Source organism: Phaeovulum sp. W22_SRMD_FR3, from assembly GCF_052113705.1.
Taxonomy (GTDB): Bacteria; Pseudomonadota; Alphaproteobacteria; order Rhodobacterales; family Rhodobacteraceae; genus JBGQOG01.
Map to the genome: position 1 here is coordinate 1 of NZ_JBGQOG010000006.1, position 55514 is coordinate 55514.

Genomic DNA, 55514 nt, shown 5'->3' on the forward strand with positions numbered 1-55514 from the left:
TGGCGCGGTTGACGGGGCTCGAACCCGCGACCCCCGGCGTGACAGGCCGGTACTCTAACCAACTGAGCTACAACCGCGCATGATTTCGGGAGGTTACTCCGAAACTGACACCAAAGCGATCCGGTGGAGAGAGTGGCGCGGTTGACGGGGCTCGAACCCGCGACCCCCGGCGTGACAGGCCGGTACTCTAACCAACTGAGCTACAACCGCAACTCTCTCCACCCCGGATCGTCTCGTGGTGTGGCGGGGTAATACGCAGCGACGGCGGCGGCGTCAAGCGGGGGAATGCCGAAAAAATCACTTCAGCGAAATTCTCGTGACACACCGCGCAAAACCGGGCCGGAAATTGATGCCAAAGACACCGCTCCCGCCCCGCAACATCTTGAAATCATGACGTCGGACGCTCCGCGGGAGGTATTTTTGCCAAGAAGAAAGCCAAGGACCGCGCGCCATTTCATTTTTCGCGCCCTCTGTTTCTTCTTGGCCCAAATACCTCCGCCGGAGGCATCCGCCTGAGCCGCTCCCGCGCGGCCAGGGCGTTACTGTGCCGGTGCCGGGGTAAATTCCTGATCGTCATCGGGCGGCAGGCGGAAACGGCCATGCGCCCAGTCGCCCGCGCGCCAGGCTTCGCGTGCGGCATCGATGCGGTCGCGGCTGGAGGCGACGAAATTCCACCAGATGTAGCGGGGCCCCTCCAATGTGGCGCCGCCGAGCAGCATCACCCGCGCGCCCTGCGCGCCTGCGGTGATGGCAATCCGGTCGCCCGGGCGGAAGATCAGCATCCGGCCCGCGTCAAAGGTCTGGCCGCCCTGACTGACCTCGCCCGAGATCACATAGACGCCGCGATCCTCTTGGTTGTCGGGCAAGGGCAGGCTCGCCCCCGCTGCCAGCACCGCATCGGCATAGAACATCTCCGACGGGGTGGGCATCGGGTTGCGCGCGCCCCAGGCATCGCCCAAGAGGAGCCGCACCTGTTTGCCCTCGCCCTCCAGCAGCGGCACCTCGGCCGCGGGGATATGGGTGAAGGCGGCGGGGTCATCCTCGGCGCCCTTCGGCAGCGCCACCCAGGTCTGAATGCCCAGCATGTTGAACGGTGCCTTGCGCATCTCGCCATCGGTCCGCTCGGAATGGGTGATGCCATGCCCGGCCACCATCCAGTTGATCGCTCCCGGTTCGATCCATTGATCGGTACCAATCGAGTCGCGGTGATGCAGCCGCCCCTTATACAGATAGGTGACGGTGGCCAGGCCGATATGCGGGTGCGGGCGCACGTCGATCCCCTGCCCGGTCACGAATTCTGCCGGGCCCATCTGGTCAAAGAAGATGAACGGCCCGACCATCTGCCGCGCCACTGAAGGCAGCGCCCGGCGGACTTCAAAACCGCCGAGGTCACGGGCGCGCGGCACAATGACCGTTTCAATCGCATCCACCGCATCGCCTTTCGGCAGGTCGGGGTCGAGGGCGGGGTTCCAGCTCATGGTCTCTCTCCTGTCATCGGTCGGCCCATCCTTGGGGTCTGCGTAAAGGTAGCACAGCAACCCGCCCGCGTTACCCCACGGCGCCGCGCAGGATTTGCGCAATTTCGCGCAGAACTTCTGTGCGCGGCGCAAAACGGCTTTCGCCCAAATGTGCGCCATTCCCGGGGCAATCGGTGAAAACTTACGCATATGCCGGTCACGCCGGGCGCGAGACTCGCAGGGAGATTGCCGAATGCCCGGCCCGCGCGCCATGACGGGGCCAACAAGCAGGGTGCCATGAGCCAGGGAATTTCCATCGTCGTCGTTGAGCGTGACCCCGAAAGGGCCGCGATGATCCATGAAGCCCTGCGCGAGGCGGGCGAGACCAATGTCACCATCATCGCCGAGCAATCGGGTCTGGCGCAGCGCATCAGCGAGCGGCGGCCGGATCTGGTGCTGATCGATGTGAACTCCCCCTCGCGCGATGTGCTGGAGGAACTCACCCTTGCCTCCGGCCCGATGGAGCGTCCGGTGGCGATTTTCGTCGACCGGTCGGACCCCGGCCAGACCAAGGCGGCGATCGAGGCGGGCGTCTCGGCCTATGTGGTCGACGGGATGCGCCCCGACCGGATCAAGCCGGTGATCGATGCCGCCATCGCGCGGTTTCACATGTTCCACAAGATGCGCGCCGAATTGCAGGCGACCCGCGCGGCACTCGAGGAGCGCAAGCTGACCGACCGCGCCAAGGGCATGCTGATGCGCGCGCGCGGCATCACCGAGGATGAGGCCTATGCGCTGATGCGCAAGACCGCGATGGACAAGGGGATGCGGATCGCCGATGTGGCGCAGGCCCTGGTGACGGCGGCGGAGTTGCTGAAATGACCCTGCACTCTGTCACCCTCGGCTTTATCCCGCTGGTGGATGCAGGCCCCCTGATCATCGCGCGCGAACTGGGCTTTGCCGAGGAAGAGCGCTTGCAGATTGATCTGATCGCCGCGCGGTCATGGTCGCGGCTGCGCGATATGCTGGTGTTCGAGCAGGTCGAGGCGGCGCATATGCTCTCGCCGGTGCCGGTCTCGACCGCTTTGGGGCTGGGGGGCGCCGCCGCGCGGCTGGAGGCGCTGATGGTCCTGTCGATGGGCGGGCAGATGATCGGCCTTTCCCGCCCGCTGGCGGCCGAGATCCGCGCCGCGGGGCCCTATCCCGCCTTTACCGATGCACCGGCGGCGGCAGCAGCGCTGAGTGCGGCGCGCCCGGGGGGGCTGCGCATCGGTGTGCCTTTCGTGTTCTCGATGCATGCCGAACTCCTGCATCTCTGGCTGGGTGCCCTGCCCGGCCTGCGGCTGCTGACCGTTCCCCCCTCGCAAATGGCCGAAGCGCTGGCGGCGGGCGAGATCGAGGCCTTTTGCGTCGGCGAGCCCTGGGGCTCGTTCTGCGTCGAACAGGGGGCCGGTGAATTGCTGCTGCCGGGCAGCGCCATCTGGGGCCGGGCGCCGGAAAAGGTGCTGGCGGCGCGGGCGGACTGGGCCGAGGCGCATCCCGAAACCGCCGGGCGGCTGATGCGCGCGCTCTGGCGGGCCTGCCGCTGGCTGGGCGATCCGGGCAACCGGATGACCGCCTCCGAGATCCTCGCGCGCGAGGCCTATCTCGATGTCTCCGCCGATCTGATCGAACGGGCGCTCTCGGGCAATATCGTCACCCGGCCCGAAGGTGACGCGGCGCGGGCGGATGATTTCGTGCTCTTTCACGAGCACGGGGTGAATTACCCTTGGCCGGAACAGGCCGACTGGATCGGCCGTGGTCTGGCCAAACGCATGGGACTGCCGCCCGAATCGGCGGCCCTGACCGCCCGCGCGGCCTTTCGCGGCGACCTTTACACCCGGCATCTGGCCGGAACCGGCGCCGAAATGCCCGGCGCCTCCAGCACCGAGTCGCCCCTCGCCTCGGCACCGGAGCGCGCCGGATCATTCGCACAGGGCCGCGTTTTTGATCCCTCCTTGCCGCAGTGACGCATTTTTCAGCAGAAATGCCGCAACGCGGCATTATTAAGGTTTGATGACCACAGGATGAATTGCGCGACGCGCTGCAGCACGGCATGAAGATAAGGCAAGGCGACGTTGTCTTGCACGAAATATCCCGAATGAACGGGAACTGAGCAAAGCCGCTCGACCGATACCGCACTCCTCCCGCGGTTGATGGTCGGCGGCTTTTTTGCATTTCGCGCCCATCGCAAGAGGCGCCAGACACCAGGGATCACCATGAACCGGATTACCGCACTCCTTCTGGCCACCACCCTGCTCAGCGCCCCGCTGGCGGGTGCCGCCCGGGCTGAAATGCTCGATGTTGAAAAAGACGAGCTGACGCTGGGCTTTATCAAACTCACCGACATGGCCCCCTTGGCCATCGCCAAGGAAAAGGGCTTTTTCGAGGATGAGGGCCTCTATGTCACGCTGGAACCGCAGGCCAACTGGAAGGTGCTGCTGGATCGCGTGATCTCGGGTGAACTCGATGGCGCGCATATGCTGGCCGGGCAACCGCTGGCGGCCACCCTGGGCTATGGCACCAAGGCGCATATCGTCACCCCCTTCTCGATGGATCTGAACGGTAACGGCATCACCGTCTCCAACGAGGTCTGGGAGCTGATGAAACCGCAGCTCGAACTGGACGCCGACGGCAAGGTAAAACACCCGATCAGCGCCGCCGCGCTGAAACCGGTGATCGAGAAATTCAAGGCCGAGGGCAAACCCTTTAACATGGGCATGGTCTTCCCGGTCTCGACCCATAACTACGAGCTGCGCTACTGGCTGGCCGCCGGGGGCATCAACCCCGGCCTCTACAGCCCGGAAGACACCTCGGGCCAGATCGGCGCCGATGCCTTCCTCTCGGTCACCCCGCCGCCGCAAATGCCCGCCACGCTCGAAGCCGGCACCATCTCCGGCTATTGCGTGGGCGAGCCCTGGAACCAGGCCGCCGTCTTCAAAGGCATCGGCGTGCCGGTGATCACCGATACCGAGATCTGGAAGAACAACCCGGAAAAGGTCTTTGGCCTGACCGAGGAATTCACCGAGCAGAACCCCAATACCACTCTGGCGCTGACCAAGGCGCTGATCCGCGCCGCCGAATGGCTGGACGCTGACAGCAATGCCAACCGCGCCGAAGCGGTGCAGATCCTGTCCAAGCCCGAATATGTCGGCGCCGATGCCGAGGTGATCGCCAATTCGATGACCGGCACCTTTGAATATGAAAAGGGTGACAAGCGCGAGGTGCCCGATTTCAACGTCTTCTACCGCTACTACGCCACCTACCCCTTCTATTCGGATGCGGTCTGGTACCTGACCCAGATGCGCCGCTGGGGCCAGCTGCCCGAAGCGCATGACGACGCCTGGTATGACGCCACCGCGCGCGATGTCTACAAGCCCGAGATCTACCTGAAAGCCGCGCAGATGCTGGTGGATGAAGGCCTGATCGACCCGGTCGATGTGCCCTTCGATACTGACGGCTACAAACCCGCCACCGCCGAATTCATCGACGGCATCACCTACGACGGCAAAGCCCCCAACGCCTATATCAACGCGATGACCATCGGCCTGAAAGACGGGCAAACCGTGGTCGGCGGCGCCGTCACCAACTGACCCCTGCGGGCTGCGCTGCCCCGTGGGTGCCGCAGCCCCCCCCCCTCCCGTTCCGCACCAAACCTCCCCCAGCCCGCCCCCAGCCCGCGAGGATATCATGACCGCCATAGACCCCACCGCCCTGACGGATCAGACCCGCACCGCCCGCCGCGAACGCCGCTTCAGCCGGATCAACAAGCTTGACGCCTGGTTCAAAGTGCTTGGCCTGCCGTGGATGACACCGATCCTGAAGGCGCTGGCGGGCGACAACCCGAAGGCGCAGCTGAAGGACATCTGGCGTCTGGCCGGGGTGCCGCTTCTGGCCATTGTCCTCTTCCTCGGGGCCTGGGGCGCGCTGGCGCCGAAAGTGCAGACCAGCCTTGGCGCGATCCCGGGTCCGGCGCAGGTCTGGGAACAGGTGATCGTGCTGCATGCCGATGCGGTGGCCGAAGGGGCCAAAGCCGATGAATTCTACGCCCGTCAGGATGCCCGCAACGCGCAGCTGGTGGCCGAGGGCAAGGCCGACCGGGTGAAAGTCCGCGATTACACCGGCAAACAGACCTATTACCAACAGATCTGGACCTCGATCAAAACCGTCTTTTTCGGCTTTTTGCTGGCAACCGTGGTAGCGGTACCGCTGGGCATCATCTCGGGCCTCTCGCCCACCGCCAATGCGGCGATCAACCCCTTGGTGCAGATCTTCAAACCGGTCTCGCCGCTGGCATGGCTGCCGATTGTGACCATGATCGTCTCGGCGGTCTATGCCACCAATGACGGGATGTTCTCCAAATCCTTCCTCGTCTCGGCAATCACCGTCACGCTTTGCTCGCTCTGGCCGACGCTGATCAACACCGCCCTTGGTGTGGCCTCGATTGACCGCGATCTGATCTCGGTCAGCCGCGTCCTGAAACTCGGCACCTGGACCAAGATCACCAAACTGGTGCTGCCCTCGGCGCTGCCTTTGATTTTCACCGGGCTGCGTCTCAGCCTTGGTGTGGGCTGGATGGTGCTGATTGCCGCCGAGATGCTGGCGCAGAACCCCGGGCTTGGGAAATTCGTCTGGGATGAATTCCAGAACGGCTCTTCCTCCTCGCTGGCCAAGATCATGGTGGCGGTCTTCACCATCGGCATCATCGGCTTCCTCCTCGACCGGGTGATGTTCGCGCTGCAATCGCTCTTCACCTTCTCCGCGAACCGGTGAGCGCCATGAGCATTCTTGATTTCACCAATGTCTCCAAAAGCTTCGGCTCGGGCCTTGAGCGCCGCGATGTGCTGCGCCATGTGAACCTCAGCGTGAAGGAAGGCGAATTTCTGGCGATCCTCGGCTTTTCGGGCACCGGCAAATCGACGCTGATCAACCTGATGGCAGGCCTTGAAAAGCCCGATACCGGCAGCGTCACCTATCGCGGCGCGCCGATCACCGGGCCGGGGCCGGAACGCGGGCTGGTGTTTCAAAGCTATTCGCTGATGCCCTGGCTGACGGTGGCGGGCAATATCGCGCTGGCAGTGAATTCGGTGTTTCCGAAACTGCCGAAAGCCGAGCGCGCCGAACTGGTGGCGAAATACATCAGGATGGTCGGCCTCAGCCATGCGGCCGAGCGGCGCCCGGCGGAGCTGTCGGGCGGCATGCGGCAGCGGGTCTCGGTGGCGCGCGCGCTGGCGATGAGCCCCGAGGTGCTGCTGCTCGATGAGCCGCTCTCGGCGCTCGACGCCCTCACCCGCGCCAATCTGGCCGATGAGATCGAAGCGATCTGGGAGGCGGACCGCAAGACGGTGGTGCTGATCACCAATGACGTGGATGAGGCGATCCAGCTGGCCGACCGCATCGTGACGCTTAACCTCGATGGCACGATGGGGCAGGAATTTGAGGTCACCATCCCCCGACCGCGCGACCGCAGCGCGATGAACCATGACGCCGAGTTCAAACGCCTGCGCGCCACAGTCACCAAATGCCTGATGGATATCGGCATCACCGACAAGGTGGACGGCGGCCGCATCCTGCCCAATGTCACCCCGCGCCATGCGATGCCCAAGGCCTATGCCACCGCCGCGCAGGGTTCGGGCGAGTTGCTGTCGGATGAGCGCTATCTGCAATATTCGCAACTGCACAAGATCTACCCCACCCCCAAAGGCCCGCTGACCGTGGTTGAGGATTTCAACCTGACGCTGAAAAAGGGCGAGTTTGTCAGCCTGATCGGCCATTCCGGCTGCGGCAAATCCACCGTGCTGACGATGACCGCCGGGCTGAACGCGATCTCCAAGGGCGCGATCAAACTCGACGGCTACCACGTTGAGGGCGCCGACCCCGAGCGGGCCGTGGTCTTTCAGTCGCCCAACCTTTTCCCCTGGCTGACGGCGAAAGAGAATGTGGCGATCGGGGTGGACAAGGTCTATCCGAAGGCGAGCCAGGCCGAGCGGCAGGAGGTGGTGGAATACTACCTTGAGCGCGTGGGCCTCGGTGACAGCATGGACCGTTCCGCTTCGGAAATGTCGAACGGCATGCGGCAACGGGTGGGCATCGCCCGTGCCTTCGCCCTTTCGCCGAAACTGCTGCTCCTCGATGAGCCCTTCGGCATGCTCGACAGCCTCACCCGCTGGGAGCTGCAAGAGGTGCTGATGGAGGTCTGGAGCCGCACCAAAGTGACCGCCGTCTGCGTGACGCATGATGTGGATGAGGCGATCCTGCTCGCCGACCGGGTGGTGATGATGACCAACGGGCCGCAGGCGACGATTGGCAAGATCGTCGACGTGAACCTGCCGCGCCCGCGCAGCCGCAAGGCGCTGCTGGAGCATCCGGATTACTATAATTACCGTCAGGAAGTCCTCGATTTCCTTGAAGAATATGAACATGGCGCCAAGCCTGCCCCGAAAGCCGCCCCCCCGGCAGGCTCCGGCGGCGCTGGCAGAGAGGAAGCTGCATGATGGCTCAGAAACTGGTTGTAATCGGCGCGGGCATGGCCTCGGGGCGGATGCTGGAGCATCTGGTCGAGGAAGCCCCCGGCACCTATGAGATCACCCTGTTCAACGCCGAACCGCGCGGCAACTATAACCGGCTGATGCTGTCGCCGGTGCTCTCGGGCGAGAAGAGCTATGCCGAAATCATCACCCATGATGAGGGCTGGTACGCGGCGCATGGGATCCATTGCCGCTTTGGCGACAAGGTGCAGGGCATCGACCGCGCCCGCAAAGTGGTGATTGCCGCCGATGGCAGCGAAGTGCCCTATGACCGGCTGGTCATCGCCACCGGCTCAAACCCTTTCATGATCCCGATGCCGGGGCATGATCTGAAGGGCGTCATCCCCTACCGCGACCTCGACGACACCAATTTCATGATTGAGGCAGCGGGCAAACCCGATGCGCGCGCCGTGGTGATCGGCGGCGGCCTTCTTGGGCTGGAAGCGGCGGCGGGTCTGAAAATGCGCGGCATGGATGTGACGGTGATCCATATCATGGGCCATCTGATGGAACGGCAGCTTGACCCTTCGGCGGGCTATCTCTTGCAAAAGGCGCTGACCGATCGCGGCATCAAGGTGTTCTGCGGCGCGCATTCCGAGCAGATCCTCGGCGTCGACGGCCATGTCTCGGCCCTGCGGCTGAAGGATGGCACCGAGATTCCGGCCGATATTCTGGTGATGGCCGTGGGCATCCGCCCCAACACCGGCCTTGCCGCCGCCGCCAATCTCGCCGTCGGGCGCGGGGTGATTGTGGATGACCAGATGGTCACCTCGGATCTCGACGTCTATGCGCTCGGCGAATGCGTTGAGCATAACGGCGCGCTCTTTGGCCTTGTGGCGCCGCTGTACGATCAGGCGCGGGTGCTGGCCGATACGCTTCTGGGCCGGGCGAATGCCTTCCAGCCGAAAGAGGTCTCGACCAAGCTGAAGGTCACCGGCTGTGATCTCTTCAGCGCGGGCGATTTCGCCGAAGCCGAGGGGCGCGAGGATATCGTTTTCCGCGACCCGACGCGCGGCGTCTACAAACGGCTGATCCTTGAGCGGAACCGGCTGATCGGCGCGGTGATGTATGGCGATACCGCCGATGGCGCCTGGTTCTACGGGCTGATCAAGGATGGCACCGACATCAGCGACATGCGCGACACGCTGATCTTTGGCCCGGCCTTTCAGGGGGGGACCAAACTGGACCCTATGGCGGCCGTTGCAGCATTGCCGCCTGAGGCGGAGATTTGCGGCTGCAACGGCGTGTGCAAAAGCAAGATCACAGAGGCCATCACCCTCAAGGGTCTGACAACGCTTGAGGAAGTCCGGGCGCATACCAAGGCTTCCTCCTCTTGCGGCACCTGCACCGGGCTTGTGGAACAGGTGATGGCGCTGACATTGGGGGATGCTTTCGCCGCCCCCACGGTCAAGCCGATGTGCCCCTGCACCGATCTCACCCATATGGATGTGCGCAACCTGATCAAATCGCAGGAGCTGAAAAGCATGGGCGCGGTGATGCAGCAGCTGGGGTGGAAAACCTCCTGCGGCTGTGCCTCCTGCCGTCCGGCGCTGAACTATTACCTGCTCTGCGATTGGCCGGGCGAATATCAGGATGACGATCAGTCGCGTTTCGTGAATGAGCGGATGCATTCCAACATCCAGAAAGACGGCACCTATTCGGTGGTGCCGCGGATGTGGGGCGGCATCACCACCCCGGCCGAGCTGCGCGCGATTGCGGACGCGGCCGAGAAATACAATGTGCAGACGGTGAAGGTCACCGGCGGCCAGCGGATCGACCTTCTCGGCGTGAAGAAAGAGGATCTGGCCGATATGTGGTCAGATCTGAACGCGGCGGGCATGGTCTCGGGTCAGGCCTACGCCAAGGGGTTGCGCACGGTGAAAACCTGTGTCGGATCAGACCATTGCCGCTTTGGCACCCAGGACAGCACCGGCCTTGGCATCAAGATGGAAAAGGCGCTCTGGGGCTCCTGGACGCCGGCCAAGGTGAAAATGGCCGTCTCGGGCTGCCCGCGCAACTGCGCCGAAAGCACCTGCAAGGATGTGGGGGTGATCTGCGTCGACAGTGGCTATGAAATCCATGTCGGCGGCGCGGCGGGGCTGCATATTCAGGGCACCGTGCTTTTGTGCAAGGTCGCGACCGAGGAGGAGGTGCTGGAATATTCCGCCGCCATCATCCAGCTCTACCGTGAAGAGGCGCAATATCTGCACCGCCTCTACAAATGGATGGACATCGTCGGGCTCGACCATCTGAAAGAGCGGATCGTGACGGATGCCGCAAGCCGCAAGGCCCTCGCCGACCGCTTCTATTACGCGCAGCGCTTCATGCAGGCCGACCCCTGGGCCGAGCGGACCAAACCCGAATTCCGCAAACTTTGGAGCCCCTTGGCAGATCTCACCACATTGGAGGCCGCAGAATGAGCATGTCCATGAACGACTGGATCGATATCGGCGCCCTCGACGATATCCCCGAGCGCGGCGCGCGGATCGTGAAAACCCTCGCCGGTTGCGTGGCGGTGTTCCGCACCCTCGGGAATGAGGTTTATGCGATCGACGATGCCTGCCCGCACAAACAGGGGCCACTGTCCGAGGGGATCGTGCATGGCCGCTCGGTCACCTGCCCCTTGCACAATTGGGTCATCAGCCTTGAGACGGGCGAGGCGCAGGGCGCGGACAGCGGCGCGGTCGCCACCTATGCGATTCAGGTCAGCGGCGGGCGGCTTCTGCTCGATGCCACGCGGCTCCGCGCCAAGCGGGCAGCGGCCTGATGGAGGGGGGGCAGATGGCGGCACCCATTCGTACCACCTGCCCCTATTGCGGCGTCGGCTGCGGCGTGCTCGCCCGCCCCACCGCACAAGGGGTCGAGATTGCGGGCGATCCCGCGCATCCGGCGAATTTCGGGCGTCTCTGCTCCAAAGGCTCGGCGCTGGGCGAGACCGTGGGGCTTGAGGGGCGCCTCCTCGCCCCCCGCATCCATGGCGCCGAGGCGACATGGGATGCCGCGCTTGATCTGGTGGCCGAGAAATTTCAGACCGCCATCCGCGAGCACGGCCCGGATGCGGTGGCCTTCTATGTCTCCGGGCAGCTGCTGACCGAGGATTATTACGTCGCCAACAAGCTGATGAAAGGCTTCATCGGTTCCGGCAATATCGACACCAATTCAAGGCTTTGCATGGCCTCCTCGGTGGCGGGACACCGCCGCGCCTTTGGCACCGACACCGTGCCCGGCACCTATGAGGATCTGGAACTGGCCGATCTGATCGTGCTCGTCGGCTCCAATCTCGGCTGGTGCCATCCGGTGCTCTATCAACGCATTCTCGCCGCCAAAGCCGCCCGGCCCGAGATGAAGATCGTGGTCATCGACCCGCGCCGCACCGCCACTTGCGATGGGGCCGAGCTGCATCTGGCGCTGGCGCCGGGCGCGGATGCGGTGCTCTTCAACGGCCTTCTGGCCGAGATCGCGCGGCGGGGCGCGGTGGATGCCGCCTATCTCGCGCATGTCGATGGCTTTGACGTGGCATTGGCCGAGGCACAGGCGACGGATATGGCCGCGGCGGGCCTCAGCGCGGCAGATCTCGCGGCATTTTACGACCTGTGGATCGGGTCCGAGAAGGTGGTCACCGTCTATTCGCAGGGGATCAACCAATCCGAAAGCGGAAGTGATAAGGTCAACGCGATCCTCAATTGCCATCTGGCGACCGGGCGGATCGGCCGCCCCGGCATGGGGCCGTTTTCGGTCACCGGCCAGCCGAATGCGATGGGCGGGCGCGAGGTGGGCGGCCTTGCCAATATGCTCGCCTGCCATCTCGATATCGAAAATGCCGACCACCGTCAGGCGGTTCAGGGCTTTTGGCAAAGCCCGGTGATGGCGGCGAAACCCGGGCTGAAAGCGGTGGATATGTTTCAGGCGGTGGCCGAGGGGCGGATCAAGGCGCTCTGGATCATCTGCACCAACCCCGCCGTTTCGATGCCCGATGCGGATCGCGTGGCGGCGGCGATCAAGGGCTGCGATTTCGTCGTGGTCTCTGACATGATCGCCGAGACCGACACCACCCGCCTCGCCCATGTGCTGCTGCCCGCCACCGGCTGGGGCGAAAAGGACGGCACGGTGACCAATTCCGAGCGGCGGATCAGCCGTCAGCGGCCCTTCCGCGCCCCGGCGGGTGCGGCGCGGCACGATTGGCAGATCATGGCGCAGGTGGCGCAAAGGATGGGCTGGGGCGAGGCTTTCGCCTGGGAAACCCCGGGTGAGATTTTCGCGGAATATGCCGCCCTTTCCGGCATTGCCGGGCAGATGGGGCGCGATTTCGACATCTCGAACCGCGCGAAGATCGACGCGCAAGGCTATGAGAATATGACCCCTTTCCAATGGCCGGATTCCGCCGCGCAACAGGGCGGGCGCTTCTTTGCACAGGGCGGGTTTTTCACCGAAAACCGCCGCGCGCGGATGCTGCCGATCACGCCCCGTGCCCCCCATGCCGCGACCAGCGCCGCCTATCCGTTCCGCCTGAACACCGGCCGCGTGCGCGACCATTGGCACACGCTGACCCGCACCGGCCTCTCGCCGCGCCTCAGCCAGCATCTGGCCGAGCCTTTCCTGGAAATCCATCCGCAGGATGCCGAGGCACTGTCGCTCCCCCCCGCCAGTCTGGCCGAAGTGACCAGCCCGCAGGGCCGCGCGGTGCTGCGGGTGCTGATCACCGACCGGGTGCAGCGCGGACAGGTTTTTGCGCCGATGCACTGGACCGGCGAGACCGCGCCGACAGGCCGGGTGGATGCGTTGGTGGCCCCGGTGGTCGATCCGGTCTCGGGCCAGCCCGAGAGCAAGGCCGCCGTGGTGCAGGTGGCACCGTTCAACGCCGCCTGGCATGGATTTGCCGCGGCCGCTCAGGGATTTACGCCGAAGTCAGACTATTGGGCCACCGCCCGCTCAGCCAAGGGGATGCGCGCAGAGCTGGCGGGCATGAGCACGCCTGAGGATTGGCAGAGCTATGCGCGCGACCTTTTTGGCCTCTCCGATACCCTCACCGTGCAAAGCGTGACCGACCCCGCGCGCGGCATCGTTCGGCTCGCGTTTTTCGACGGAGAGACGGTGGTCGCGGCGCTCTTCGTCTCTCCGGAACCGGTGGCTTTGTCGCGCGGCCATGTGGCGGCGCTGATGGGCGATGCGGCGGATGTCTCGGTGCTGTCGGGCAAACCCGGTGCCGACCGCCCCGACCCCGGCGCCATCGTCTGCGCCTGTTTCGATGTGGGGGTGAACCAGATCACCGCCGCGATTGCCACCCAGGGGCTGATCTCGGTCGAGGCGATCGGCACGGCGCTGCGCGCGGGCAGCAATTGCGGCTCCTGCCGCCCTGAAATTCGCAGCCTCATCGCCGCCCATGCGGCCCCCCTCGCGGCGGAGTGACCCCGAATGCAGCATGTTGTTCAACCGCTTACGCCTGAAACCGCCGCCCCCCGCAAAGGTTGGATCGCCCTTGTCGGTGCCGGTCCCGGCGCCCGCGATCTCTTGACCTTTCGCGCCGCCGCCCGGATCTATGCCGCCGATGTGATCTTTTACGACCGTCTGATCGAGCCGGAACTGCTGGACCTCGCCCGGCCCGGTGCCGAAAAAATCTTTGTGGGTAAGGAGGTTGGCGCGCACAGCTGGCCGCAGGACCGGATAAATGCGGTGATCACCGCCGCCGCATTGGCGGGGCGCGGGGTGGTGCGGCTGAAATCCGGCGACCCCTCGGTCTTTGGCCGCGCCTGCGAGGAGCTGGAGGCGGCGCGCGCGCTGGACCTGCCGGTGGAGATTGTGCCGGGCGTGACGGCCGCAGCGGCGGCAGCGGCGGTGCTGGGCCGCCCGCTGACCGAGCGCGGCGCGACCGACCGTCTGGTCATGGCCACCGCAACCTGCAAACCGGGCGATCCGGCGCCGGACCTTGCGGCGCTGCTGACCCCCGGCGCAACACTGGCGCTGTATATGGCGGTGCAGCGGTTGGAGGAGATCGCGGCACAGATGCGCGCGGCGGGCCTGCCCGGGAATCTGATCGTCGAAATCGTCGCCTCGGCGGGAAAACCCGGCGAGCAGATCTTGCGCACGCGGCTCGACCGGATGGCCTGGGACGCGCGGGCGGCGCGGATCAAGAACCCGGCGATCATCCTGATCCGGCATCCAAAACCGGCGGCAGAGGCTGCGGCGACCGCCGGAACCGCCACCGCCGCCGCGCTCTGAGCGCCCCCCTATTCGGCGGCGGCCGCCTCGGGCATCGCGATGCCCTGCATCACTTCCGAGGCGATGCCGAAGGACTTCAGCCGCGCCGCGTGGTCGTGGATCTGCCCGGTCAGGATCACTTCGTCCGGGCGGTAGCGGGCGATCAGCGCCTGCAACTGGCTGCGCACCGTCTCGGGCGACCCGACGGCGGTGACGGAAAGCGCCTGATTGACCATCCGCAGCATCGCCGGTTCCACCTGGCTCTCCAGATCCGCCATCGGGCGCGGCAGCTTGCCGGGCTTGCCGGTCCGCAGATTGATGAAGGCCTGCTGCATCGAGCTGCGCAACAGCTTAGCCTCTTGATCGGTATCCGCGGCGAAGACATTGATCGCCAACATGAAATGCGGCTTGTCGGCATAGGCAGAGGGCTGGAACCGGCTGCGGTAGATCTCCACCGCCTCGGCCAGATCGCCCGGCGCGAAATGCGAGGCGAAGGCATAGGGCAGCCCGAGATAGGCCGCCAGCTGCGCGCCATAAAGGCTGGAGCCGAGGATCCAGACCGGCACGTTTGTGCCCACGCCCGGCACCGCGCGCACCCGCTGCCCCTCGGCACGCGGGCCGAGAAAGCCCATCAGCTCGACCACATCCTGCGGGAAGGTATCGCCGCCGCCCAGATTGCGCCGCAGCGCCTGCGCGGTGGCACCATCGGTGCCCGGCGCGCGGCCAAGGCCCAGATCAATCCGGTCGGGGAACAGCGTCGCCAGCGTGCCGAATTGCTCGGCGATCATCAACGGCGCGTGGTTGGGCAGCATGATGCCGCCCGCCCCCACCCGGATTTTCCGCGTGCCCGCCGCCACATGACCGATCACCACCGAGGTCGCCGCCGAGGCGATCCCCTCCATATTGTGATGCTCGGCCAACCAATAGCGCGCATAGCCCCATTCCTCGGCATGCTGCGCAAGATCGAGCGTGTTGGCCAGCGCCTCGGCCGTCGTGGCACCCTCGGGCACCGGCGACAGATCGAGCACCGAATAGGGGATGCGGGTTTGGGAACGGGTCATCGGAGCCTCATCTTCTGCTGACTGCAGATATTGGGACGATGCGCCGCAAAGACCAGTGGGCGGGCCGATTTCATTGCCCGCATCAGCGGACAAGGGGCTGTGCAGCGAAGCACCATGGCCATGCCGCGCAACGGGCCAGCAGGGGACCAACCGCCCCATCCGCCCCACCCACCCTCAATCGGCGTCAGTGGCCGTGATGGCCAAAGCCCAGCTCACCATAGGATGCATCGAAGATCGAACGCTTTGCAGGCCGGCCATCCGCCATCAGGCGTTGCTCTTCGACCGCGGGGGCGGGCCGGACCTTCGCGCGGGCTTTTGCCACCACCATGGCGCGGGCGGCGGGCTGTGCCGCGGTCTCGGCTTTGGGCGTGCCAAAGATTTCCGCTTCAAACTGGGCAATATAGGGGGATTTCCGCATGTGGATCTGCCTTTTGGCTGGGGGTTTGCCGCCGCAGCGCAGCCGGAAAACTCCCTCTGTCCGCATCGGATCGTGTCTCTGCCGACCCCGGCGGCGCCCCGAAGGCACCAGCGCCCCTGAACTCCGTCGCACAGGCCGCTGCATGACGTTTGGCGTCAACTCTGGATATGGGGCGCCCTGAGCGTGATTGCTAGGGGCAAGCGCTGTGACAGTGGCGAATTTCAGCGCCGGGCGGCGTGCCACAGGGCTGCGCGTGCCGCCATTGGGCGGGGATTTGGCGCCCGGCTGGCGCAGTAAATTCCGCGCGTTGCGTTGCGATTATGAGAACGCAATCCAACCGCCCACCACGACAGCGCGGATCCGAAAAAACGGGCATGCTTTTAGGATATTTTCACTCATGAAATCAGCACATTGAAAAACATGCCTCTGAAGCAGGCATTTTGTAGCCCCGAATGCGCTGCAAAAACGGGCAGAAAACGAAGTGCAAAATTCCTGTTGCAGGAATCGCGGCACGCACCCCAGTCTGGTCCCACGAGTAGAAGCGGTCAGAGCCAAGCCTCTGGACATTGCTCGACATAATTCATGTCGAAGAGTGACCGCGATGCCCGAGAAAACCCATGTAAACACCATAGAATCTGGCTTCTTCCGAGAGCTGCCTCTGCATCCCTGTGCCGCATGTCTGCACAGTGCCGATCCGCGCAAACGCCGCTGTGCACGCCAAAAGCTGCGCCAAGGCACCACGGCGCCGCCTGCCGAAAACCCGCCCGCATATCCCGCCGCCGACCCCGCCGCATACCCTGCCCCAGTGTCGCCGATTAGAGAACACTAAGCCGAGAGGAATCCCCCGAATGGTCGCCCGCCCGCTTGCCACCACCGCGCTTTGCGCCACCCTTCTCGCCAGCCCCGCGCTGGCCGCCGATACCGTCACCTTCCAGCTCGACTGGCTGCCCGGCGGCGACAAGGCCCCGATCTATGTCTGCATCCAGCAAGGCTTTTGTCAGGATGCCGGGCTTGAGGTGCAGATCGTGCCGGGCCGTGGCTCCACCGATGCCATCTCGCGGCTGGCGGCGGGCACTTCGGATATCGGCGTCTCGGATCTCGGCGCGCTGCTGGCCGCCCGCGCCACCGAGGGCGTCAAGGTCTCGGGCGTGCTCTCGGTCTTCAACAAGGGGCCGCATGCCTTTTATGTGGTCAAGGACGGCCCGATTGCCGATATCGCCTCGGTGAAGGGCCATAGCATCGCCACCTCGCCCTTCACCTCGTCGAATGTTTTCCTGCCCTTGGTGCTGCAAGATGCCGGGATGGGCGCGGATGACATTTCCCTGATCAAGGCCGATCCCGGTGCTTTGGGGCCGATGCTGATGACCGGACAGGTCGATGGCATCATCGCCTGGATGACCGACCTCACCCGCTATACCAATCAGGGCCATGAGGCGGGCAAGGAGATTGTCGCCCTGCCCTGGTCGGCGGCGGGGCTTGACCTCTATTCCGCATCGCTGATCGCCAATGACGACTTCCTCGCCAATCGCCCCGATGTCGCCAAACGGTTCGTTGAGGCGTTCAAAGCCTCGGTCACCTTCTGCAAGGACCACCCGGCAGAGGCCGCCGCCGCCGTCACCGCCATGGTGCCGGAACTCGGGTCCGAGGATGTGCAGGGCTCGCTGAATGACACTTTGCCGTTGATTTTCAACGATGTGACCGTGGCGGATGGTCTGGGGGTGTTTGAGCCCGCGCGGCTCGCGGAAACCTGGGCCCGCGTCTCGGCGGCACAGGCGATTGACCCGGCCAAGCTCGATCCGGAAACCGCCGTCACCCGCAGCTTCATCCCGGGGGCCTGAGCCGATGCAACAGCCTCCCGCCATCCGCTTTGACCGTCTGGGGCAGGTGTTTCACAGCCGCTCCGGCACCACCGAAGCCCTGCGCGATGTCAGCTTTGAGGTGGCGCGGCACGAGTTTCTGGCCGTGCTCGGCCCCTCAGGCTGTGGCAAGTCCACCCTGTTGCGGATGGTGGCGGGGCTGTTGAAACCCAGCGCCGGTCAGGTTGAGGTCTTTGGCATGCCGGTCAGCGGCCCGCGCGAAGACATCGGCATCGTCTTTCAAAAGCCCACCCTCCTGCCCTGGGCGACGGTGGCGGAAAACGTCCTGTTTCCGCTGCGCCACAAGACGGGCCATGTCAGCCCGCGCGACCGTGAACGGGCCGGGGAGCTTTTGGCGATGGTGGGCCTCGCGGGGGTTGAAAACCGCCTGCCCGATGAGCTGTCGGGCGGCATGCAGCAGCGTGTCGGCATTGCCCGCGCGCTGCATATGGACCCCGATATCCTCCTGATGGATGAGCCTTTTTCCGCCCTCGACGCGCTGACGCGCGAGGTGATGGGGTTTGATCTTCTGCGCATTTTCAGTGCGCGGCCGAAGACCGTGGTGTTCATCACCCATTCGGTCGCCGAAGCCGCGCTGCTGGCCGACCGTGTGCTGGTGATGACCGGCCGCCCCGGCAGCGTGCTGACCGAGATCACCGTGCCCGCCCCGCGCCCGCGCGGCCCCGAAACCGTCAATATGCGAGAAACCCATGAGCTTGCAGCCCATCTCCGCAGCCTCCTCCTGCAGCGGGACGCGGCCTGAGATGGCGCGTGACCTGACGCAGACCCGGCCCCCCGAAGCGCCCCGCGCCGCCGCGCGCCTCTCCGCAGGGCCGCACCCTTCCGCCCCGGCGCGCGCGGCCCTGCCCGCCGAACCCGCCCGCGCGCGGTTTCTGAGCGGGCAGAGCCTTGGCGCCACGCTCAGCCGCTGGAGCGAACTGCCCGGCCTTGCCGCCACCCTCGCCCTGCTCGCGCTGATCCTGATCTGGGAGGGCGCGGTGCGGCTCTTTGCCCTGCCCTCCTATCTCCTCCCCGCGCCCTCGGCGATCCTGCAGGCGTTTTCCGCCATCGGCATTGACCGCTGGGCCGTGCATATCTGGGCCACCTTGCGGGTGGCGCTGCTGGGCTTTGCGCTCTCCATCTGCATCGCCATCCCGCTGGCAATTGTCCTGATCCGTTCGCCGTTTCTCTCGCGCACGCTCTACCCGCTGCTGGTGATCGTGCAGGCCACCCCGGTCGTGGCCATCGCGCCGATCATCATCGTGGTGCTGGGGGCAGGCGACGCGCCGCGCATCGTCATCACCTGCCTTCTCACCTTCTTCCCGCTGGTCGTCGCCACCGCCACCGGCCTCGCCGCCACGCCGCCCGAGCTGATCGAGCTCTCGAAAAGCCTGCGCGCCCCCGGCTTTCGCGAGATGACCCAGATCCGCCTGCCCTTTGCCGTGCCCTATATCTTCTCGGCGTTGAAAATCTCGATCACGCTGGCGGTGATCGGCGCCGTGGTGGCCGAATTCTGCGCCGCCGACAAAGGTGTTGGCTATTTCATCCAGTTCTCCACCTCGATGTTCAAACTGCCGCAGGCCTGGGCGGGGCTTTTCGTCCTCGCCGCCATGGCGCTCGGGCTGTTTCAGATCGTGGTGCAGGTGCAAAAGCGGCTGTTCCCCTGGAGCCTGCCGAAAACCCGCTGACCCGTTGCGGCGCATCCCGTGCCGCAACCCCTTCCGGGAGTAGAAGCGGTCAGAGGCCCCCGGGCGCTGACATTGCTCCGTTCAACCGGCCGCAGAGGCGCTCTGCCAGCGGCCCATCCCCCAGGAGAGATCCATGCCCACCGAATATGCCCTCGCCGAACTCAACAAGGAAAAGACCATCGGCGGTCTTGGTGCCACCATCGCGCGCGATGTGCCCGCCATCGACCTGTCGGATTTTGAGAACCGCAAAGCCGAGATCGCCGATGCGCTCTGGCATGCCGCCACGGAGATCGGCTTTTTCCAGGTCTATAACCACGGCCTGTCCGAAGATGACATTGACCTGGCCTTTGACACGGCCTGGGAGTTTTTCGAGCTTCCCACATCGGTCAAGGCGCAATATCCGATGCCCAAGGGCACCAATGCCGGCTGGGAATTCAAGGCACAGGTGCGCCCCTCAACCGGCACGCCGGACAATAAGGAAAGCTATCAGATCACCCGCCCCAATATGCCCGGCCTCTGGCCGAGTGAGGCGGAACTGCCCGGCTTTCAGGCGAAAATGCTGCGATTTGAGCGGGCGAACTGGGAATTGGGGATGCGGATCCTGTCGTGTTTCGCGCTGAAAATGGGCTTTGCCGAGGATTTTTTCACCACGGCGCATGACCCCGACAGCCCGGAATACCAATCCACCCTGCGGCTGATCCATTACATGTCGATGGAAGATGCCCAGCCCGAGGATTTCAAGGCGTGGCGCGCCGGGGCGCATTCGGATTTCGACTGCCTGACCATCCTGCACCAGAAGGAGGGTGAAGGCGGCTTGCAGGTCTGCCCGGGCAAGGATGCCGCCTCCGGCCAATGGACCGATGTGCCGCCGAAACGCGGCTATATCACCTGCAACATCGGTGACATGCTGATGCGCTGGTCGGATGATCAGCTGCAATCCACCCTGCACCGTGTGCGGATGCCGCGCGAAGGCGAATATATGGGCCGCCGCCTGTCGCTGCCCTTCTTCTGTCAGGCCAACCGCGATGCGGTGATGCAGGGGCCGCTTGGCCTCTATGCGCCGATCACCGCGGGGGATTACCTCACCCAGCGCATCAACGCCAATTTCGCCCGGAAATGACACCCGCGGGCAGGACACACCGAAAAATGGACCGTTGAAGATGCAGCGCGCGCCTGACATCCTGAAGGCAGGGGCCCCTACCGGCGGGACCCATAACACGGGGGGACAGGCCCCTGCCGCCCCACCCCGGCCCGCCAAGGCCACAACGGGCGCGGCAGCCCCCGCATTGGGACGCACCATGCTGCACGGACGCGCGCTGCGCTATATTGATGAGGTGGCCCGGCAAGGCTCGATCCGCGCGGCGGCGAAAGAGCTGAACGTCGCCGCCTCCGCCATCAGCCGCCATATCGCCGAGCTGGAGACCGAGCTGGACGCGCCGATCTTTGAGCGTCTGCCGCGCGGGTTGCGGCTCACCACCTCGGGCGAGATGCTGCTCGCGCATATCCGCGAAACCCTGCGCAACCATGACCGGATGCGGGCGCAGATCCAGTCCTTGCGCGGCCTCAGCCGGGGCGAGGTGACGGTGGCGACCATGGCCACCCTCGCCGCCGGGCGGCTGGCGGATGTGATCGCCGATTACCGCGAGGCGCATCCGCAGATCCGGCTGACCATCGCCGTGCGCGACCGCCCCGGGGTGATCGAGATGGTGGCCTCGGGCGGCGCCGATCTGGCTTTGGGCTATAACCTGCCCGCCGACAACCGGCTGCAACGCGCCGCCGAGTTTCAGCACCGTCTGGGCGCGGTGGTGGCGCGCGACCATCCGCTGACCGTGAAAAAGGGCGTCCGGCTGACCGATTGCCTGATCTATCCGCTGGTACTCGCCGACCGCAGCAACAGCCTGCGCGAGGCGGTGGAGGATATGGCCTCGGCCACCGCGCCGCTGACGCCGCAGGTCGAGACGAATTCGATGGAGCTGATGAAGCGTCTGGCGCGCCGCGCGCCGCATGTGACCTTTCTCAACCGCGTCGATGTCGATCAGGAATTGCGCGACGGCGATCTGGCGTTTTTGCCGCTGACCGGGGCGGCGGCGCGCCAGCGGCTCAGCCTTGTGCACCGGGCGCGCGGCTCGATCTCGCCCGCCACCAGCCGCTTCATTCAATTTGTGCAAGAGCGGTTCGCCGCCAGCGAAATCAGTGACTGACATCGCGGGAAGCACCCGCGCTTTCCCGCTCAAGGACAAGATTATGAAAGACATTTCCTCCCCGGCCGCTTTGGCCGATCTCAGCGGCCATGGCCGGGTGCTGTTGCAAAACGCCCGCGTGCCCGCCTGCCTTCTGGCCGCCGGTGCCCCGGCGGGCAGCCCCATAGATGCCGATGGTGCAGCGCTGGTGGACCTTCTGCTCGATGGCCCCGCCATCGCCGCGATCGGCGCGCCCGGTGCAATCTTGGCTGGGGATGCCCGGCCCCTCGCGCTTGCGGGGCGGCACCTCTGGCCGATGCTGGTCGACATGCATACCCATCTCGACAAGGGCCATGTGCTGGGCCGCGCGCCGGATTCGGGCGGCACCCATGGGGGCGCGCGGGCGGCAACCACCGCCGACCGTCTGGCGCATTGGCGGCATGATGATCTGCTGCTGCGGATGCGCTTTGGCCTTGCCTGTGCCGAGGCGCATGGGGTGGCGGCGCTGCGCACGCATCTCGACAGCCATCAGGGGCAGGCCGAAACCAGCTGGGGCGCGCTGGCCGCCGCCCGGGCGGAATTTGCCGGACGGGTCACGGTGCAGGCGGTGGCGCTGGTGCCGGTTGATGCCTATCTCGGCGACTATGGCCCGCGTTTGGCCGATCTGGTCGCGGCGGAGGGCGGGTTTCTGGGCGGCGTCACCCGCGCCGCGGGCGGCACGCATCAGGCGGGCGGGATGGAGGAGCTCGACGCGATCCTCGACCGGATCTTCACCCTCGCCCGCGAACGCGATCTGGATGTCGATCTGCATGTGGATGAGGCGGCGGTGGCGGGTGCCCTCGCCCCGGTGGCCCGCGCCACCTTGCGGCATGGATATGAGGGTCGGGTGACCTGCGGCCATTGCTGCTCGCTGGCCAATCTGCCCGCGGCGGAAGCGGCCGAGGTGATCGCGCTGGTGGCCAAGGCGGGGATTTCCATCGTCACCCTGCCCACGGTGAACCTCTATCTGCAGGACCGCGCGCCGGGCCGCAGCCCGCGCTGGCGCGGCGTCACCCCGGTGGCCGAACTGCGCGCCGCGGGCGTGCCGGTGGCGGTGGCGGGCGACAATTGCCGCGATCCATTCCATGCCTACGGCGATCACGACATGCTGGACACCTGGCGGCAAGCAGTGCGCATCCTGCATCTCGATCATCCGTTCGGCGATGCCCCGGCGCTGGCCGGGCCGGTGCCGGGGCGGCTGATGGGCCTTGGCCGCACCGGAAGTATCACGGTGGGCGGTGCGGCGGATCTGATGCTGCTGCAGGCCTGGAGCCTCGATCAGGTGATGGCCCGGCCGCAGAGCGACCGGGTGCTGATCAAAGCCGGGGCGCTGTCGGCCGCCCGCCTGCCGTCCTATCAGGAGCTTGCGGCGGTCTGACCCCCGCCGCCGCCCGCGCGATCAGTCCGCCGCACCTTTGCCATAGCGGAAACAGGCGCGGTCATGGTCATCCACCATCCCCGCCGCCTGCATCCAGGCATAGGCAATCGTCGGCCCGACGAATTTGAAGCCGCGCCGTTTCAGCTCTTTGGAGATCACCGCGGAGAGCGGCGTGCTCGCCTGCCGCGTCACCCCATCGCCAAGGATCACCTTGCCATCGGTGAACGCCCAAAAGAACGCCGCGAAATCCTCGCCCCGGTCGCGCATCTCGCAAAAGATCTGCGCGCCGCGGATGGTGGCGCGGATCTTGGCCTGCGACCGCACCACCCCGGGATCGGCCATAAGCCGCGCCACATCTTCCTCGCCAAAAGCCGCCACCTTGTCAGGGTCGAACCCGGCAAAGCCCGCGCGGAACCCCTCGCGCTTGCGCAAAATGGTGATCCAGGACAGGCCCGCCTGAAACCCCTCCAGCATCAGCATTTCCCACAAGGTCCGGCTGTCATGCTCGGGCCGGCCCCATTCATCATCGTGATAGGCGATGTAGAACGGCTCATGGCCCAGCCAGGTGCAGCGGTGAAGATCGGACATGGATACCCCCTGTTTGTTCACGGCGCACCTTGCCGCGACCAGAGCGCAAAGGCCAGTGGGGAAATCCTGCCCTTGCGCCGCAAAACCCAAGGGCGGCACGGGGTCCCTCCCCGTGCCGCGCAGTCATTATGTATCATTCATATGAACTTACGGAGCGATCTTCCGGCGCCGCCCCGGCTCTTACGGCGCCTCCCCCTCGTAAATTGCCTGCGTCTGCCGCAAGGCATCATCCAGCCTCGCCCCTTCGGCATAGGGCGCCAGCGTCGCCGGGCGCGCCATCCCCTCGGGCACATGCGGACAGGGCTCTGCCGCACCGATCACCGTCGACACCGGGATCACCCCCGCCCAGACCGGATGCGTCAGATCCTCGGGGTTGTCGCCCACCCCCTTGGCGCGGACCTTGGCCGAGGCCTCGTCGATCGGCATGGCGATCACCATCGTCGCCTTCGCCTCCTGCCCGGTGATCGGCCGCAGCCCGGCGCTGCGTTCGGGGTAAAAGCGGTCGACCACGGCCCAGAGCGCCTCTTCCTTCTCCGGCCCCTCCGGCAGGATCCGCGCGGTGCCAAAACACATCGCCGCCCGGTAATTGGCCGAATGGTTGAAGCCCGAGCGCGCCAGCACCAACCCGTCGAGATGCGAGACGGTGACGCAGGCGGCAACGCCCGGTTTCAGATGCCGCAGCATCCGGCTGGCCGAGGAGCCGTGCCAATAGAGCGTATCGCCCCGCCGCCAATGCAGGGTCGGCGTGCAATAGGGTTGCCCGTCAATGACATAGGCCACATGGCAGAGCATGGCGGCATCCAGGATCGCATGCACCGCCGCGCGGTCATAGCGGGCGCGTTCCGAGACACGTTTGGCGCGGTTGCGCGGGGTGACGGGATAGAGGTTGGGATCTTGCACGGTCATCGAAGCGGCCTTTCAAACTGGACAGATCCGGTTTAGCCGCGGATATTGGCTCGCAAGAGGTCCAATTTCATGTCCATTTCACAGACCAATATCCCGGATTGGTCAGCGCTGATCCCGGTCCTGCCCGATGATGCGGCCACCAGCCCCGGCCGCCCGGCCCGCTGGCAACGCCTTTACGCCAAACTGCGGCAGCTGATCGAAAGCGGCGCTTTGCCACCCGGAGCCAAACTGCCGCCCAGCCGCGATCTGGCGGCGCGGCTGGGGCTCGCGCGCGGCGCGGTGGTGGCGGCATTTGAGCTGCTGGTGGCCGAAGGCTTTGCCGAGGCGCGCACCGGCGCAGGCACCTATGTGGCGACGCGGGTGCCACAGCGCGCCGCCCCGGCCGAAACGCCGGCCGCCACGGCCATGGCGCGGCCGCATCCGTCCCGCCGCGATCTGCCGGGCATTCTGGGGGCGGTGGCGGAAGATCCCCGCTCGCTGCAGATCTTCCGCAGCATCCTGCACCGGCAGCTGGCGCGGCCCCAGGCGGCGCTGTTTCGCTACAGCGACCCGCAGGGCAGCGCGGAATTGCGGCGCGAGGTGGCCGCCTATCTGCAGCTCGCGCGCGGGGTGCGCTGTGTGCCCGAGCAGATCCTGATCACCTCGGGCACGCAATCGGCGCTGGATCTGGTGCTGCGGTCGGTCTTGGCGCCGGGCGACAGCATCTGGCACGAGGATCCGGGCTATCCGATGGCGCGGGCGGCGATGCTGGGGGCCGGGCTGCAGGTGGTGAGCGTGCCGGTGGATGGCGAGGGGCTGGTGGTCGCCGCCGGGATCGCCCGCGCGCCCCGCGCCCGCGCCGTCTATGTCACCCCCTCGCATCAGTTTCCGCTGGGGGTGACGCTGTCGATGCCGCGGCGGCTGGCGCTGATCGACTGGGCCGTCGCAACCGGCAGCTGGATCATCGAGGACGATTATGACAGCGAGTTCCGCCATGCCGGGCCGCCGCTGACCGCCTTGCAGGGGATGGATGCCGCCGGGCGGGTGATCTATTCCGGCAGCTTTTCCAAGGCCTTCATGCCGGGTCTGCGGCTGGGCTACCTGGTGCTGCCCGAGGCGCTCTTGCCCCCCGTGCTGGCCCTGCGCGACCGCAGCGACCGCTATCCCCCCGCGCTGGCCGAGGGGGCGATGGCCGAATTCCTGCGCGCAGGCCATTACGCCGCGCATCTGCGCCGCGCGCGCCGCCGGGTGCGGCAGGCGCGGGATGCGCTGGTGGCAGCATTGGCGGGGGGCGCGGCGGCGGGATTGGCGCGGGTCACAACGCCGGATCAGGGCCTGCATCTCATCGCGCATCTGCCGCCCGGCAGCGATGACCACGCCTTGGCCGAAGCCGCGCAAGTGGCGGGCCTTGGCGCGCGGGCGCTGTCGCCGATGTATCTGCAAAACCCGCCGCAAGCGGGTCTGGTGATTGGTTTTTCCGGCTTCGCGCCGGAGACGCTGGCCGCCGCCGCCCGGGATTGGTTGCAGAGCACCGCCCGCTGATGCCCCGGCATCACGGCGCGGTGGCGAGGCCCTTCCAGAAGGCGGTCTTGCGGGCATGATCCAGCCGCAACCGCGCGAGATAATCCTCTTGCGGCTCAAGGCTGCCCAGATCGCTGATCTCCTCGGCCAGCGCGCCGCAGCGGGCCAGCTGCGCCCCCGCCTGCCGGTAGCGGGTCACCCGGCCCCGGCGCAGCACGAAATCGATCATGCCGCGATAGATGATCAGCGCCGCGCGCGGATGCCGGGGGGCCAGCGCCTCGGCCAGGGGCACCAGATAGTCATCGAGATCGCCGTCAAGATCGCCCGCCCGCTTCTCGACCAAAGCCGCCGCGCGGTAGAGATCGCCCCATTCGACAAAGAAACGCAACCCCCAGACCGCGCTCGGGAAAACCTCGGCCCAGACCATCGCCCGCTCTTCCGCCTCGAAACTCTCAAAATCCGGCAGGGCCTTCAGATGCGCGCGCAGATGCGGCACCGAGAGAAAGCGGGTGAAGAGCTGCCAGCGCATCGCCTGCGCCTCAGCCTTGCGGCCCAGCGCGTCCAGCACCGCCAGCCGCATCTCATGCCAATCGGCCAGGAGATGCAGATCCGACGGGTCCGCCGCCTCGATCGCCGCCCAGGCCTCCTCGGCCCGACCCGCCTCCAGCAGTCGGCGGGCGATGTCGGCGGCCACCTCCGGCAGCGCACGGGCGGCGGGGCTGTAGCGGGCGATCACCGCCTCCACATCCCCCGCGGCTTCCGCGATCTGCATCAAAGCGGCATCGGTCAGGCTGGCGCGGTGGCGCGTGGCAAGCGCGCGGGCCTGCGCCGGATGATGGCTGCCCCGGCCCTTGGCGCTGAACCCCTCCGGCTCGGGCACCGGCAGATCGGCAAGCTGGATCAAGAGGGATTTCAGATGCGCCAGCCCCGCTTCGCCCAGCGCCGGGGTCAGCGCCGGGATCAGCTGGTCAAACTGGCCGTAATGGTTTTCCTGCAGGGCGGTGAAACAGCGCTCGGCCAAAGTTTGCGGATCCGCCGCGCCGCGTTGCGCCACCTCGGCCAGATCGGCGAGGCTTTGGGCAAAAATCGCCGTCACCACGCCATTCGGATCCTCGCAGCGGGCATGGATGCCATTCGCCATCTCAAGGATCCGCCACAACAGGTCGAGCCCCTCGCGCGGATCGGCCGCCGCAATCTCGCCCGCCGCCGCCCGGCGCTGGCTTTCCAGATCCTCGGCAAAGGCGCGGCGTTTGCGCCAGGTGATCTTGGCGCGCGAGCGGGCAAGGCTCAGGAGGCGCTTTTGCACCTCTTGCGCGGCGTCCTTGGGGCTTTGCGCCCCCGCCAGCGCCAGCCGCAGCCGCCGCTTGGCCGAAGCCGAGCCGGTGGAGATTTCCATCAGCAATTCGGACAGCTGTTCCGCCCCAAGGCTTTCCAGATTTTTGGCGTTCAGCGTTTTCTTCGAGCTCATCAGCGTCCCCGGCAGATCGGCGGCACGCTAGCAGCCCCAAAGCCCGGGTGAAAGCCCCACGCCCCGTAAGCGCCCCCATCAACGGCCCCGTCAACGCCCCCATCAACGGCCCCTTCCATCTCCCCGTCCCCCAGCCTCTCCCCCCGGCGCAGCCCCATCTTTCCCAGCCCCCGCCGCCCTGATAGCGTGGCGGCATGAAAGAACTCACGTTGCGACAGGTTGAGGTCATCCGCGCGGTGATGATGGCGGGCACCATTCAGGGGGCCGCCAATCTCTTGCATGTCTCGGCCCCCGGCATCAGCCGTCTGGTGAAACACACCGAGGAATCGCTCGGCGTGCGGCTCTTTGAACGCAAGGCGGGGCTTTTTGTCCCCGCCGCCGAAGCGCATACGATCTTTGAGATGGTGCATCAGGTCTACCGGCAGATGGAGAACCTGAATGCCGCGGTGTCCTCCTTGCAAAAGGGCGAGGATTTCACCCTGTCCTTTGCCTCCGCGCCCTCCATCGCGCAGTTCATCGCCGCGCGGGTGGTGCGCAACGTGCGCCAGCGGTTTCCCGACCTGTTCATTGATCTGAACATCCTGAAGATCGAGGAAACGCTGGATTACCTTTTGCTGGAACGGGGCGAGTTCGTGCTGATGTCCTCGGCCATCGACAATGCGGCGCTGACCAATGAGCCGATGGCGGTGGGGCGGCTGGTGGCGATTGTGCCCGACGGACATCCTCTGGCCGCGCAGGACGAGATTTCGGTGCATGATCTGGCGCAAGAGCCCTTTGTCGGCGTTGATCCCGCCGATCCCTATGGCGCGATTCTGGCGCAGCCCTTCCGCGAAGCGGGCATCGAGCCGCGCTACACGATGCGGGGACGTTTCGCCCAGACCGTGGTCAGTCTGGTGCGCCACGGCCTCGGCGTGGCGGTGATCGATGAATTCTCGGTGGCCGAGGTTTACATGCCCGGCATCACCCGCAGACCCCTGCGCGAAAAGAGCGAAATCACCGCCTATATCGTGAAAAAACAAGGGCGTGAGCTGTCCAGCTTTGCCGAATTCACCATTGATCGTTTCCGCCGGGAGTTGCATGGTGCCACCCTGCGCGAAAGCTGGGATCCGCCGCGGAATTAACATGATGTTACGAACAAATACAAAACAGCATTTGTCGTTAAGATACAGCTTTGGCATGATGCCACCATTCCGCCCGACGGGAGATCGGGCGGTTCTGACATCTCATGGGAGGATATGAGGATGAAACGCAGCCTGATCGGCGCGGCTTTCGCGCTTGGACTTGCAGCACTGCCGGCCTTTGCCGATTACCCGGAAAAAGAAATTCAGGGCATCATCCAATGGGGTGCCGGCGGTTCGACCGACACGGTGATGCGCGCGGTGACCCCGCATGCGGAAGAGGCACTGGGCGGCACCATCGTCATGCAAAACGTCACCGGCGGTGTCGGCGCGATTGCGCTGAACCAGGTGGCCGCTGGCGATGCCGATGGCTACACGATCCTGTTTGGCGCGGAAAACCCGCTGCTCTACAAGGTGATGCAGCTTGGCACCAAGGATTACTCGGACTTCACCCCGATCAACGTGCTCGCGCGCGGCGTGCCGATTCTGGTCGCCAACAAGGACGCGCCGTTCAACACCTTCCCGGAAATGGTTGCCTATATTCAGGCCAATCCGAAGGGCGTGAAGTTCGGCTCGACCGGCCCGGGCGGCCTGCCCTCGGTTGTCACCGCGATGATCAATTCGAAAACCCCGCTCGACGTCATCTTCGTGCCCTATGACGGCGACGGCCCGGCGCTGACCGCGCTGCAGGGCGGTGCCATCGACGTGATGCCCGCCGTTCTCGGCGCCGCCATCGAAGGCATCAAAGGCGGCACGATGAAGCCGATCGCGCTCTTTGACACCGAGCCGAGCCCGGCACTGCCGGATGCGCCGACGATCACCTCGACCAACCCCGAATTCGCCGACATGCTGCCCTGGGGTCCGTTCTTCGGGATCTTCGTGAAAAAAGGCACCCCGGATGACGTGGTGGCCAAGCTGACCGAGGCCTATGCCAAGGGTGCGGAAGCCGAAGACTTCAAGGCACTGATGGACGGCCGTGGCTTCAAGATGATGAACATCTCGGGTGCCGACGCGCAGGCCTTCCTCGACCGCTGGCAGTCGGTGACGGCATGGCTGGTGCAGGACGCCGGTCTGACCAAAGCATCGCCCGCCGATTTCGGCATTCCGAAGCCCTGAGCCAAGACCCGGACCGGGGCCCGCGTGGCCCCGGTCTGCCAGGTTGGGCTGCGCGCTGCGGGCTTCACCGCCCTGTAACGTCCAGCACCCCAAGCCGCGATCCACCACAGATCGGACCGCGACCTGACGACCGGCCCCCTGCGCACCGGCCCCTCCGGCAGGTTTATCGCAGGCAGCGCCCTACCCGCTGACAGCACCACCGCGCGCAGCCGCTGTCCCGCCATCCGGCATCTGCCACCCCGCATATGCCCGCTCTCTGCCCCCCGGCCCCGGCCCCGGGACAGACCCATATTCGACGCCGCCCGGCTGATGCACATCCGGGCCCGCGTCCGGTCCGCGCGCAAAGCCCCGCCGGACCCCCACATTCTGCATGACCCATGGGAGGGGAAAGATGCAAACCCGTCACCCGCGCCGCCCCGGAGAGGCGATCTTCAATCTCTTCATCCTCGCGGCAACGCTGTTCCTGCTCTACACCGCCTATGGGATTTCCGGCTTTGAGGCGCTGAGCGCCCCCGGCGCGATCCCGATGGCCGCGACCGCGATCATGGTGATCTGCGCCGCGCTGATCCTGGTGCAATCGCTCAAACGTCCCGGCAAGACCAGCGAGACGGTCATCCGCGACATCCTGCCGATCCCGGTCGTGGCCACCATCCTCGCGATCACCGCCTATGCGTTCTTGCTCAAGCCGCTTGGCTTTCTGCCCACCTCGTTCCTGTTCCTCTTCGCGCTGATCAAACTCCTCAGCGGGCGCGGGATTCTCTGGTGCTCGGGTACGGCGCTCCTGTGTGTGGCGCTGATCTATTGCGTCTTCCGGCTGGTCTTCTCGGTGCTGATGCCCTCGGGGATCGTGCCGGAGGGCGAGATTCTGGCCGCCATCCGCCATCTGATCGGCATGGGGAAATAACATGGACATCCTTGCACAGATCCTGGTGCCCTTCCTGCACATCAAGTTGCTGGCGCTGGTCGCGGCGGGCACTTTTGCGGGCATCTATATCGGCGCCATTCCCGGCCTTTCGGTCACCATGGCGGTCTCGATCCTGATCTCCTTCACCTTCAGCTGGGATGTACTGCCCGCGCTGTCGCTGATGATCGGCATCTATATGGGCGGCGTCTATGGCGGCTCGCGCACGGCAATCTTGCTGAACATCCCCGGCGCGCCCTCGGCGATCGCCACGGCGATGGACGGCTTTCCCATGGCCAAACGCGGCGAAGCGGGCGAGGCGATCGGCATCACCACCGTCATGTCCTTCTTTGGCGGGCTGGTCGGCATTCTGGTGCTGGCGATGGCGGCCCCCTCGGTCTCGGCCTTTGCGATCAAATTCCAGCCGCGCGACTATATGCTGCTCGCCGTGCTCGGCATTCTGCTGGTGGGCTCGCTCTCGGGCGACAGCCTGATCAAGGGGATCTTTGCCGGGGCGATGGGGCTGATGATCGGCTCGGTCGGGCTTGACCCGCTGACCATGGCGCAGCGTTTCACCTTTGGCGCGCCGGTGCTGATGGGCGGCATCTCTTTCATCGCGGTGATGATCGGCATGTTCGGCGTTTCCGAGGCGCTGATGCAGCTGCATTCGGTCAACACCCCCGCCGTGCGGCAGGTGATCAAGCGCATCGTCCCCTCCTTTGGCACCATCCGCAAATATCTGCCGCTCTCGCTGCAATCCTCGGCCATCGGGGTGATCATCGGCGCGCTGCCGGGCACCGGCGGCGATATTGCGGCACTGATGGCCTATGACCACGCGAAACGCATCACCAAAAACCCCGAAGTGCCCTTTGGCGAGGGCGCGAAAGAGGGCCTCGTGGCCCCCGAAACCGCCAATAACGCCGCGGTCGGCGGGGCGTTCATCCCGATGATGACGCTGGGGATTCCGGGCGACTCGGTGACCGCGATCATGATCGGCGCGCTCTTCATTCACGGGCTGAACCCCGGCCCGCTTCTGATGGTGCAACAGCCCGACATGTTCTGGTTCATCGTCGGCGCGCTGATCCTCGCCAATTTCTTCATGCTGATCTTTGGCCTCACCGGCATCAAGATCTTTGTGAAGATCGTCGAGATGCCGCGCACCGTGCTCATCCCGCTGATCCTCCTCTTGTCCATCGTCGGCGCCTATGCGGTCAACAATTCGCTGACCGATGTCTATTGGATGCTGGGTTTTGGCGTTCTGGGCTATTTCATGCGGCTTTATGGCTATAGCCTCGGGCCGGTGATCCTCGGCGTGATCCTGTCGCGGCTTCTGGATGACAACTGGCGCCGGGCGATCATCTCGGATCAGGAAAGCCTGCCCCTGCTCTTCAAAGGTATCCTGACCAGCCCGCTCTCGCTTGTGCTCTTTGCCTCGGTCGTGCTCATCTTCATCTCCAAGACCCCGCTCTGGACCTGGATGAAGCGCAGCCTGCGCCCCACGGCACAGAACTAAGCCCGGCCCATAACTTCCGCCGGGGCGGTGATCGCCCCGGCCCCTCTCTCAAAGGAACCCCGCGATGAGCGACATCATCCACCTTGGTCTGATCGGCGACAATATCGCCAAATCGCAGTCGCCCCGCCTGCACCGTCTGGCGGGCCGCCAGAACGGCCGCACCGTTGTTTATGACAGCCTTGTCCCGCGCGAGATCGGGATGGACTTCGACCCGCTCTTTGCCCATGTCGCGCAATCGGGCTTTCGCGGCGTGAATGTCACCTATCCCTATAAGGAACGCGCCGCCGCCAAGGTCGAGATCGAGGATCCTTTGGTGCGCGCCATCGGGGCGGTGAACACGGTGATTTTCGGCACCACCCCGCCCAAGGGCTATAACACCGATTACTCCGGCTTTATCGCCGCCTACCGTCTGGTGCGCGGTGCCGCGGCCCCCGGCCCCACGCTGATGATCGGCGCGGGCGGTGTGGGCAAGGCGGTGGCCTTTGGCCTGATCGCGCTTGGCGCCACCGAGATCCGCATCGTTGACCGTGACCTGCCGAAAGCCGAGGCGCTGGCCGAGGCGCTGACGGCCGCCGCCCCGGGCCTCGTGACCCGCACCGGCACCGAGGCCGAGGCCCTGGCCAACGGCGTCACCGGGCTGATCAACTGCACCCCCGTCGGCATGGTCGGCTATGACGGCACGCCGCTGGCGGCCAGCGCGATGGTCGCCGCGGAATGGGCCTTTGACGCGGTCTATACCCCCGTCGACACCCAGTTCCTGAAGGATGCCGAAGTGGCGGGGCTCAAAATCATCTCGGGCTATGAGCTGTTCTTTGGCCAGGGCGTCGATGCCTGGCGGATTTTCACCGGGCTGCCGCTGGACAGCAAACAGCTGCGCGCCGATCTGCAAACGCCGGAGGAATAAGATGAAAACCTCGATCGCCACCGTCTCCATCTCGGGATCGTTCCGCGAGAAGCTGACCGCCATCGCTCAGGCCGGATTCGACGGCATCGAGATTTTCGAACAGGATTTCATCGCCTATGACGGCAGCCCGCGCGATGTGGGCAATATGGTGCGCGACCACGGGCTTGAGATCACCCTCTTTCAGCCCTTCCGCGATTTCGAGGGCCTGCCCGAGCCGCACCGCAGCCGCGCCTTTGCGCGGGCCGAGCGCAAGTTTGACCTGATGGCCGAGCTCGGCACCGACACGGTGCTCTTTTGCTCCTCCTGCCACCCCCTGTCGATGGGCGGCATTGACCGCATCGCCGATGACTTTGCCGCTCTGGGCGAGATTGCTGCGCCACGCGGGATCAAGGTCGGCTATGAGGCGCTCTGCTGGGGCAAGCATATCGACGATCACCGCGATGCCTGGGAGGTGGTGCGGCGGGCCGATCACCCCAATATCGGGCTGATCCTCGACAGTTTCCACACTTTGGGCCGCAAGCTCGACCCCGAGACGATCCGGCGGATTCCGGGCGACAAGATCTTTTTCGTGCAGCTGGCCGATGCGCCCGCCATCGAGATGGATCTGCTCTACTGGTCGCGCCATTTCCGCAACATGCCGGGCGAAGGCGACCTTGCGGTGACCGCCTTCATGCGGGCGGTGGCGGCCACGGGCTATGCCGGGCCGCTCAGCCTTGAGATTTTCAACGATCAGTTCCGCCAGGGCCTGCCGCGTCTGGTGGCGCAGGACGGGCACCGGGCGCTGATCGGGCTGATGGATGAGGTGCGCCGCGCCGAACCGGCCCTGCCCGTCGATCTGCCCGCCTTCCCCGCCCCGGCGGCGGTGGAAGCGGTGGAGTTCATCGAATTTGCCAGCTCCGCCGACGAGGCCCCGGCGCTGGAGGCGCTGCTGCAGGCCAGCGGTTTTGAGCGTGCGGGCCAGCATGTGTCGAAAGCGGTGACGCTCTGGCGGCAGGGCGCGGTCAGCATGTTGGTGAACACCGAAACCAGCGGCTTTGCCAATGCCGCCTTTGCCACGCATGGCACCACGGTCTCGGAGATTGCGGTGACGGTGCCCGATGCGCAGGCGGCCTTTGCCCGCGCCAAGGCGCTCGGCGCAGAACCCTATGCCGAGGCGCATGGGGCGGGCGAGCTGGACATTCCCGCCGTGCGCGGTGTCGGCGGCAGCATGATGCGCTTTCTCGACCGCAGCTCGGATCTGGCGCGGATCTGGCAGGTGGATTTCAAGACCACCGCCGGGGGCACGCCGGGGGCCGCTGCGCCGAAAGGGGCCGGGATTACCGGCGTCGATCACCTCGGCCAGACCATGGCCTATGAGGAAATGCTGAGCTGGTCGCTCTATTACACCTCGATCTTTGCCGCCGAGAAATCGCCGGTGGTGGATGTGATCGACCCCGACGGTCTGGTGCGCTCGCAGGCGATCCGCTCGGGCGGGCTGCGGGTGACGCTGAACGGCGCGGATGCGCGGCGCACGCTGGCCGGGCGCTTTGTGGCCGAAAGTTTCGGCTCGGCGGTGCAGCACATTGCCTTTGCGAGCGAGGATATCTTTGCCACGGCGGCGGCGCTGAAGGCGCGCGGTTTCCCCTTCCTGCAGATCGGCGCGAATTATTACGATGATGTCGAGGCGCGCTTTGGCCTCGCCCCCGCGCTGACCGCCCGGCTGCGCGCGAACAACATCATGTATGATGAGGATGCGGGCGGCGCCTTCTTCCAGCTCTATTCCACCGCGAGTGCAGGCGGGGTGTTTTTTGAGATCGTGCAGCGGCAAGGCAATTACGCGGGCTATGGCGCGCCGAATGCGCCCTTCCGCATCGCCGCGCAAAAACGCGCCGGACGGCCCAGCGGGATGCCGAAATTCTGAGGCTTCCCGCTGATATTGGTACATTGTTTTCCTATACGCCGCGCCGGGAAACGGGCAGCCTGACCGGACAAACCCGGAAGGAGCCTGCCGATGAGCGTTGAGGTCAATCTGCCGATCATTCTGCTGGCCTCGCTGATTGTCGCGGCCAGCCCCGGCCCCGCCACTTTGGCGATTGCCGGAACCGCGATGCGATCGGGCCGCAAACAAAGCCTGGCACTGGCCTCCGGCATCACCACCGGATCGCTGTTCTGGTCCTGTGCGGCGGCCTTTGGCCTTGGCGCGGTGATGCTGACCCATGCCTGGGTGTTGGAGATCATCCGCTATTGCGGGGCGGGCTATCTGATGTTTCTGGCGCTGAAATCCGCCAGATCGGCGATGTCGCGCAAAGAGATCCAGCCGCGGTCGGTGCAGGGCAGCCAGCGCGCGCTGTTTGGCAAGGGCCTTGCGCTGCATCTGACCAATCCGAAGGCCATTCTGTTCTTTGGCTCGCTCTATGCGGTGGGGATCCCCGCCGGGGCATCGCCGCAGCAGCTGTTGCTGGTCATCGCGGCAATGGCTGTACAAAATTTCTTTATTTTTCATGGATATGCGCTGATGTTTTCGCTGCCCCATGTGACCGGGGGCTATCTGAAACTGCGCCGCTGGTTTGAGGGGGCCTTTGCCTTGGGCTTTGGTCTGGCGGGCGTGAAAATCCTCACCGCACGGCTGGGCTGACCGGGAGGCGCATGGCTACTCCGCCTGCCCCAGAGCCTCGGACCGGGCGATCTCGCGCGTGACTTGCACCAACAGATCCACCCCGCTTTGATTGCTGGCGCTCTGCCGCCGGGTCAGCCCGACCGCGCCCGAGAGAAAGCGCGCGGCGGTGGGCAGCACGATCAGCTCGCCCCGCTCCAGCTCCTCCAGCACCACCCCGCGCGAGATGAACCAGAGCGTCTCCGACCCCGTCACTATCCCCCGCCCCACCGGCTGCGCCACCGTCTCATAGGCGGCGCGAAAGCCGGTGAGGCCGAGGGTTGCCAGATAATCATCCACCGTGCGCCGGATGATCGCCCCCGGCGGCGGCACGATCACCGGCCAGCGGACGAGCGCCGCCGCCAAAGCCTCGGGCCCCGGCGGCAGGGTGGCGGCGGGATGGCCCGCGCGGGCGACCAGCACCACCTCTTCCTCATAGAGGTGATCAAAGCCGAGATCGGCCATTTCAACCGGCGCGGGCATCCGCCCCAGCATCAGATCCACCGCCCCCGAGCGCAACAGCCCCATCAGATAATGATGCGGCCCGGTGATCACCGAGAGCAGGGTTTCGGGGGCCAGATCGTGAAAGCGCAGCGCCACTTTCGGGAAAAGCCGCGTCGCCACCGTGGGCAGCACCCCCACCGTCAGCGTGCCGCCCCCCGCGCCGGGGGCCAGCGCCGCCGCCCCGGCATCGAGCGCCTGCAGGCCGATGCTGGCATGGCGGCGAAAGAGCGCGCCCGCCTCGGTCAGCAGAAGCCGCCGCCCCTGCCGCAGAAAGAGCGGCTGGGCCAGCAGATCCTCCAACTCCGACAAGGTGCGCGACAAAGCGGGCTGGGTGATCCCCTGCGCCCGCGCGACCGCCGAGAGGTTTCCCGCTGCCGCAATCGCCAGAAAGGCGCGGATATGGCGCAGTTTCACCCCGGGATGCATAATCATATGGGCATGAACTCCGCTGCATTTTGCATTATCGCGCCGCATTTCGCTGGTTTATATTATGGATAAGAGGAGAGACCCATGCAAGTTTTAACCCGCCCCTGGGGCGCGATGCACTACCGTTGCGACGGCCCGGCGCCGGATGCGGCAACCGGCCCGACGCTGGTTTTTGCCAATTCGCTCGGCACCGATCTCAGGCTCTGGGATGCGGTGATGCCGCTTTTGCCCGCCGGTTGCCGGGTGATCCGCTATGACAAGGCCGGACATGGCCTCTCGGATGTGGGCGGCAGTGGCACGGTAACCGCGCTGGCCGAGGACGTGATTGCGCTGATCGAGGCCGAGGCGCGGGGCCCGGTGATTTTCATCGGCCTCTCCATCGGCGGGCTGATCGCGCAAAAGGTGGCCGAGCTGCGCCCCGATCTCTTGCGCGCGCTGGTGCTGTCGAACACCGCCGCAAAACTGGGCAATGCCGAAGGCTGGAACGCCCGGATTTCCGCGATTGAAGCGGGCGGGTTGGAGAGCATCGCCCCCGGCGTGATGGAGCGGTGGTTTGGTCCCGCCTTTCGCGCCACACCCGAACTGGCGCTGTGGCAGAACATGATGATCCGCATGTCGGTGCCGGGATATATCGCGGCCTGTCAGGCGCTTGCGGGGGGCGATCAGACTGCGGCCACCGCCAAGATCACCCTGCCGACGCTGGTGATCGCGGGGTCCGAGGATGGCGCCTCGCCGCCCGATCTGGTGCGCGCCACCGCCGATCTGATCGCGGGCGCGCGCTTTGCGCTGATCCCCGGCGCGGGCCACCTGCCCTGCGTTGAAACCCCCGCCGCCTTTGCCGAAGTGCTGAACGCTTTCCTCAAGGAACATGCCGATGTCTGATCACCCGACCATGGCCGAACAAGGCATGAAAACCCGCCGCCGCGTGCTGGGCAATGCCCATGTCGACCGCGCCGAGGCCAACAAGACCGCCGCCGATGCGCCGTTTCAGGCACTGATCACCGATGCCGCCTGGGGACATGTCTGGTCGCGCGACACGATCAGCTTGCGAGAACGCTCGATGCTGACCATCGCGCTGCTGGCAGGCCTCGGGAATGATCACGAACTGGCCATGCACATCCGCGCCACCGCCAATACCGGCGCCACACAGGACGACGTGATGGAGGCGCTGCTGCATGTGGCGATTTACGCGGGCGTGCCGCGCGCCAATCATGCGATCAAGATCGCCAAGGACACCTATGCGACCATGACCTCCGGGGAGGAGACGAAATGAAACCTGCCGAGTTTTTCCAACGCGACCGCACCTGGCATCCGCCCGCTCTGACGCCGGACTACAAGACCTCCGTCACCCGTTCGCCGAAACTGGCGATGCTGAGCCTGCAAGGCTCGATGTCGGAAATCACCGGCCCTACCTTTGGCCATAGCGACATCGACCCGATCGACAATGACATGATCAAGAACTACGCCAAGACCGGCGATCCGGTCGGCGAGCGGATCGTCGTGCATGGCCGCGTGCTGGATGAGGAAGGCCGCCCGGTGCGCAACACGCTGGTCGAGGCCTGGCAGGCCAATGCGGGCGGCCGCTACCGGCACAAGAAAGACACCTATCTGGCGCCGATTGACCCCAACTTTGGCGGCTGTGGCCGCACGCTGACCGACGAGAACGGCTATTACTTTTTCCGCACCGTCAAACCGGGTGCCTATCCCTGGCGCAACTGGGTGAACAACTGGCGCCCGGCGCATATCCACTTTTCGGTCTTCGGCACCGCCTTTGCGCAACGGCTGATCACCCAGATGTATTTCGAGGGCGACCCGCTGATCCCGCTCTGCCCGATCCTGAAGGCCATTCCCGACCAGCGGGCGATTGACCAGCTGATCGCGCCTTTGGATATGAACGCCAGCATCCCCTTGGATTCCTTGGCCTATAAATTCGACATCGTGCTGCGCGGCCGCCGCTCGACATTGTTTGAGAACCGTCTGGAGGGGAACTGATCATGGCGCAACCGCTGAGCTATCTGAAAGAAACCCCCTCGCAGACCGCAGGCCCCTATGTACATATCGGCATGGCCCCTGGCGCGGCGGGTTTTGACATTTACCGGCAGGAGCTGGGTCAGGTGATCGCCGGGCCGAACACGCCGGGCGAGCGGATCCGGATCGAGGGCGTGGTCTATGACGGCACCGGCGCGCCGGTGAAAGACGTGTTGATCGAGACCTGGCAGGCCGATGCCAATGGCATTCACGCGCATCTGGAAGACCCGCGCCACGGCGAAATCTCGGGTGATTTTCGCGGCTGGGGCCGGGTGATTTCGGATTTCGACACCGGGCTCTATACCTTTGACACCATCAAGCCGGGCGCGGTGATGGGCCGCAATGGCCGGATGATGGCGCCGCATATCAGCCTCTGGATCGTCGCGCGCGGGATCAATGTCGGGCTGAACACCCGGCTCTATTTCTCGGATGAGGACAACAGCAATGATCCGGTGATCAACCTGATCGAGCATGTCGAGCGCCGCAAAACCCTGATCGCCACCCGCACGCCGGGCAGCAACAGCTACCGTTTCGACATTCGCCTGCAGGGCGAGGGCGAAACCGTGTTCATGGATGTTTGAGATGGGCAAACCCTGCATCATCTGCGTCGCCATCACCGGCAGCCTGCCGACCAAAGCCAACAACCCGGCTGTGCCGATCAGCATCGCCGAACAGATCGAGAGCACGCAAGAGGCGTTTGAGGCCGGGGCCAGCATCGCCCATTGCCATGTGCGCGATGATGCGGGGGCGCCCACCTCGGACCCCGCACGGTTTGCGGCGTTGAAAGAGGGCCTTGAGAAGCATTGCCCGGGGATGATCATCCAGCTCTCCACCGGCGGGCGTTCGGGCGCGGGCGAGGCGCGGGGCGGCATGTTGCCGCTGTCGCCCGACATGGCCTCGCTCTCGGTCGGCTCGAACAATTTCCCGACGCGGGTCTATGAAAACCCGCCGCAGCTTGTGGATTGGCTGGCGGGGGAAATGCTGAAATACAAGGTGAAGCCCGAGATCGAAGCCTTTGATCTCTCTCACATTGTTCAGGCAACCCGGATGGCGGTGGATGGGCGGCTGCAGGGACCGCTCTATGTGCAATTCGTGATGGGGGTGAAGAATGCCATGCCCGCCGATGAGCCGATCTTTGACTTCTACATTGAGACGCTGAAGCGGCTGGCCCCCGATGCCGAATGGTGCGCGGCGGGGATCGGCGCGGCGCAGTATCAGATCAATGAATGGTCGATCAAAAAGGGCGGCCATACCCGCACCGGGCTGGAAGATAACGTCCGGATCGACCGCGACACTTTGGCCCCATCGAACGCCGCGCTGGTGCGCCGCGCGGTGGATCTTTGCGGCAAATACGACCGCCCCGTCGCCACATGGCGCGAGGCGCGCGAGATCCTCGGGCTGCGTCAGCCGGCCTGACCCACGGCTCCTCCCTGCCCCTCCCGGCCCTTGCCGGGGGGGCTTTTTTTGCGCTACGCCCTTCCGGCATCACAGACGGAGAACCCCATGCCCGCAGCCCTTGCCGACAGCGCCCTCTATCGCGGCCTTTTTGGCGATGACGAGACCGCGCAGCTGTTTACCGACAGCGCCGAAGTGCGGGCGATGCTGCTGGTGGAGGGGGCCTTGGCACGCGTTCAGGGCGCGCTTGGGATGATCCCGGCGGAATCGGCCGCGTTTTTGCACCGCGCGACGCTGGAAATTCAGATTGATCCGGCCGGGCTCTCGGCCGAGACGGCGGTGAATGGCGTGCCGGTGCCTGCGCTCGTCGCGGCCTTCCGCAAGGCGGCGAATGCGCCGGAACATGCGCAATATCTGCATTGGGGCGCCACCTCGCAGGATATTGCCGAGACCGGGCTGAACCTGCGGCTGCGGCGGGTGATCGCGCTCTGGGACGCGCGTCTGGTGGCGCTGATCGCGGCGCTGGGGCGGCTGGCGGCGGCGCATGCCGAGCTGCCGATGGCCGCGCGCACCTATGGCCAGACCGCGACGCCGACGAGTTTCGGCGCGCAGGTCGCCAATTGGGGCGCGCCGCTGATCCGCCACCGCGCGCGGCTGGCCGAGCTGAAACCGCGCCTCCTCCGGGTCTCGCTGGGCGGGGCGGCGGGCACGCTGTCGACGATGGGGTCGCAAGGGGCCGAGGTCCGCGCCGGGCTGGCCGAGGCTTTGGCTCTGGCCGATCCGATGGGCAGCTGGCACCCCGAGCGCGACGGTCTGGGCGAATTCGCGGGCTGGATGGCCGGGCTGATGGCCAGTCTGGGCAAGATCGGCGAAGACCTTTTGATTGCCACCCAATCGGGGATTGGCGAGGTCAGCGTGGCGGGCGGCGGCGGCTCATCGACAATGCCGCAAAAGCAGAACCCGGTGGGACCCTCGGTGCTGGTGGCGCTGGCGCGGCAGGTGATCGGGCTGTCGGCGGTGATGCAGGGCGCAGGCCTGCACCGGCAGCAGCGCGATGGTGCCGCCTGGTTCACCGAATGGCTGACGCTGCCGCAGCTCTGCCTTTCCACCGGCAAGGGGCTGGCGCTGGCGCTGGATCTCGCCGGGCGGATCAGCCCGAACCCGGCGGCGATGGCGCGCGGCCTGAACGAGGGCGGCGGCTTGATCCTGGCCGAGGCGCTGAGTTTCGCCCTGGCCGAGCGGATGCCGCGTCCCGAAGCGCAGGCGCGGGTCAAGGCGCTCTGCAAGGAGGTGATGGCGGGTGCTGGCAGCCTGACCGACCTCGCCGCGCGGGATTTCCCCGGCACCGATTGGGCCGCAACCCTCTCCGGCCCGCAGGCCTTGGGTGAGGCCCCGGCTGAGGCGCGACGGTTCGCCGAGGCGGCGGCTGAGGTGGCCGGAGAGGCCGCGGGCTAAAGCAACCCGCGCTCGCCCGTCACATAGCGCTCAAAAAAGTCGGAAAATGTCGCCACCCGCGCGGGCAAATGCGCATAGGGCGGGTAATAGAGCGTCAGCCAGATCTCGGGCGGTTGCCACTCGGGCAGGATCTGCTCCAGCCGCCCCGCCGCCAGATCCGCCGCCACGATGAAGCGCGGCAAGAGCGCCACCCCCTCGCCCTGCGCCGCCATTTCCGCCAAGAGCTCGCCATTATTCGCGGCAATTCCGGCACCCGCGCGAATGCGCCGCGTGCTCGCGGCATGGCTCAGCTCCCAAATCTCTTCATGGCTTTCCGCGTCATAGCCAAGGCAGATATGCTCGGTCAGCGCGGCGGGATCTTCGGGCCTGCCGCGCTGCGCCAGATAGGCGGGGGCGGCCACCAGCACCCGCTCGACCCGGCAGATCTTGCGCCAGATGGTGGATTTATCCTCGGGCGGGCCGGAAATGCGGATCGCCAGATCGCAATCGCCCTGCAGGATATCGACGAAACGGTCGGTCAGATGCACCGAAGCGGTGACCTGCGGATAGAGAATGCGGAATTGGGCCAGCACCGCGGGCAGCACCTTCATCCCCAAGGACAAGGGCGCGTTCAGCCGGATGCGGCCCGAGGCAACGCCCGCCTGCGCCTGACTTTCCTCGGCCGCATCGCGGAGCGCCTCGGACAAAGGCCCGACCCGCGCGGCATAGACCGCCCCCGCCGAGGTCAGCGCCACTTTGCGCGTGGTGCGCAGAAAAAGCTGCACCCCCAGCCGGTCCTCCAGCGCCGCGATGGTGCGGGTGGCGGCGGCAGGCGTGATGCCCAGATGCCGCGCGGCCTCGGCAAAACTGCCGTGCCGGGCCACGCCCAAAAACACCCGAATGGATTCCAACTCACCCATCCGCTGATTATTGCATTAATCGCAATAGTCTTCCAGATATTATGACCATTCTGTTTTGCTCGCCCGTCCCCCAGATTGGATCCCGAACGAACGGCCCGCCCATCCCGGACAGACCGCAGAACAGGAGAACCGACATGCTCACGCAAATCAAAGGCCTGCATCACGTCACCTCGATGGCGGGCGATGCCCGGACCAACAACGCCTTCTTCACCGAAGAGCTTGGCCTGCGCCGGGTGAAGAAAACCGTGAATTTCGATGCCCCCGATGTCTATCACCTCTATTACGGCGATGAGATCGGCACGCCCGGCTCGGTGATGACCTATTTCCCCTTCCCGCATATTGCCAAAGGCAAATTCGGCGCGGGCGAAGTGGGGACCACGGTGTTTTCGGTGCCCGAAGGGGCCCTGGGCTACTGGCGCGAAAGGCTGCCGGGTTTTGGCGTCAAGGGGCTGGGTGAAGAAACGGTCTTTGGCGAAGAACGGCTGAAATTCCTCGGCCCCGACGGCGACAGTTTCGCGCTGGTCGAGGCGAAGGGGGATGCCCGCGCGCCCTATGGCGCCGGTGCCGTGCCCGCCGATCAGGGCATCCGTGGCTTTCAGGGCGCGAGCCTCAGGCTCCGCGATGGGGGTGCCACGGGGGAACTCTTGCGCTTCATGGGTTATCAGGAGCAGGACCGGCAGGGCGATGTGACCCGTTTCGCCATCCCCGGCGGCAATGGCGCCGATGTGATCGATCTGGAAGTGCTGCCCGGCGCGCCGCTGGCGCGTCTGGGGGCGGGGTCGGTGCACCATATCGCCTTTGCGGTCGAGAATCGCGCGGCGCAGCTGGAAGTGCGCAAGGCACTGATGGACACCGGCTATAATGTTACCCCGGTGATCGACCGCGATTACTTCTGGGCGATCTACTTCCGCACCCCCGGTGGCGTCCTGTTCGAAGTGGCCACCAACGAGCCGGGCTTTGACCGCGATGAAGACAGCGCGCATCTGGGTGAGGCGCTGAAACTGCCCACGCAGCACGAATGGCTGCGCCCGCAACTGGAAAAAACCCTGCAACCGCTGGAGGGCTAAGGCATGGCTTTGCAAGACTATCTCCACATCAGCACCCCGGCCCGGCCGGGGGAGCCGCTGATTTTCACCTTTCACGGCACCGGGGGCGATGAGCATCAGTTCCCCGGCCTGATCGCGAAACTGCGCCCCGGCGCGGGCGTGGTCTCGCCGCGTGGCGATGTGTCGGAACATGGCGCGGCGCGGTTCTTTCGCCGCACCGGCGAGGGGGTCTATGACATGGCCGACCTCGCCCGGGCCACCGCCAAAATGGCCGGGTTCATCGCGGCGCATAAGGCGGCGAACCCCGGCGCGCCGGTCTGGGCTTTGGGCTATTCCAACGGGGCGAATATCCTCGCCTCGGTGCTCTTCGCGCAGCCCGAACTGATCGACCGCGCGGTGCTGATGCATCCGCTGATCCCGTTCACCCCGGCCGATCAGCCGGGTTTGGCGGGGCGCGAGATCCTGATCACCGCCGGGCGGCGCGATCCGATCTGTCCGGCCCCACTGACCGAAAGCCTGCAGGACTGGCTGGCGGCACAGGGGGCGAATGTGCAGACCGAATGGTCGAACGGCGGCCATCAGGTTGATACGAGCGAAATCAATGCGATCGGGCGGTTCCTCGCCGCCTGATGGCCTCGCAAACCCCGATCAAAAGGAGATCACCATGCGTCGGATTCACGACAAAATGCTGCGCGGCCAGACCCGCATGGGTTGGCTGGACAGTTTTCACAGCTTCTCCTTTGGCAGCTTCAGCGATCCGGCGCGGATGGGACTTGGCCCGCTGCGGGTGGTGAATGAGGATTTCATCATCCCCGGCGCCGGGTTCGCGCCGCATGATCACGCCGATATGGACATCCTCACCTATGTCCTCTCGGGGCGGATCGCGCATGAAGACAGCCTCGGCCACCGGGCGGAACTCGGCCCGGATGAGCTGCAGATGATGACCGCCGGATCGGGGATCACCCATGCCGAGATGAACCCCTCGGAGACGGAGGGCACGCATCTCTATCAGATCTGGATCATGCCCGATGCGGGGGGCGGCGCGCCCGCCTATCAGCAACTGGCGCTCGATCCCGATCTGGGGCGCGGGGCGCTGGCGGTGATTGCCAGCGGGCGGCAAGAGGCGCCGGTGCGGCTGAACTCGGGCACCGATCTTTACCGCGCGCGGCTGGTCGCGGGGGATGCGGTGCCGCTGGCGGTGGCGCCGGGGCGGCATGGCTTTGCGCAGATCCTGAGCGGCATTGCCGAGGTGGAGGGCGAGCGGCTGAGCGCCGGGGATGCGCTGGAGTTCCGCGACACCGCGCCGATGGAATTGGTCTGGCAGACCGCGGGCGAGATGCTTTTCTTTGATCTGCCGCGGTAAATCCGGTGGCTCTAAACCCAACCGTATCAAGGGGGTAGCGACACAAGCGTCGCTGCCCCCATTTTCTTGGAAAAAAATCTCGCGCGCCGATGGGATTATTTCCCGCCCCCCTGCGTCATCTCTCTCAGAAGCGCAAAACCCCGCTTCGCCCTTTTCAGGAGGAAGACCAGATGACCCGATTTCTGACCATGACCGCAGCCCTCGCGCTGCTCGCCGCCCCCGCCTTTGCCGAAATGGCGCCGATGACCGCGCAATCGAGCGCAGGCGAAATCCTGACCGATATGCAGGGCATGTCCCTCTATACCTTCGACAAGGACACGAAGGGCATGTCGATGTGCGAAGGCGATTGCTTGGCGAAATGGCCCGCCGCCACCGCCGGGGCCGAGGATAAGCCGATGGGTGACTATGACATCATCACCCGCGCCGATGGCACACGGCAATGGACCTACAAGGGCATGCCGCTCTATACATGGGTCAAGGATGCCACCGCGGGCGATGTGACCGGCGACGGCGTCGGCGGGGTCTGGCATCTGGCCCGCCCGTAACAAGGTCAGACCTGCGATGAGCCTGTTTCTGGATCAGATCGAAGCGGCGATTCCGGCGCTCAGGCGCTATGCGATTGCGCTGTTGCGCGACCGCGAAAGCGCCGATGATCTGGTGCAGGATTGTCTGGAGCGGGCCGTTGCCCAAAGCGCCAGCTGGCGCGGCGACGGTCCGGTTCAGGCCTGGCTCTTCCGGATCTTGCTCAACCGTCACCGCGATCTCATCCGGCGCGCCCCCGCACGCGGGGTACTGGTCGCGGTGACGGACCTGTCCGCCGAGCCTTCAGCGCCCGGCGGGCAGGACGGCCACCTCGCCCTGCGCGAGGTGCATGAGGCGATGGGCCGTCTGCCATTGGATCAACGGGCGGCGCTTCTTCTTGTGGCGGTCGAGGGCAAGAGCTTTGACGAGGCGGCAGAGCTTTTGGGGATACCCAAGGGCACGCTGATGTCACGGCTCGCCCGCGGCCGCGCCACCCTTCGCCAATTGACCGGACGCGGCGGTGCGCCGGATCCGGTGACCGGCCCCTTCTCCGACACCCATGCAACGAGATGACAATGCCCCTGAATGACGACGATCTGCTGCGCTACCTCGACCCGGGCCTGCCCGAGGCCGAACGCGCGGCGCTGGACCGGGCGCTGGCGGATGATCCGGCAGGCCGGGCAGCGATCGCCGATTGGCAGCGGCAGGATGCGGCGCTGCGCGCGCTTTATGAGCCGGTGCTGGATGAGCCCCTGCCCGCCCGCCACACCGCCGTGCTGGAGCGCGCCCGCGCCCGGCCCGCCCCGCCTCCGGCGTGGCAACGGGGTCTCTGGGCCAGCGGCCTCGCGGCGGCGCTGGTGCTGGCGGTGGGCGGCGGCTGGGTCGCGCGCGGGATGACGGATGCCCGCACGGCCACGCGGACGCCCGGTGAAAGCGGCCCGCTGACCGTGGCGCATGCCGCGATGCGTGCCTTTGACACCTATACGGTCGAGGTGCGCCACCCGGTCGAGGTGACCGTGGCGGAAGAGGCGCATCTGAACAGCTGGATGTCCAAGCGTCTGGGCCACGACATCCGGCCACCGGATTTCGCCAGCGCCGGATTCAGCCTGCTGGGCGGCCGCATCCTGCCCGCCGACAAGGGGCCGGCGGCGATGTATATGTATGAAAATGCCGCCGGTCAGCGGGTGACCCTCTATGTCGCCGCCGAGGGGATGGCCGCCGAAACCGCCTTTGAATTCTCGAGCAACGGGCCGACCCAGAGTTTCACCTGGATCGACCGTGATCTGAGCTATGCCGTGGTGGGCCAGATCCCGCGCGACAGCCTGCGCGCGATTGCGGTGGCGGCCTATGATCAGCTGATCTGACCGCCCGCTTCCCCCGGCTCCCGTGCCCCCCGGCTCCCGTGCCCCCGTCTCAGGCCGTGATGAATTCCCGCACAAAGGGCGTTGCGGGGCGGGCGCGGATGTCGGCGGGCCGCCCGATCTGCTCGATCCGGCCCATCGACATCACCACCACCAGATCGGCCAGCTCCATCGCCTCTTCCTGATCATGGGTCACGAAAACCGTGGTCAGGCCGGTGGTGTCATGGATCTCGCGCAGCCCTTGCCGCAATTCGCGCCGCACGCGGGCATCAAGGGCACCGAAGGGTTCATCGAGGAGCAGCATCCGCGGCTCGATCGCCAGCGCGCGCGCGAGGGCCACCCGCTGCCGCTGCCCGCCCGAAAGCTGGCTGGGATAGCGGCTGCCGATCTGCGGCAGCTGGATCAGCTCCAGCAGTTTCGTCACCCGGCGGGTGATTTCCGCCGCCGGGGGCCGGGTGGCGCGGGGCCGCGCGCGCAGGCCATAGGCGATGTTTTCAAACACCGTCATGTGGCGGAAAAGCGCGTAGGACTGGAACACAAAGCCCGCCCGCCGTTCCTGCACGCTGAGCCCGGTGGCATCTGATCCGTCAAAAAGCACCCGCCCCGATGTTGGAAATTCCAGCCCGCCCAAGATGCGCAACAGCGTGGTTTTGCCCGAGCCCGAGGGCCCCAGAAGCGCCACCAGCGCGCCGGAGGGAATGGACAGGCTGACCGGATGCAGCGCGGTGGTTGCGCCGAATTCTTTAGCGATTTCATCAATGTCGATGTGCATCTTAAACTCCCTGACGGCGGTGATGGGCGGCGAGTTGATCGGCATGTTTCCATTCCAGCAGGATCTTCACCCCCAGGGTCACGAGGGCCAGCACCGACAAAAGTGCCGCCATGGAAAAGGCCGCGATGGTGAGATATTCGTTGTAATTCATCTCGATGGTGATCGGCATGGTGGCGGTCTGCCCCCGGATGCGGCCCGAGACGACGGCGACCGCGCCGAACTCTCCCATCGCGCGGGCATTGGCGAGGAGCACGCCATAGAGAAGTGCCCAGCGGATGTTCGGCAGCGTCACCGTGCGAAACACCCGCCAGCCGCCCGCGCCCAGCGTCAGCGCCGCCTCTTCCTCGGCCCGGCCCTGCTCGATCATCACCGGAATGATCTCGCGCGCGATGAAGGGGAAGGTGATGAAGGTGGTGGCAAGGACGAGGCCCGGCAGCGCGAAAATCACCGGAAAGCCGCTGGCGACGAGATAGCCGCCGAGGCTGGAATGCGCGCCGAGAAGCAGGACGAGGCAGAGGCCCGCGACCACGGGCGAGACCGAAAACGGCAGGTCGATCAGGGTAATCAGCAGCGCCTTGCCCGGAAAATCGAATTTGGTGATCGCCCAGGCGGCGGCGAGGCCGAAGAGGATGTTGAGCGGCAGCGCCAGCGCGGTGACAGTGAGTGTCAGCCGCACCGCCGAAGCCGCATCCGGCGTGGCGAGCGCGGCGAGTGCCGCCATCGGCCCTTTGGCCAGCGCCTCGGCAAAGACCACGAACAGGGGCGCGAAGAGGAGGAGCGCCAGTACCGCGACGGTGCCAAGGATCAGCAGGCGGCGGAGCCAGGGTGCCTCTTCGGTGGGGGCGCGAAAGCGATGCGCCGCAGTGGGGGGAGCAAGGTCAGACAAGGCCAATCCTCCGGCGGGTCCAGATCTGGACGAGGTTGAGCGCCAGCAAAAGCGCGAAGGAAATGAACAGCATGGCAATGCCGATGGCCGCCGCGCCGTCATAGTTGAACTCTTCCAGCCGGATGACGATGAGCAGCGGCGCGATCTCGGTTTTCAGCGGGATATTCCCGGCGATGAAGATGACCGAACCATACTCCCCCACCCCGCGCGCGAGGCTGAGGGCAAAGCCGGTCATCGCGGCGGGGGTCAGCATCGGCAGAATGATCCGGCGGATCGTATAGGCGCGGCTGGCGCCCAATGTGGCCGAGGCCTCCTCGACCTCGCGGTCGATCTCTTCCATCACCGGCTGCAGGGTGCGGGTGACAAAGGGCAGGCCGACAAAGACCAGCGCGATCAGGATGCCCCATTGGCTATAGGCGATCTTCAGCCCGAAGTCCTTGGCAAGGCTGCCAAAAGCACCATTCGGGGCATAGAGCGTGGTCAGCGCGATCCCCGCCACGGCAGTGGGCAAGGCGAAGGGCAGATCCACCGCCGCATCGATCAGCCGCCGCCCCGGAAAGTGGTAGCGCACAAGGATCCAGGCCAGCACCGCGCCAAAGATCAGGTTGATCAGCGCCGCGAAGGCCGCGAGGCGGAACGACAGCGCGAGCGCCGCCCAGGTCCGCTCATTATGCACCGCCTGCCAGAGCGGGACCGGCCCGAAGGCCAGCCCCTTTCCCAAAAGCGCGCCGATCGGCAGGATCACGATCAGGCCCAGCAGGGCGAGGGTGATCCCCATCGACAGGCCAAAGCCCGGCAGCGCGGAACGGGGGGTGAAACTACGCATGGGCCCTCACTTCGCGGTGTAGATCTGGTCAAAGATGCCGCCATCGCCGAACTGTTCGGGCTGCACCTTGGCCCAGCCGCCGAGATCGTCGATGGTCACCAGATCCAGCTTCGGAAACCGGGCGACATCGGCCGGATCCGCCTTGGACGCGTCCCAGCCACGGTAGTAATGTTTGAAGGCCAGCGCCTGCCCCTCCGGCGTATAGAGGAAATCGAGATAGGCATTGGCGAGCGCCCGCTGATCCTCGGATTTGATGTTCGCCTCGACCAGCGCCACCGGCGGCTCGGCCAGAACCGAGACGCTGGGGACCACGATCTCGAACTGATCGGCGCCCAACTCATCGAGTGCCAGATAGGCCTCGTTTTCCCAGGCCAAGAGCACATCGCCCATGCCGCGTTGGGCGAAAGTGGTGGTGGCGCCACGCGCGCCGGTATCCAGCACCGGCACATGTTTGAAAAGATCACCAAGGAAGGCTTTGGGATCCTTGCCGTTTTTCTCGGCCCAGGCCCAGGCGGCAAGGTAATTCCAGCGCGCACCGCCAGAGGTTTTCGGGTTGGGCGTGATCACCTCCACCCCGTCCTGCACCAGATCGCCCCAGTCCTTGATCCCCTTGGGGTTCCCCGCCCGCACCAGAAACACGATGGTTGAGGTATAGGGCGAGGAATTGTGCGGCCGCGCCGCCTGCCAGTCGGCGGGGAGTTTCCCCGCCGCCGCGATCTTGTCGATGTCGGAGGCCAAAGCCAGCGTCACCACCTGCGCATCCAGCCCCTCGATCACCGCGCGGGCCTGCGCACCGGAACCGCCGTGGCTGGTCTGCAACTCAGGGGCCGGATGCCCTGCCGCCTGCCATTCCTTGGCAAAGACCTCATTCACCTCGCGGTAAAGTTCCCGCGTCGGGTCATAGGAGACGTTCAGGAGGCTCTCGGCATGGGCGGGCTGCCAGAGGCCCGACGCCAGCGAGAGCGCCAGCGCCGCCGCGAGGGTCAGCGTGGAAAACATCCCCGCCTCGGAAAAGCTGCGGCGGGACAGGGCGCGCGGCTCTGCCGCCTGACGGACCTGCGCCACCGGCCAGCCGGTCAGGCTGCGCCCGCCGGTCGAGATGGTGGCGCGGCCATCGGGCAGATGCCGCAGCAAGGGGCCCTGGGCGCTGACATGGCTGCCGATGGTGATGGTGGTGAACATTTCAATTTTCTCCGGATTCAACAGATTTTGCCGTTCGGCTTTCGGGGCAAGCCCGGCGAAGGACAGGATGGGGGCAAGGCCAAGGATCGTGTGGCCGTGAAGGAAATGCAGGCTCATGCGCGGCCCTCCCTGCTCAGATCGGGGCTCAGATCGGGGCGCAGATCGGGGGCATGGCGGCCGGTCATCGGCACCACCTCGACGCGCCAGTCGCGCGGGTCGCGGTTGCGCAGAAGGTCGGCCACCGCCTCCTCGGGGGCGCGGCTGTACAAGACCAGCGGCTGGCCCGAAATGCTGTGCGGTTTGCCGCTGGCGCGGTGGATCAGACGGATCCTGCAGCAGGGCGTTGCCATCCGGTGCATCGGCTGCAGCGCGGCTTGGGCAAGGGTCCCCCATTCAGGACGCCCCATGTCAGGGTGCCCCATATCAGGTCGGGAGCCATGCCGGGCCGGGGCGGTGATCGCGTAGGTCATCGGGTTCTCCTGTCGTCTGAGAGGCAGGCCACCATGGCGCCGCCTACCCTTTAATTACGACGGAGTTAGTCGTGTTTCGCAAGAGTTAAATCACGCTCTTTTTGGTCGTGATTATAGAATTGAATTCTCCCACCCCAAGGCGGAATCACTCAAGCGTCTGGAATGTATGGTGAAATAAACCCTACCCGAGGGCGGGCGCGTCCAGAACCTGTGCCGCAACCGGCGCAGAGCGCACCAGATCTGCCAGAGTCAGGGATTCGATCAGCACGAGATAGGACCAGAACAGCTCGGCAAACACCTTGCGGATGCGGCAGCTTTCCTCGTCGCTGCAATCCTCGCAGCGCTGATAACTGCCGCGCGACAGGCAGGGCAGCGGCGCGATCGGACCGTCGATCAGACGCAGCAATTCCGAGACAGAGACGGTCTCCGGCTCTTTGATCATCGCATAGCCGCCCATCCGGCCCCGGGTCGAGGCGAGGATGCCGGCGTTGCGCACTTCCAGCAGAATATGCTCCAGAAATCTTTTGGGCGTGCCCGAGCGGCTGGCGATCTCTTCGATGCGCAAAGACTTGCCCTCTCCGGCCCGCTCATCGGCCAGCACCATCAGTGCCTTGAGGGCATATTTCATCTTTTGCGTGATCATGGATCAGACCTAGGCCGAAATGCCGCGAGAATCAATCTTGACGCGCGGCCCTGCTGCGAATCCTGCATCAAATTCCGGTAATATACTGAAATACATACCTCTATTTAATCACGATAAATCTTGTAGATTTAAAGCGCAAAACTGTCATCATGAGGGGATGCAACGGAGGACGGGCATGGAAACGCTGGATCTGATCGACCGCAAGATCATCGCCGAGCTGATGCGCGATGCGACGGTGCCGGTGGCGCAGATCGCGGACCGGGTGGGCCTGTCGCAGACGCCCTGCTGGAAACGCATCCAGAAACTTGAGGCGCAGGGGATCATCACCGGCCGGGTGGCACGGGTGGATGCGCGCGCCATCGGCTTTGGCCTGACAGTGTTTGTGGGAATCGAGGCGCCCGCGCATGATCCCGACTGGCGTGCGCTGTTTCTGGCGGCGCTGGACACGATGCCCGAGGTGATGAGCGCGCATCGGATGGCAGGGGCGATGGATTACCTCTTGCGCGTCGCGGTGCCGGACATGCCCGCCTATGATGCGTTTTACCTGCGGCTGACCGAGGCGGTGCCGATCCGCAATGTCACCTCGCATTTCGCGATGGAGACCCTGACCGAGCGCAGCGCCTATCCGATTGACACCCGCTCGCGCTGATCGCGGGCCCAGGGTTCAGCCCCCCGCCTGCGCCACCAGATCCTCGAGCGCGGCCCGCAGATGCGGCGGCGCGGCGAGGATCCTGCCGCCCGCCAAGAGCCCCTCCGGCCCCGGAAAGTCGCAATGCCAGCCCCCCGCCTCGCGCAGGATGCACAGCGAAGCCATGCAATCCCAGGCGTTGATATGCCCTTCATAATAAGCACATAGCCGCCCGCAGGCGACATGGGTCAGCATCAATGCGCCCGAGCCGGTGCGGATGAACATGCCCCCCGCCTGCATCAATGCCGCCAGAAAACCGGTGATCCCGGCCAGCGGTATGCGGAAATTCGCGCCCATGCCGGTCAGCCCCCGGTCGATCCGTGCCGCGTGGTTCACCGAGATCGGTTGGCCGTTCAGAAACGCGCCCTGCCCCGCCCGGGCGGTGAACAGCTCCCCCGTGGCGGGTTGCAGCACGAGGCCCAGCTCCGGCACCCCGTCCCGCATCAACGCGATCGAGATGCACCAATCGTTCAGCCCAGCGACGAACAGGCTGGTGCCATCAATCGGGTCCACCACCCAGAGATAGCCGTTCTGGCCGGGGTGCAGCCCCTGCTCTTCGCCCAGAAAGCCATCCTCGGGAAAGGCCTGCATGAGCTGGCCACGGATCAGCGCCTCCACCGCGCGGTCGGCCTGCGTGACGACATCCTGCCCCTCAGCCTTGGTCTCCAGCCGCAGCTGGGTCAGATCGGCGAAATACCGGGCGGCCAGATCGCCCGCCGCCAGGATCACCCGATGGGCAAGGTCAAAGCGCGGATCGGCGGCGCGGTCGGGATGCATGAAACCTCCGGGGTTGGCTGCCGCCACTCTGACGGTTTTCGGGCCGGGAACAAGGCCGGGCCACTCAGCCCAGCTCCATCGTCGCAACCGCCTGTGCCATCGGGCCGGGTTCGGGCGCCGCACCCTTGTACATGCGGGCGGTGCGAAAGGTCTCAACCATCCCATCGCGCGCCAAAAGCGCTGCCAATTCCGTGTTTTGCTCGGGGATGTCAACGATCACCGGCCCCGGAAACCCGGCCGCCGCCGCCGCGATCATCGCATGGGCGCTGGCGGCATCCGGCGCGATCACCGGGCCGATCTTGACCCCGCGCCCACAGGCCCGCGCGGTGACAAAGCCCCGGCCATCCGCCCGGACCCATGTGTGCCGCGCGGGGGCCGCCGCCAGCCATGCGCGCAAGAACGCGGGCCGCGCATAGCCCTGCGCCGCAGCATCGAGCGCGGTGAGGGCGGGCAGATCGTCCTCTGTATAGAGGCGCAGTTCGGGCGCTGAGCGTTTGGAATCAGAGGACAAATCCCCCTCCCACCGCAGCGTCGCGCCCTGCCGCAGAAAGCCGGACTTGGCGTAATTCGCCTCCTGTGCCGCGACACCATCGAGGCCGATGGTCCGTCCCCCCGCATGCGCCAGCCCCGCCTGCCAGAGCGCCCAGCCATGCCCCTGCCCGCGCCATTCGGGACGGCAGAGATAAAGGCCCAGAAACGCCATGCTGTCGGAATGGTTCACCACCGAAACGGCCGCCACCGGTGCGCCCGCCACTTCCGCCAGCAAGAACCCCGCCGGATCACTGGCGTGAAAGGCCGCCGCATCGTCCAGACCGGGGTTCCAGCCCTCGGCCGCCGCCCAGGTCAGCACCTGCTCCAACTCGGGCAAGGTCATCGGCCGGATCACCCTCATTGCAGCGCCTCCTTCAGCGAGCGCGGCACCGAGGGCAGATTGCGCAGATCGAGCGAGGAGACCAGATCGACCAGATGGCTTTTCATCAGCTCTTCCGCCCGGCTGCCATCCCGCTCGGCCAAAGACCGCAAGAGCGCGTGATGCGCATGGCTTTCGCACAAAGCATTCCGCCGCTGCCAATAGAGCGCGATGATCAGCGAGGACCGCGCGATGAGCTGGGTGATGAAATCGGCAATCGTCGCCTGATCGGCAATCCGCGCAATCTCGATGTGAAAGAGCCCCGAGAGGCGCAGCGCCTTGCCCGCATCGCCCGTGCGCAGGGCCTCATGCTCTTCGTCGATATGCGCTTGCAGCCGCAGGATATCCGCCGCCGTGGCCCGTTCCGCCGCCGACCGCGCGGTGCGCGGCTCCAGCAGCGCGCGCGCCTCGAACACTTCGCGCGCCTCGCGCACCGTTGGCTGCGCCACATAGGCGCCGCGGTTGCGCTTCAGCTCGACCAGACGGTCATGCGCCAGCTCTTGCAGCGCCGCGCGCACCACCGTGCGGCTGACGCCGTAAATCTCGCCCACCTCATCTTCCGACAGCTTGGTGCCCGGCGCCAGACGGTGCTCGTGAATGGCCAGCGCCAGACGCCCGGCCACGCTGCCGCTGCTGCCATCCATGCCCAGCCTGCTGTCATCCATCATCATTCCACCTTTTCCCGGTGCGCCCGTCGAAACCGGACCTTGGGGCCGATTCTTCTGGTTTTACCCGCCAAGGGCAAGAGCGCAGTGGCCCCGCGCAATCGCAGACATAATTGTATACAATCAAGTTCAAAAAATTGGACGAAACTGCGGACAACCGCCCAAACTTTACGCAAAGCCGGTTTCCGCCGCCGATTCCGGCAGATTTCCGTGCCCTTGCCGCAAAAACCGCGTGCAGCATCCCCTTATTCCCGCCGCCCACGGCAGAGAACGGACGGAGCATTCATGCGGACAGGTGACGATCTGGAGATGGTCCATGTGACCAAAAGCTACGGCAAGACCGTGGCGGTGGACGATGTGAGCCATCTGTTTCGCGGCGGCAGCTATGTCTGCCTGCTCGGCCCCTCGGGCTGCGGCAAATCCTCAACCCTGCGGATGATCGCCGGGCATGAGAGCATCTCGGACGGCTCGATCCTGCTCTCAGGCAAGGATGTGAGCCACCTGCCGCCCGCCAAACGCGGCACGGCAATGATGTTTCAAAGCTATGCGCTGTTCCCGCATCTGAGCGTCACCGACAATGTCGGCTTCAGCCTGAAGATGAAGGGGATCGATGCCACAACCCGCCGCAAACGCGCGCTGGAACTGCTCGACCTCGTCGACATGACCCAATACGCCGACCGCCTGCCCGCGCAGCTTTCGGGCGGCCAGCAACAGCGGGTGGCGCTGGCCCGCGCGCTGATCACCGATCCGCAGGTCCTGCTGCTCGATGAGCCTTTGTCGGCGCTGGACCCGTTCCTGCGCATCCGCATGCGGGCCGAATTGAAGCGCCTGCAGCGCGAGCTGGGCATCAGCTTCATCCATGTCACCCATGGTCAGGATGAGGCGCTGGCGCTCGCCGATGAGGTGGTGGTGATGAACAACGCCAAGATTGAACAGGCGGGTTCCGCGCGCGAGATTTTCAACAGCCCGCGCACCGAATTCGTCGCCCGTTTCATGGGCGGCCATAACGTCTTGCACCTGCCGCAGGGGCATTTCGCCATCCGCGCCGATGCGGTGGCCCTGGCCGCCGCGGGCACCGAGGCCGTGGTGCGCAGCGTCGAATATCAGGGCGCGCATGTGGCCCTGACGACTGAGGCGGCAGGCCAGCAAGAGGTCGTCGCCCTGATTCCGGAGGCCGCCTATTTCGCCGATCCGAAACACCCCGGCGATGCG

At 65.7% G+C, this 55514-nt stretch carries 54 protein-coding genes and 2 tRNA genes (1 of these 56 running past the window's edge); 37 read left to right on the forward strand and 19 right to left on the reverse strand.

The window, feature by feature from the left end:
• The 3 genes from ACEN2S_RS09570 to ACEN2S_RS09580 form a co-directional block, all read right to left on the reverse strand.
• A tRNA-Asp gene (locus tag ACEN2S_RS09570) sits at positions 1–77 on the reverse strand.
• A gap of 56 nt (positions 78–133) precedes the next feature.
• Positions 134–210, reverse strand: a tRNA-Asp gene (locus tag ACEN2S_RS09575).
• A 329-nt stretch (positions 211–539) separates the two neighbouring features.
• Entirely contained in the window at positions 540–1478 is a 939-nt protein-coding gene (locus tag ACEN2S_RS09580) for a pirin family protein (protein ID WP_441865509.1), read from the reverse strand.
• Between the two features lie 276 nt (positions 1479–1754).
• On the opposite strand from ACEN2S_RS09580, the gene ACEN2S_RS09585 reads away from it, so the two are divergent.
• The 9 genes from ACEN2S_RS09585 to cobA all read left to right on the forward strand — a co-directional run bounded on the left by ACEN2S_RS09585 (position 1755) and on the right by cobA (position 14239).
• On the forward strand, positions 1755–2339 hold the full coding sequence (locus ACEN2S_RS09585) for an ANTAR domain-containing response regulator (protein ID WP_441865512.1): 585 nt from the start codon (positions 1755–1757) through the stop codon (positions 2337–2339).
• The gene (locus tag ACEN2S_RS09590) at positions 2336–3466 is read left to right on the forward strand and encodes an ABC transporter substrate-binding protein (RefSeq protein ID WP_441865515.1); all 1131 of its coding nucleotides are present in this window, start codon (positions 2336–2338) and stop codon (positions 3464–3466) included. Before ACEN2S_RS09585 ends, ACEN2S_RS09590 begins: the two co-directional genes overlap by 4 nt.
• Before the next feature lie 249 nt (positions 3467–3715).
• Complete coding sequence (locus tag ACEN2S_RS09595) at positions 3716–5089, forward strand: CmpA/NrtA family ABC transporter substrate-binding protein (RefSeq protein ID WP_441865517.1); 1374 nt, start codon at positions 3716–3718, stop codon at positions 5087–5089.
• Between the two features lie 97 nt (positions 5090–5186).
• Complete coding sequence (locus ACEN2S_RS09600) at positions 5187–6269, forward strand: ABC transporter permease (RefSeq protein WP_441865519.1); 1083 nt, start codon at positions 5187–5189, stop codon at positions 6267–6269.
• Positions 6270–6274: 5 nt separating this feature from the next.
• Positions 6275–7990, forward strand: coding sequence for an ABC transporter ATP-binding protein (locus tag ACEN2S_RS09605; protein WP_441865521.1), 1716 nt, complete (start codon positions 6275–6277; stop codon positions 7988–7990).
• A complete protein-coding gene (nirB, locus tag ACEN2S_RS09610; protein ID WP_441865524.1) occupies positions 7990–10443 on the forward strand; it encodes a nitrite reductase large subunit NirB in 2454 nt (817 codons plus the stop codon). The genes ACEN2S_RS09605 and nirB overlap by 1 nt, the downstream gene beginning before the upstream one ends.
• Positions 10444–10451: 8 nt before the next feature.
• Positions 10452–10790 (forward strand): nitrite reductase small subunit NirD, encoded by a 339-nt coding sequence (nirD, locus tag ACEN2S_RS09615; protein WP_441866141.1) that lies wholly within the window; start codon positions 10452–10454, stop codon positions 10788–10790.
• A gap of 14 nt (positions 10791–10804) precedes the next feature.
• Complete coding sequence (locus tag ACEN2S_RS09620) at positions 10805–13429, forward strand: molybdopterin-dependent oxidoreductase (protein WP_441865527.1); 2625 nt, start codon at positions 10805–10807, stop codon at positions 13427–13429.
• A gap of 6 nt (positions 13430–13435) precedes the next feature.
• Positions 13436–14239 carry a uroporphyrinogen-III C-methyltransferase gene (cobA, locus tag ACEN2S_RS09625; protein ID WP_441865529.1) on the forward strand — a complete coding sequence of 268 codons (804 nt, stop codon included), beginning with the start codon at positions 13436–13438 and terminating at the stop codon, positions 14237–14239.
• A gap of 8 nt (positions 14240–14247) precedes the next feature.
• On the opposite strand, the gene ACEN2S_RS09630 is transcribed toward cobA, so the two are convergent.
• Both ACEN2S_RS09630 and ACEN2S_RS09635 read right to left on the reverse strand, forming a co-directional pair.
• On the reverse strand, positions 14248–15279 hold the full coding sequence (locus ACEN2S_RS09630; protein WP_441865531.1) for an LLM class flavin-dependent oxidoreductase: 1032 nt from the start codon (positions 15277–15279) through the stop codon (positions 14248–14250).
• Between the two features lie 184 nt (positions 15280–15463).
• Positions 15464–15697, reverse strand: a complete 234-nt coding sequence (locus ACEN2S_RS09635; RefSeq protein ID WP_441865533.1) for a hypothetical protein — start codon at positions 15695–15697, stop codon at positions 15464–15466.
• Between the two features lie 848 nt (positions 15698–16545).
• On the opposite strand from ACEN2S_RS09635, the gene ACEN2S_RS09640 reads away from it, so the two are divergent.
• From ACEN2S_RS09640 to ACEN2S_RS09665, 6 genes are all read left to right on the forward strand, one after another.
• On the forward strand, positions 16546–17535 hold the full coding sequence (locus ACEN2S_RS09640; protein WP_441865535.1) for an ABC transporter substrate-binding protein: 990 nt from the start codon (positions 16546–16548) through the stop codon (positions 17533–17535).
• Between the two features lie 4 nt (positions 17536–17539).
• The gene (locus ACEN2S_RS09645) at positions 17540–18316 is read left to right on the forward strand and encodes an ABC transporter ATP-binding protein (RefSeq protein WP_441865537.1); all 777 of its coding nucleotides are present in this window, start codon (positions 17540–17542) and stop codon (positions 18314–18316) included.
• A gap of 1 nt (position 18317) precedes the next feature.
• The gene (locus tag ACEN2S_RS09650; protein WP_441865540.1) at positions 18318–19241 is read left to right on the forward strand and encodes an ABC transporter permease; all 924 of its coding nucleotides are present in this window, start codon (positions 18318–18320) and stop codon (positions 19239–19241) included.
• Positions 19242–19374: 133 nt separating this feature from the next.
• Positions 19375–20361, forward strand: a complete 987-nt coding sequence (locus tag ACEN2S_RS09655) for an isopenicillin N synthase family dioxygenase (protein WP_441865543.1) — start codon at positions 19375–19377, stop codon at positions 20359–20361.
• A 178-nt stretch (positions 20362–20539) separates the two neighbouring features.
• Positions 20540–21442 (forward strand): LysR family transcriptional regulator, encoded by a 903-nt coding sequence (locus tag ACEN2S_RS09660; RefSeq protein WP_441865545.1) that lies wholly within the window; start codon positions 20540–20542, stop codon positions 21440–21442.
• A gap of 43 nt (positions 21443–21485) precedes the next feature.
• A complete protein-coding gene (locus ACEN2S_RS09665) occupies positions 21486–22838 on the forward strand; it encodes a cytosine deaminase (protein ID WP_441865548.1) in 1353 nt (450 codons plus the stop codon).
• Positions 22839–22859: 21 nt separating this feature from the next.
• Here the strand turns inward: ACEN2S_RS09665 and ACEN2S_RS09670 are convergent, their stop codons facing one another.
• Together ACEN2S_RS09670 and ACEN2S_RS09675 are read right to left on the reverse strand one after the other, a co-directional pair.
• Positions 22860–23426, reverse strand: coding sequence for a DNA-3-methyladenine glycosylase I (locus ACEN2S_RS09670; protein WP_441865550.1), 567 nt, complete (start codon positions 23424–23426; stop codon positions 22860–22862).
• Positions 23427–23606: 180 nt separating this feature from the next.
• Positions 23607–24332 (reverse strand): pyridoxamine 5'-phosphate oxidase family protein, encoded by a 726-nt coding sequence (locus ACEN2S_RS09675; protein WP_441865553.1) that lies wholly within the window; start codon positions 24330–24332, stop codon positions 23607–23609.
• A 69-nt stretch (positions 24333–24401) separates the two neighbouring features.
• On the opposite strand from ACEN2S_RS09675, the gene pdxR reads away from it, so the two are divergent.
• The gene (gene pdxR, locus ACEN2S_RS09680) at positions 24402–25853 is read left to right on the forward strand and encodes a MocR-like pyridoxine biosynthesis transcription factor PdxR (RefSeq protein WP_441865556.1); all 1452 of its coding nucleotides are present in this window, start codon (positions 24402–24404) and stop codon (positions 25851–25853) included.
• A 10-nt stretch (positions 25854–25863) separates the two neighbouring features.
• Here pdxR and ACEN2S_RS09685 read toward each other — a convergent pair whose 3' ends face one another.
• Positions 25864–27300: a DUF6880 family protein gene (locus ACEN2S_RS09685; RefSeq protein WP_441865559.1), complete on the reverse strand. Its 1437-nt coding sequence runs from the start codon at positions 27298–27300 to the stop codon at positions 25864–25866.
• A 194-nt stretch (positions 27301–27494) separates the two neighbouring features.
• Between ACEN2S_RS09685 and ACEN2S_RS09690 the strand changes: the two genes are divergently transcribed.
• The 7 genes from ACEN2S_RS09690 to ACEN2S_RS09720 all read left to right on the forward strand — a co-directional run bounded on the left by ACEN2S_RS09690 (position 27495) and on the right by ACEN2S_RS09720 (position 35466).
• On the forward strand, positions 27495–28421 hold the full coding sequence (locus tag ACEN2S_RS09690) for a LysR family transcriptional regulator (protein ID WP_441865562.1): 927 nt from the start codon (positions 27495–27497) through the stop codon (positions 28419–28421).
• A 120-nt stretch (positions 28422–28541) separates the two neighbouring features.
• Positions 28542–29534, forward strand: coding sequence for a tripartite tricarboxylate transporter substrate binding protein (locus ACEN2S_RS09695; protein WP_441865565.1), 993 nt, complete (start codon positions 28542–28544; stop codon positions 29532–29534).
• Between the two features lie 391 nt (positions 29535–29925).
• Positions 29926–30438 carry a tripartite tricarboxylate transporter TctB family protein gene (locus ACEN2S_RS09700; RefSeq protein ID WP_441865568.1) on the forward strand — a complete coding sequence of 171 codons (513 nt, stop codon included), beginning with the start codon at positions 29926–29928 and terminating at the stop codon, positions 30436–30438.
• A 1-nt stretch (position 30439) separates the two neighbouring features.
• On the forward strand, positions 30440–31948 hold the full coding sequence (locus ACEN2S_RS09705) for a tripartite tricarboxylate transporter permease (RefSeq protein ID WP_441865571.1): 1509 nt from the start codon (positions 30440–30442) through the stop codon (positions 31946–31948).
• 64 nt (positions 31949–32012) lie between these two features.
• Positions 32013–32852: a shikimate dehydrogenase family protein gene (locus ACEN2S_RS09710; RefSeq protein WP_441865574.1), complete on the forward strand. Its 840-nt coding sequence runs from the start codon at positions 32013–32015 to the stop codon at positions 32850–32852.
• A gap of 1 nt (position 32853) precedes the next feature.
• Positions 32854–34752, forward strand: a complete 1899-nt coding sequence (locus tag ACEN2S_RS09715) for a bifunctional sugar phosphate isomerase/epimerase/4-hydroxyphenylpyruvate dioxygenase family protein (RefSeq protein WP_441865576.1) — start codon at positions 32854–32856, stop codon at positions 34750–34752.
• A 90-nt stretch (positions 34753–34842) separates the two neighbouring features.
• Positions 34843–35466: a LysE family translocator gene (locus ACEN2S_RS09720; RefSeq protein WP_441865579.1), complete on the forward strand. Its 624-nt coding sequence runs from the start codon at positions 34843–34845 to the stop codon at positions 35464–35466.
• Between the two features lie 15 nt (positions 35467–35481).
• Here ACEN2S_RS09720 and ACEN2S_RS09725 read toward each other — a convergent pair whose 3' ends face one another.
• Entirely contained in the window at positions 35482–36420 is a 939-nt protein-coding gene (locus ACEN2S_RS09725; RefSeq protein ID WP_441865581.1) for a LysR substrate-binding domain-containing protein, read from the reverse strand.
• A gap of 78 nt (positions 36421–36498) precedes the next feature.
• Here ACEN2S_RS09725 and pcaD point away from each other — a divergent pair, with 78 nt between their 5' ends.
• From pcaD to ACEN2S_RS09755, 6 genes are all read left to right on the forward strand, one after another.
• Complete coding sequence (gene pcaD / locus ACEN2S_RS09730) at positions 36499–37296, forward strand: 3-oxoadipate enol-lactonase (protein WP_441865584.1); 798 nt, start codon at positions 36499–36501, stop codon at positions 37294–37296.
• A complete protein-coding gene (gene pcaC / locus ACEN2S_RS09735; protein ID WP_441865586.1) occupies positions 37289–37687 on the forward strand; it encodes a 4-carboxymuconolactone decarboxylase in 399 nt (132 codons plus the stop codon). The genes pcaD and pcaC overlap by 8 nt, the downstream gene beginning before the upstream one ends.
• Complete coding sequence (gene pcaH / locus ACEN2S_RS09740) at positions 37684–38406, forward strand: protocatechuate 3,4-dioxygenase subunit beta (protein ID WP_441865589.1); 723 nt, start codon at positions 37684–37686, stop codon at positions 38404–38406. Before pcaC ends, pcaH begins: the two co-directional genes overlap by 4 nt.
• Positions 38407–38408: 2 nt before the next feature.
• Positions 38409–39023 carry a protocatechuate 3,4-dioxygenase subunit alpha gene (gene pcaG, locus ACEN2S_RS09745; protein ID WP_441865591.1) on the forward strand — a complete coding sequence of 205 codons (615 nt, stop codon included), beginning with the start codon at positions 38409–38411 and terminating at the stop codon, positions 39021–39023.
• A gap of 1 nt (position 39024) precedes the next feature.
• Positions 39025–39858 (forward strand): 3-keto-5-aminohexanoate cleavage protein, encoded by an 834-nt coding sequence (locus ACEN2S_RS09750; RefSeq protein WP_441865594.1) that lies wholly within the window; start codon positions 39025–39027, stop codon positions 39856–39858.
• Between the two features lie 87 nt (positions 39859–39945).
• Complete coding sequence (locus ACEN2S_RS09755; protein ID WP_441865596.1) at positions 39946–41292, forward strand: class-II fumarase/aspartase family protein; 1347 nt, start codon at positions 39946–39948, stop codon at positions 41290–41292.
• On the opposite strand, the gene ACEN2S_RS09760 is transcribed toward ACEN2S_RS09755, so the two are convergent.
• Positions 41289–42191, reverse strand: coding sequence for a LysR substrate-binding domain-containing protein (locus ACEN2S_RS09760; protein ID WP_441865599.1), 903 nt, complete (start codon positions 42189–42191; stop codon positions 41289–41291). The genes ACEN2S_RS09755 and ACEN2S_RS09760 overlap by 4 nt on opposite strands.
• 134 nt (positions 42192–42325) lie before the next feature.
• Here ACEN2S_RS09760 and ACEN2S_RS09765 point away from each other — a divergent pair, with 134 nt between their 5' ends.
• The 6 genes from ACEN2S_RS09765 to ACEN2S_RS09790 all read left to right on the forward strand — a co-directional run bounded on the left by ACEN2S_RS09765 (position 42326) and on the right by ACEN2S_RS09790 (position 46486).
• On the forward strand, positions 42326–43258 hold the full coding sequence (locus ACEN2S_RS09765; RefSeq protein WP_441865602.1) for a VOC family protein: 933 nt from the start codon (positions 42326–42328) through the stop codon (positions 43256–43258).
• Between the two features lie 3 nt (positions 43259–43261).
• Complete coding sequence (locus tag ACEN2S_RS09770) at positions 43262–43867, forward strand: alpha/beta hydrolase (protein ID WP_441865604.1); 606 nt, start codon at positions 43262–43264, stop codon at positions 43865–43867.
• 34 nt (positions 43868–43901) lie between these two features.
• On the forward strand, positions 43902–44600 hold the full coding sequence (locus tag ACEN2S_RS09775) for a pirin family protein (RefSeq protein WP_441865606.1): 699 nt from the start codon (positions 43902–43904) through the stop codon (positions 44598–44600).
• A 170-nt stretch (positions 44601–44770) separates the two neighbouring features.
• Entirely contained in the window at positions 44771–45145 is a 375-nt protein-coding gene (locus ACEN2S_RS09780) for a COG4315 family predicted lipoprotein (RefSeq protein WP_441865608.1), read from the forward strand.
• A gap of 16 nt (positions 45146–45161) precedes the next feature.
• Positions 45162–45695 carry a sigma-70 family RNA polymerase sigma factor gene (locus ACEN2S_RS09785; RefSeq protein WP_441865610.1) on the forward strand — a complete coding sequence of 178 codons (534 nt, stop codon included), beginning with the start codon at positions 45162–45164 and terminating at the stop codon, positions 45693–45695.
• Between the two features lie 2 nt (positions 45696–45697).
• Entirely contained in the window at positions 45698–46486 is a 789-nt protein-coding gene (locus ACEN2S_RS09790) for an anti-sigma factor family protein (RefSeq protein WP_441865613.1), read from the forward strand.
• 49 nt (positions 46487–46535) lie between these two features.
• Here ACEN2S_RS09790 and ACEN2S_RS09795 read toward each other — a convergent pair whose 3' ends face one another.
• The 6 genes from ACEN2S_RS09795 to ACEN2S_RS09820 all read right to left on the reverse strand — a co-directional run bounded on the left by ACEN2S_RS09795 (position 46536) and on the right by ACEN2S_RS09820 (position 51262).
• Positions 46536–47255, reverse strand: a complete 720-nt coding sequence (locus ACEN2S_RS09795) for a sulfate/molybdate ABC transporter ATP-binding protein (protein WP_441865616.1) — start codon at positions 47253–47255, stop codon at positions 46536–46538.
• Between the two features lies 1 nt (position 47256).
• On the reverse strand, positions 47257–48141 hold the full coding sequence (gene cysW, locus ACEN2S_RS09800; protein WP_441865619.1) for a sulfate ABC transporter permease subunit CysW: 885 nt from the start codon (positions 48139–48141) through the stop codon (positions 47257–47259).
• The gene (gene cysT / locus ACEN2S_RS09805) at positions 48134–48967 is read right to left on the reverse strand and encodes a sulfate ABC transporter permease subunit CysT (protein WP_441865621.1); all 834 of its coding nucleotides are present in this window, start codon (positions 48965–48967) and stop codon (positions 48134–48136) included. The genes cysW and cysT overlap by 8 nt, the downstream gene beginning before the upstream one ends.
• 6 nt (positions 48968–48973) lie before the next feature.
• Positions 48974–49966: a sulfate ABC transporter substrate-binding protein gene (locus tag ACEN2S_RS09810; protein WP_441866145.1), complete on the reverse strand. Its 993-nt coding sequence runs from the start codon at positions 49964–49966 to the stop codon at positions 48974–48976.
• Between the two features lie 296 nt (positions 49967–50262).
• Positions 50263–50619: a hypothetical protein gene (locus ACEN2S_RS09815; protein WP_441865623.1), complete on the reverse strand. Its 357-nt coding sequence runs from the start codon at positions 50617–50619 to the stop codon at positions 50263–50265.
• A gap of 181 nt (positions 50620–50800) precedes the next feature.
• On the reverse strand, positions 50801–51262 hold the full coding sequence (locus ACEN2S_RS09820) for an RrF2 family transcriptional regulator (protein ID WP_441865625.1): 462 nt from the start codon (positions 51260–51262) through the stop codon (positions 50801–50803).
• A gap of 175 nt (positions 51263–51437) precedes the next feature.
• Between ACEN2S_RS09820 and ACEN2S_RS09825 the strand changes: the two genes are divergently transcribed.
• Complete coding sequence (locus tag ACEN2S_RS09825) at positions 51438–51911, forward strand: Lrp/AsnC family transcriptional regulator (RefSeq protein ID WP_441865628.1); 474 nt, start codon at positions 51438–51440, stop codon at positions 51909–51911.
• Positions 51912–51926: 15 nt separating this feature from the next.
• Here ACEN2S_RS09825 and ACEN2S_RS09830 read toward each other — a convergent pair whose 3' ends face one another.
• The 3 genes from ACEN2S_RS09830 to ACEN2S_RS09840 all read right to left on the reverse strand — a co-directional run bounded on the left by ACEN2S_RS09830 (position 51927) and on the right by ACEN2S_RS09840 (position 54308).
• Complete coding sequence (locus tag ACEN2S_RS09830; protein WP_441865631.1) at positions 51927–52727, reverse strand: inositol monophosphatase family protein; 801 nt, start codon at positions 52725–52727, stop codon at positions 51927–51929.
• 64 nt (positions 52728–52791) lie between these two features.
• Entirely contained in the window at positions 52792–53619 is an 828-nt protein-coding gene (locus tag ACEN2S_RS09835; RefSeq protein WP_441865634.1) for a GNAT family N-acetyltransferase, read from the reverse strand.
• Entirely contained in the window at positions 53616–54308 is a 693-nt protein-coding gene (locus ACEN2S_RS09840; RefSeq protein WP_441865637.1) for a GntR family transcriptional regulator, read from the reverse strand. Before ACEN2S_RS09840 ends, ACEN2S_RS09835 begins: the two co-directional genes overlap by 4 nt.
• A 279-nt stretch (positions 54309–54587) precedes the next feature.
• Here ACEN2S_RS09840 and ACEN2S_RS09845 point away from each other — a divergent pair, with 279 nt between their 5' ends.
• Positions 54588–55514 carry the 5' portion of an ABC transporter ATP-binding protein gene (locus ACEN2S_RS09845; RefSeq protein WP_441865640.1) on the forward strand. 48 nt of this gene lie beyond the right edge of the window, so the window shows 927 of its 975 coding nt (coding positions 1–927); the start codon lies at positions 54588–54590; the stop codon falls past the right edge of the window.

Excerpts from the sequence above, each read along its gene's own strand:
- ACEN2S_RS09695 (WP_441865565.1), top strand. The coding sequence starts at position 28,542 with ATGAAACGCAGCCTGATCGGCGCGGCTTTCGCGCTTGGACTTGCAGCA.
- ACEN2S_RS09675 (WP_441865553.1), bottom strand. The coding sequence starts at position 24,332 with ATGACCGTGCAAGATCCCAACCTCTATCCCGTCACCCCGCGCAACCGC.
- ACEN2S_RS09760 (WP_441865599.1), bottom strand. The coding sequence starts at position 42,191 with ATGGGTGAGTTGGAATCCATTCGGGTGTTTTTGGGCGTGGCCCGGCAC.
- ACEN2S_RS09595 (WP_441865517.1), top strand. The coding sequence starts at position 3,716 with ATGAACCGGATTACCGCACTCCTTCTGGCCACCACCCTGCTCAGCGCC.
- ACEN2S_RS09605 (WP_441865521.1), top strand. The coding sequence starts at position 6,275 with ATGAGCATTCTTGATTTCACCAATGTCTCCAAAAGCTTCGGCTCGGGC.
- ACEN2S_RS09640 (WP_441865535.1), top strand. The coding sequence starts at position 16,546 with ATGGTCGCCCGCCCGCTTGCCACCACCGCGCTTTGCGCCACCCTTCTC.
- ACEN2S_RS09810 (WP_441866145.1), bottom strand. The coding sequence starts at position 49,966 with ATGTTTTCCACGCTGACCCTCGCGGCGGCGCTGGCGCTCTCGCTGGCG.
- ACEN2S_RS09635 (WP_441865533.1), bottom strand. The coding sequence starts at position 15,697 with ATGCGGAAATCCCCCTATATTGCCCAGTTTGAAGCGGAAATCTTTGGC.
- ACEN2S_RS09815 (WP_441865623.1), bottom strand. The coding sequence starts at position 50,619 with ATGACCTACGCGATCACCGCCCCGGCCCGGCATGGCTCCCGACCTGAT.
- ACEN2S_RS09790 (WP_441865613.1), top strand. The coding sequence starts at position 45,698 with ATGCCCCTGAATGACGACGATCTGCTGCGCTACCTCGACCCGGGCCTG.
- ACEN2S_RS09620 (WP_441865527.1), top strand. The coding sequence starts at position 10,805 with ATGGCGGCACCCATTCGTACCACCTGCCCCTATTGCGGCGTCGGCTGC.
- ACEN2S_RS09775 (WP_441865606.1), top strand. The coding sequence starts at position 43,902 with ATGCGTCGGATTCACGACAAAATGCTGCGCGGCCAGACCCGCATGGGT.
- ACEN2S_RS09660 (WP_441865545.1), top strand. The coding sequence starts at position 20,540 with ATGCTGCACGGACGCGCGCTGCGCTATATTGATGAGGTGGCCCGGCAA.
- ACEN2S_RS09835 (WP_441865634.1), bottom strand. The coding sequence starts at position 53,619 with ATGAGGGTGATCCGGCCGATGACCTTGCCCGAGTTGGAGCAGGTGCTG.
- nirD (WP_441866141.1), top strand. The coding sequence starts at position 10,452 with ATGAACGACTGGATCGATATCGGCGCCCTCGACGATATCCCCGAGCGC.
- ACEN2S_RS09585 (WP_441865512.1), top strand. The coding sequence starts at position 1,755 with ATGAGCCAGGGAATTTCCATCGTCGTCGTTGAGCGTGACCCCGAAAGG.
- ACEN2S_RS09590 (WP_441865515.1), top strand. The coding sequence starts at position 2,336 with ATGACCCTGCACTCTGTCACCCTCGGCTTTATCCCGCTGGTGGATGCA.
- ACEN2S_RS09700 (WP_441865568.1), top strand. The coding sequence starts at position 29,926 with ATGCAAACCCGTCACCCGCGCCGCCCCGGAGAGGCGATCTTCAATCTC.
- ACEN2S_RS09720 (WP_441865579.1), top strand. The coding sequence starts at position 34,843 with ATGAGCGTTGAGGTCAATCTGCCGATCATTCTGCTGGCCTCGCTGATT.
- ACEN2S_RS09750 (WP_441865594.1), top strand. The coding sequence starts at position 39,025 with ATGGGCAAACCCTGCATCATCTGCGTCGCCATCACCGGCAGCCTGCCG.
- ACEN2S_RS09690 (WP_441865562.1), top strand. The coding sequence starts at position 27,495 with ATGAAAGAACTCACGTTGCGACAGGTTGAGGTCATCCGCGCGGTGATG.
- ACEN2S_RS09795 (WP_441865616.1), bottom strand. The coding sequence starts at position 47,255 with ATGCACATCGACATTGATGAAATCGCTAAAGAATTCGGCGCAACCACC.
- ACEN2S_RS09670 (WP_441865550.1), bottom strand. The coding sequence starts at position 23,426 with ATGTCCGATCTTCACCGCTGCACCTGGCTGGGCCATGAGCCGTTCTAC.
- ACEN2S_RS09770 (WP_441865604.1), top strand. The coding sequence starts at position 43,262 with ATGGCTTTGCAAGACTATCTCCACATCAGCACCCCGGCCCGGCCGGGG.
- ACEN2S_RS09830 (WP_441865631.1), bottom strand. The coding sequence starts at position 52,727 with ATGCATCCCGACCGCGCCGCCGATCCGCGCTTTGACCTTGCCCATCGG.
- pcaC (WP_441865586.1), top strand. The coding sequence starts at position 37,289 with ATGTCTGATCACCCGACCATGGCCGAACAAGGCATGAAAACCCGCCGC.
- ACEN2S_RS09840 (WP_441865637.1), bottom strand. The coding sequence starts at position 54,308 with ATGATGATGGATGACAGCAGGCTGGGCATGGATGGCAGCAGCGGCAGC.
- ACEN2S_RS09725 (WP_441865581.1), bottom strand. The coding sequence starts at position 36,420 with ATGATTATGCATCCCGGGGTGAAACTGCGCCATATCCGCGCCTTTCTG.
- ACEN2S_RS09645 (WP_441865537.1), top strand. The coding sequence starts at position 17,540 with ATGCAACAGCCTCCCGCCATCCGCTTTGACCGTCTGGGGCAGGTGTTT.
- ACEN2S_RS09630 (WP_441865531.1), bottom strand. The coding sequence starts at position 15,279 with ATGACCCGTTCCCAAACCCGCATCCCCTATTCGGTGCTCGATCTGTCG.
- ACEN2S_RS09665 (WP_441865548.1), top strand. The coding sequence starts at position 21,486 with ATGAAAGACATTTCCTCCCCGGCCGCTTTGGCCGATCTCAGCGGCCAT.
- cobA (WP_441865529.1), top strand. The coding sequence starts at position 13,436 with ATGCAGCATGTTGTTCAACCGCTTACGCCTGAAACCGCCGCCCCCCGC.
- pcaG (WP_441865591.1), top strand. The coding sequence starts at position 38,409 with ATGGCGCAACCGCTGAGCTATCTGAAAGAAACCCCCTCGCAGACCGCA.
- ACEN2S_RS09685 (WP_441865559.1), bottom strand. The coding sequence starts at position 27,300 with ATGAGCTCGAAGAAAACGCTGAACGCCAAAAATCTGGAAAGCCTTGGG.
- pdxR (WP_441865556.1), top strand. The coding sequence starts at position 24,402 with ATGTCCATTTCACAGACCAATATCCCGGATTGGTCAGCGCTGATCCCG.
- ACEN2S_RS09820 (WP_441865625.1), bottom strand. The coding sequence starts at position 51,262 with ATGATCACGCAAAAGATGAAATATGCCCTCAAGGCACTGATGGTGCTG.
- ACEN2S_RS09655 (WP_441865543.1), top strand. The coding sequence starts at position 19,375 with ATGCCCACCGAATATGCCCTCGCCGAACTCAACAAGGAAAAGACCATC.
- ACEN2S_RS09580 (WP_441865509.1), bottom strand. The coding sequence starts at position 1,478 with ATGAGCTGGAACCCCGCCCTCGACCCCGACCTGCCGAAAGGCGATGCG.
- ACEN2S_RS09600 (WP_441865519.1), top strand. The coding sequence starts at position 5,187 with ATGACCGCCATAGACCCCACCGCCCTGACGGATCAGACCCGCACCGCC.
- pcaH (WP_441865589.1), top strand. The coding sequence starts at position 37,684 with ATGAAACCTGCCGAGTTTTTCCAACGCGACCGCACCTGGCATCCGCCC.
- nirB (WP_441865524.1), top strand. The coding sequence starts at position 7,990 with ATGGCTCAGAAACTGGTTGTAATCGGCGCGGGCATGGCCTCGGGGCGG.
- ACEN2S_RS09780 (WP_441865608.1), top strand. The coding sequence starts at position 44,771 with ATGACCCGATTTCTGACCATGACCGCAGCCCTCGCGCTGCTCGCCGCC.
- cysT (WP_441865621.1), bottom strand. The coding sequence starts at position 48,967 with ATGCGTAGTTTCACCCCCCGTTCCGCGCTGCCGGGCTTTGGCCTGTCG.
- ACEN2S_RS09705 (WP_441865571.1), top strand. The coding sequence starts at position 30,440 with ATGGACATCCTTGCACAGATCCTGGTGCCCTTCCTGCACATCAAGTTG.
- ACEN2S_RS09825 (WP_441865628.1), top strand. The coding sequence starts at position 51,438 with ATGGAAACGCTGGATCTGATCGACCGCAAGATCATCGCCGAGCTGATG.
- ACEN2S_RS09715 (WP_441865576.1), top strand. The coding sequence starts at position 32,854 with ATGAAAACCTCGATCGCCACCGTCTCCATCTCGGGATCGTTCCGCGAG.
- ACEN2S_RS09755 (WP_441865596.1), top strand. The coding sequence starts at position 39,946 with ATGCCCGCAGCCCTTGCCGACAGCGCCCTCTATCGCGGCCTTTTTGGC.
- ACEN2S_RS09650 (WP_441865540.1), top strand. The coding sequence starts at position 18,318 with ATGGCGCGTGACCTGACGCAGACCCGGCCCCCCGAAGCGCCCCGCGCC.
- ACEN2S_RS09785 (WP_441865610.1), top strand. The coding sequence starts at position 45,162 with ATGAGCCTGTTTCTGGATCAGATCGAAGCGGCGATTCCGGCGCTCAGG.
- ACEN2S_RS09765 (WP_441865602.1), top strand. The coding sequence starts at position 42,326 with ATGCTCACGCAAATCAAAGGCCTGCATCACGTCACCTCGATGGCGGGC.
- ACEN2S_RS09710 (WP_441865574.1), top strand. The coding sequence starts at position 32,013 with ATGAGCGACATCATCCACCTTGGTCTGATCGGCGACAATATCGCCAAA.
- pcaD (WP_441865584.1), top strand. The coding sequence starts at position 36,499 with ATGCAAGTTTTAACCCGCCCCTGGGGCGCGATGCACTACCGTTGCGAC.